Raw genomic sequence first — 56,006 nt, 5'->3', positions numbered from 1 at the left:
GCGCTCAAGCACGGCGGCTCGCCGGTGCGGGTCTCGGTGCGGGTCGCCGACCACCCGAACGACGGGACGGACGCGGCGGACGGGACGGACGGGGCCGACGGGGGCTCGCAGATCGTCATCGCCGTCCGCGACCACGGGCCCGGCATCCCCGAGGACGTGCTCCCGCACGTCTTCGACCGCTTCTACAAGGCCAGCGCGTCCCGTCCGCGCTCCGACGGCAGCGGGCTCGGCCTGTCCATCGCCATGGAGAACGCGCACATCCACGGCGGCGAGATCACCGCCGCCAACTCGCCTCAGGGCGGTGCGGTGTTCACGCTGCGGCTGCCCCGGGACGCCTCCGAGCTGACGCGGCGGACCGAGGAGCCGGCCGCCGACGGCGACGGCCGGGGCGGCGACGAGGGGGAGGCGTGACACGGGTTCGGCGGCTGCTGGCCGTCCCCGTGCTCGCCGTGCTGCTGACCGGCTGCGGGATCCGGGCCACGCAGGTGCCGACGGACTTCGGCGGGGCGCCCTCCCGGGTGCCGTGTTCGCTGTCGGAGCCGGACCCGTCGGCGCAGACCACGCGGGGCGTGCCCGTGCAGGTGTTCCTGCTGTGCGGTTCGTCGCTGGTGACCGTGGACCGGTCGGTGACCGTCCCGGACGGCACGGCGGACAGCCGGCGCCGGGTGCTGGTGGCGCAGGCCCTGCTGGACCAGCTCGCCCGGACACCGTCCGAGGGCGAGCGGAACACGGGCTACACGACGTACGTGCGGGGCGGCATGACCGTGAGCGGGCCGCGGGCCAAGGACCCCGAGGACACGCTGCGGCTGAGCACGGCACCTGAGCAGCTGACCTCGTACGCGCTCGCCCAGATCGTCTGCACCTTCTCCGACTCCACGGCCGCCGAGGGCGACGGCTCGGTGATCCTGGGCGGGCCGGACGGCGAGCCGCTGCGCCGCTACGAGTGCAGCGACGACGTCCGCTCCCGCCCCGGCACCACCCGGCCGCCGTCCAGCGAGGTGACGGCCGGCTGAGCCGCGCGGGAGCGGCGGCGGACCCGGCCCGCGCGGATACGGAGCGGCCGGGCCACGGGACGGCGGCCGGTCCGCCCGCGGGCAGGGCCGACGGGATGTGTCGCACGCCTCACGCGGTACGGGGCCGACGCGGAACCGATCGCGCACGGGGGCGCGTCTAGGGGGGCGTGCAGCGTCAAGGCTCGATCGGCGGCAGCGCCGCGATCCGTATCCGGGTGACAGGGAGTGTCCTCCTCGTCGCGCATCTCGCGCTCGTCGCCTGGCTGATGCTGCGCCCGCTGCACGTGCCCTGGGTGCTGCCCGCCAATCTGCACCCGCTCGCCGGCATCCGGGCCGACCTGGCGCTGGGCTGGCCCCAGGCGGCCCGGCGGATCGGTGAGGGACTCGCGCTGCTCGCCCCGCTGGGCGTGCTGCTGCCGATGGCCCACGGCCGGCTCGCCGTCTCCCCGCTCGCCTCCCTGCTGCGTACGGCGGCGGCGGGCGCCCTGCTCTCGCTGGGCATCGCCCTGTTGCAGACCGGTGTGCCGGGCCGGGTGGTGGACGTGGACTCGCTGCTGCTGAACACGGTGGGCGTGGCGGTGGCGCACCTCGCCGTGGTACCGGCGGGCCGCCACCGGCTCCGCCGCAGGGGCGAGCGGGCCGGGCGTGCGCCCCTCCCCCCGGAGGAGGCGACTCAGGGGCGCACCCCGACGATTCCCAGGGTCGGCATCGCTCCGTAGAGCGACGCCCCGCGGGCCGCGGCTCCGTAACGTTGCAGGCAGATGGGGCAGCGAGGCCCACATCAGCAACGTTCGGTCAAGAAGGAGAGCGACATGAGTGCCCTGGCCCGCCCCACCCACGGCCGTGTGATCGGCGGAGTGTGCGCAGCTCTCGCGCGGCGCTTCGGCACCTCCGCGACGACGATGCGGGTGATCTTCCTGGTGTCCTGCCTGCTGCCGGGACCCCAGTTCCTGGTCTACCTGGCGCTGTGGATCCTGCTGCCCGCGGAGGGAAAGGCCCGGACGGCCTGGTAGCCGCCCGGCCGGGTGCCCGCACGGCGGTAGCCGCCCAGCCCGGTCCGCAGACGTGAGAACGCCGTTGGGGCGCACCTCGGGAGGAGGAGGTGTGCCCCAACGGCGCGTCGTGGTGTCGGCTCAGCCGAGCGGGATCCCGTTCACCGGCAGGCCGTGCGTGGGCAGCCCCTGCACCGGCAGTCCGCCGATCAGGCCGGCGGCCGGCGCGGTCGGACGCTCGGCGAGCGCCTTCTGGGCGGCGGGCTGGGCGGTGGCCAGCCCGGTACCGAGGGCAGCCTGTCCCTGGGCGAGTGCCTGGCCCGCGCCCGGCAGCGCCTTCGTGACGGTCTCGGCGGGCAGCGTCCGGGTGATGCCGTCCAGCACCTGGGTGGCGTCCGGGACGGCCGGGGCCGCGTCGGCGGTGCCCGCGCCCACGGCGGCGAAGGCGGCACCGAGGGCGGCGACACCGAGGGTCTTGGCAGCAGACTGCTTCATGGTGAATGCGTCCTTGACATGCGTTGACGGGGATGAGCGGTCCCCGACCGTAAACACCGCGGGCCGCCCGCCGCAAACATCGAAATGCGGACGGATCGTGAAACCCGTCCGCATTCCGTACACCCCGACCGGGTGAATTCACCCCTCCTGCGGGACAGAACCGCTGGTGGAGGCGGTCTGCCGGAACAGCCATTCGGATTTCAGCTCCGCATATCCGGGCTTTACCACGTCATTGATCATGGCCAGGCGTTCATCGAAAGGAATGAACGCTGATTTCATCGCATTGACGGAGAACCACTGGAGGTCGTCGAGCGTGTAACCGAATGCGTCGACGAGGTGCTCGAATTCCCGACTCATGCTGGTGTGCGACATGAGCCGGTTGTCCGTGTTCACCGTGGCACGGAAGTGCAGCCGGCGCAGCAGCCCGATCGGGTGCTCGGCGTAGGAGGCGGCGGCCCCGGTCTGGAGGTTGGAGCTGGGGCACAGTTCGAGCGGGATGCGCTTGTCACGGACGTACGAGGCGAGCCGGCCGAGCTTGACCGAGCCGTCCTCGGCGACCTGGATGTCGTCGATGATCCGCACCCCGTGCCCGAGCCGGTCGGCGCCGCACCACTGGAGGGCCTGCCAGATGGACGGCAGTCCGAACGCCTCACCGGCGTGGATGGTGAAGTGGTTGTTCTCGCGCTTGAGGTACTCGAACGCGTCGAGGTGCCGGGTGGGCGGGTAGCCGGCCTCGGCACCGGCGATGTCGAACCCGACGACGCCCAGGTCCCGGTACCGGTTGGCCAGCTCGGCGATCTCCAGCGCACGGGCGGCGTGCCGCATCGCGGTGAGCAGGGCGCCGACCCGGATGCGGCGGCCGTCCTCCCGGGCCAGCGCCTCACCCTGCCGGAAGCCCTCGTTCACGGCCTCGACGACCTCTTCCAGGGTCAGGCCGCCCTCCAGGTGCTGTTCGGGGGCGTAGCGCACCTCGGCGTAGACGACGCCGTCCGCGGCGAGGTCCTCGGCACACTCCCGGGCGACCCGGACCAGCGCGTCCTTCGTCTGCATCACCCCGACGGTGTGCGAGAAGGTCTCCAGGTACCGCTCCAGGGAGCCGGAGTCGGCGGCCTCGCGGAACCAGACGCCGAGTTTGTCCGGATCGGTCTCGGGGAGCTGGGAGTAGCCGGAATCCCGGGCCAGCTCGATGACGGTGCCGGGGCGGAGGCCGCCGTCGAGATGGTCGTGCAACAGGACCTTGGGGGCGCGGCGGATCTGGTCCGGTGTCGGGACGGTCCCGGTTGGCGTGGTCTGGCTCGTCATTTCCGCACTGTAACTCCTACGCGCGTAGAACGCCCGCCCCCGGACGGCGTCGATATGCAAAGGTGACCGCACGGAGGGGTCGCGTCCATCGGCACTTCTGACACTGTTCTGCCATGGCACAGCAAGCGACACCGGTACGAACGGCCAGGCTGGGGAGGGCAGTCGGCCAGGAGCCGACGGCGGTGAGCGGGGCGGTGCTGCTGCTGCCCGGCGGCGAGGAGGTGTCCGGTCGCAGACCGTCCCCCGTGTGGGCGACGGCGTTCGTCCGTGCGCTGGGCCGGACCCTCGCGCGGGCGGGCCACGGCGAGGGGCTGGCGACGCACGCCGTCCATTACCGCTACCGCGGCTGGAACGGCAGCGAGGCGCACCTCGCGCGGGACGCCTCCTGGGCGGTCGAGGAGGTCGTACGGCGCTACGGCGACGTGCCGGTGTGCCTTATCGGGGTCGACATGGGCGGCCGGGCGGCGCTCCGCGCGGCCGGCCACGAGGCGGTCAACTCCCTGGTGGCCATCGCCCCTTGGCTGCCCGAGGACGACATGGCGGCACCGCCGGAACCGGTACGGCAACTGGTGGGGCGGCGGGTGCTGATCGTGCACGGCACGAACGACGAGCGGACCGACCCGGAGCTGTCGTTCCGGCTGGCCGCCCGCGCGAAGAAGGCGAACCGGGACGTGTGCCGGTTCGAGGTGCACTCCGACGGACACGGGCTGCACCAGCACCGGGACGAGGTGCTCGCGCTCGCCACGGACTTCGCGATGGGCGCGCTGTTCGGGCACCCGGTCTCCCGGCCCGTGGAGGACGCCCTGGCCGCCCCACCGCCCATCGGCCTCAGAATGCCGCTCGCCGCCGGATTCGGCAGGTCACTGCGCCGAGGCTGAGGCGGGACGCGGGCCGGGTGTCGGTGTCCCGGCTCAGGCGAGCAGGCTGCCCCGTTTCGACAGCAGGAACCGCTTGAACGCCGCCACCGGCGGGGTGTCCGGACGGCCGTCCAGCCAGGCCACGCCGATCTCCCGGACCACCCGCGGCGCCGTCACCGTCAGCTCGACCACGCCCGGACGCGGGACGGCCGGCGGCGGCAGGAGGGCCACGCCGAGACCGGCCGCGACCAGCCCTCGCAGGGTCTCCACCTCCTCCCCTTCGAAGGCCACCCTGGGCTTGAAGCCCGCCTCCCTGCACGCGTCGTCGACGAGACGGCGCAGGCCGTAGCCGGGCTCCAGGGTGACGAAGGTCTCGTCGGCAGTCTCCGCGAGCCGGATCCGGCGGCGGTCGGCCAGGCGGTGGTCGGCGGGGACGACCAGGCGCAGCCGCTGCTCGTCCAGGCGGCGGGCCACCAGGTCGGGGGCGTCCGGGACCGGGGAGGTCAGACAGAGGTCGAGTTCACCCCCGCGCAGCCGCTCCACCATGGCCTCGCCGTAGTTCTGCACCAGGCTGAACCGCACCCGCGGATGGTCGGCGCGGAACTCGTGGATGAGGCCGGGGACCGTCTCGGCGCCCATGGTGTGCAGAAAGCCGAAGGCGACCTTGCCGGCGGCCGGGTCTGCGTCCGCGCGCACCTCGTCGGCGGCCCGCCCGATCTCGGTGAGGGCGCGTTCCACGGAGGCGAGGAAGGTGCGGCCGGCCGGGGTGAGGGACACGGTGCGGCCGCGGCGCGTGAAGAGGTCCACGCCGAGGTCCTGTTCGAGGCGGACCATGGCCCGGGACAGCGTGGACTGCGGGACCTGTGCCTCCAGCGCGGCCCGCGTCACGTGCTCGGTGCGGGCGACGGCGGCGAAGTGGGCCAGGCGCGGGGCGAGCAGTCTCACGATGTCGGCCTTGTCTTCTACGTCACTGGACGGTGACAGGCGACGCTGTGGCCTTTGCTGATGCACCATGGGAACGATTATGCCGATTCCATGCATTGGACGGATGAACCGCGGGGTCCGTAGCGTCGAAGCATGTCTCCCGCCAGTACCGGGGCGTCCACCACCGTGGGCGCCGTCCCGACCCCTTCCGCCGAAGTCCCCGTCCCCGATCCGGCCACCGCACCCGGCTCCGCACCCGACTCCGACCCGGCGGCCGCGTCCCACGCCGAAACCGCCGACACCGCCGACACCCGGCTCGCCCCGGGCGACCCCGGCTACCGCCGGATCAGCTTCGCCCTGTTCCTGGCCGGTGTCGCGACCTTCGCGCTCCTCTACTCCACCCAGGCCCTGCTGCCGCTGATCTCCGGCGAGTTCGGGGTGACGGCGAGCGACGCGAGCTGGACGGTGGCGGCGGCGACCGGCGGACTCGCGCTGTTCGTGCTGCCGATGAGCTCCCTGTCGGAACGTTTCGGCCGCCGTACGGTGATGACGGCCTCGCTGGCCGTCGCGGTGGCGGTCGGCCTGCTGGTGCCGTTCGCGCCCTCGCTCGGCGCGCTGGTGGTGCTGCGGGCGGTGCAGGGCGCGGCGCTGGCCGGGCTGCCCGCGTCGGCGACGGCGTACCTGGCCGAGGAGGTCCGGCCGCGGGCGCTGGTCACGGCGATCGGGCTGTTCGTCGCGGGCAACAGCGTGGGCGGCATGAGCGGCCGGATCGTCACCGGCTGGGTGGCGCAGGAGTGGGGCTGGCGGGTGGCGGTCGGTGTGGTCGGCGTGCTCGCGGTGGGCTGCGCGGTGGCGTTCCGGATGCTGCTGCCCGCGCCGAGGCACTTCACGCCGGGCTCGCTGCGCCCGCGCGTCCTGCTCCGCACGGTCCGCGACCATCTCGCCGACCCGCTGCTGCGCCGCCTGTACGCGATCGGCGCGCTGTTCATGACGGTCTTCGGCGGCGTGTACACGGTGATCGGCTACCGGCTGAGCGAGGCGCCGTTCGGGCTGCCGCAGGGCATCGTCGGCTCGATCTTCCTGGTGTACCTGGTCGGTACGGTGTCGTCGGCGGCGGCCGGCCGCCTGGTGCTCCGCCTCGGCCGCCGCGGCACCCTGTACCTGGCGGGCGGTACGACCGCGGCCGGGCTGCTGGTGTCCCTGGTGCCCTCGCTGCCGCTGGTCCTGCTGGGCCTGGTGCTGATCACGGCGGGCTTCTTCGCGGGGCACGCGGCGGCGTCCTCGGCGGTCAGCAGGACGGCGACGCACGGCCGGGCCCAGGCCGCGGCGCTGTACCAGTCCGCGTACTACGTCGGGTCCAGCGCGGGCAGCACGGTGGGCGCCCTCGCCTTCCACGCGAGCGGCTGGTCCGGGACGGTCGGGGTCGGTGTGCTCGCGGTCGTCGGGGTCGTGGTCATCACGGCCTTCGGCTCGCTGGCGGCCCGGCACGCCGCGCGCCGGGAGCCGGTCGCGGCCCGCTGAGTTCCGGCCTTGCCGGCACCGGTGTTCCGGCCTTCCCGGTACCGGTACCGGTGCCAGTGCCGGGTCGCGGCAAGCGGTCAGTAATGCGAACAGTCCGAAAGCAAATGGTCTGGCCTGGGCGTTTGTTGGCTCGGGGGGCCATTGTCAGTGGGCTGCGGTAGCTTCCGGAGTGCTGGGCGCGACGACGCGCGGACCAAAACGGCCACAGGGGTGGGTGGACGATGAGCAACAGCACGGCGACGACAGATCTTGACGTCGCACTGGAGAAGCACCGGATCGAGCTGACCGGCTACTGCTACCGCATGCTCGGGTCCTCCTTCGAGGCCGAGGACGCGGTGCAGGACACCCTGGTGCGCGCCTGGCGGAGCTACGAGAAGTTCGAGGGCCGCTCCAGCCTCCGCTCCTGGCTGTACCGCATCGCGACGAACGTCTGCCTGGACATGCTGGCCGCCGGCACCAAGCGGGCCCGGCCGGTGGACCTGACCGACGCGACACCGCTCGCGCAGGCGGCCCTCACCCCCCGTCCGGACAACACCTGGCTGGAGCCCATGCCGGACGCCCGGGTGCTGCCCACCCTGGACGACCCGGCGGAGGCCGCCGTCGCCAAGGAGTCCGTCCGGCTGGCCTTCATGGCGGCCCTGCAACAACTGCCGCCCAAGCAGCGCGCGGTGCTGATCCTGCGCGAGGTGCTGGCGTGGCGGGCGAGCGAGGTCGCCGAGTTGCTCGGGACCACGGTGGCCTCCGTCAACAGCGCCTTGCAGCGAGCTCGGGCGACGCTCGCCGAGCGGGAGGACGCGGGGGCGGACGCGGCCGTCTCCGACCCGTTGGACGAGGAGCAGCAAAGACTCCTGGAGCGCTATGTGAAGGCGTTCGAGGGGTATGACATGACGGCGCTCACGGCCCTGCTCCACGAGGACGCCATCATGACGATGCCGCCGTTCGACCTGTGGCTGCGCGGCCCGGCCGACATGGCCGGCTTCATGACCACGATCGGCGCCGGCTGCGCGGATTCCCGGCTGCGGCCGGTCCAGGCGAACGGTCTGCCCGCCTTCGCGCACTACAAGCCGGACCCGGAGAAGGGCGGTTTCAGCCCCTGGGCGGTGCAGGTGCTGGAGATCTCAGAGGGCCGCATCACCGGAATGCACTGCTTCCTCGACACCGCCCGCTGGTTCCCCCTGTTCGGCCTGCCGCTCCATCTGGAAGCGGAGACCGACGACATCGAGGAGGGCGCGTAACGCGGGATCGGTGTTCCTCAGCCGTATCCGCCCGCCGGCCCGGCGGGCGGTCAGTTCCAGCCGGGCCAGCAGGTCCACGGCTGCGAGTCCCGGCGACCCGAGCCCGCCCACGTCCACGACGACGTGCCCGAGCCCGGTGGCCTCCAACAGCCCTCGCACGCGGTCGCAGAGATCCGCCACCTCGTCCCGGGCGACGGGGCCGGTCAGCACGAGCACGGCCGGTGTCTTGGCGTCCACGTACGGATAGACCGCACGGGCGGGCCCAACTCATCGGCGGGCAGGGGTGCCCCTGCCCGGCCGGACTACTCCGCCGGGAACTCGGCGGTGTCGATCGTGATGCCGAACGGCTCCGGCAGCTTGATGGGATCACCGAACTTCACGGCGCTGAGGACCCGGTAGACATCGCCTTTCGGCTCGCCGTAGAGCGTCACGGTGGGACCGCCGGGGGCCCAGCGGTCGACGAGGAGGTAGAGCGGGATGCCTGCGGTGGCGTAGGCGGCGGGTTTGGTGACCCGGTCGTGACGGCCGTTGGACTGGGACGTGACCTCGACGACGAGTTCGGCGAGGCTGGCTGGAAGGTAATTGTCCGTCTCCGGGTTCTCCTGGAGTGGAGCCACCACCAGGTCGGGGATGAACATGCCCAGACGAGAAGGCACAGCGATGGCCTGTGTCTGGAAAACCTCCCAGTCGTCGGGGATCACGGAGTACAGGCGACGCTGGATGCGTGCCGCGATCACATTGTGGCGGTACGCGGGAGCAGGTGACACGGTGACGATCCCCTCGATGATCTCCACCTTGCAGCCCTCTGGCGCGTCCGTCTCCTGCCAGATCCGGACGAGGCCGTCCCACTCGTGGCCGTTGGCCGTCATGTGGTCGACGGTGAGTGCGCTCATGGCGGTATCTCCTATCGGTACGTCACCGATCCCAGCATGCCGAACGGGACCGGCGCGGGTCCACCGATCCCGTTCACCCGAAAGGGAATGTCCGGGGAATCTCCCCTGGTCAGGCGATTCGTTCCAGCACCACCGGCGAGGCTGCGAACGGAGTCCCCGCGGGCGCGACGTCGTAGGCGCCCTCGATCGCCTCAAGTGCGTAGGCGAAGCGTTCCGGGGTGTCCGTGTGCAGGGTGAGCAGGGGCTCGCCCGCGGTCACCGGCTCGCCCGGCTTGGCGTGCAGTTCGACGCCCGCCGCCGCCTGCACCGGGTCCTCCTTGCGGGCGCGGCCCGCGCCCAGGCGCCAGGCGGCGACCCCGATGTCGTAGGCGTCGAGGCGGGTGAGGACGCCGGTGGCCGGGGCCGTGACGACGTGCTGTTCGCGGGACGTGGGCAGCGGGGCGTCGGGGTCGCCGCCCTGGGCCGCGATCATCCGGCGCCAGACGTCCATGGCCGAGCCGTCGGCGAGGGCCTTCGCCGGGTCGGCGTCCCGGATGCCCGCCGCGGCCAGCATCTCCCGGGCCAGGGCGAGGGTCAGCTCGACCACGTCCGCGGGGCCGCCGCCGGCCAGCACCTCGACGGACTCGCGGACCTCCAGGGCGTTGCCGGCCGTGCGGCCGAGCGGGGTCGCCATGTCGGTGAGGAGCGCGACGGTCCGTACCCCGTGGTCGGTGCCGAGGCCGACCATGGTCGAGGCCAGTTCGCGGGCGTCCTCGATCGTCTTCATGAAGGCACCGGAGCCCACCTTGACGTCCAGGACGAGCGAGCCGGTGCCCTCGGCGATCTTCTTCGACATGATCGAGGAGGCGATCAGCGGGATCGCCTCGACCGTGCCGGTGACGTCGCGCAGCGCGTACAGCTTCTTGTCCGCCGGGGCGAGGCCGTCGCCCGCGGCGCAGACCACCGCGCCGGTGGTGTCGAGGACGTGCAGCATCTCCTCGTTGGACAGCAGCGCGCGCCAGCCCGGGATGGACTCCAGCTTGTCGAGGGTGCCGCCGGTGTGGCCGAGGCCGCGTCCGGACAGCTGGGGCACGGCGGCCCCGCAGGCCGCCACCAGGGGCGCCAGCGGCAGGGTGATCTTGTCGCCGACCCCGCCGGTGGAGTGCTTGTCGGCCGTGGGCCGGGACAGCGAGGAGAAGTCCATGCGCTCGCCGGAGTCGATCATCGCGGCGGTCCAGCGGGCGATCTCGCGCCGGTTCATGCCGTTGAGCAGGACGGCCATCGCGAGGGCGGACATCTGCTCGTCGGCGACCTCCCCGCGGGTGTACGCGTCGATGACCCAGTCGATCTGCTCGTCGGTCAGTTCGCCGCGGTCCCGCTTGGTGCGGATGACGGAGATGGCGTCCATGGCCATGGCATTCCTTCCGGAGGTGCACAGGGGTGCGGCCCCCCTGAGCGAAGTCAAAGGGGCCGCACGGGAGTTACTTGGTGAGGTGGTCCGGGCCGAAGGCCTGCGGCAGCATCCGCGACAGCGGCAGGACGCCCTCGGGGGTGTCCAGGAGCAGGCTCGGGCCGCCGAACTCGTGGAGCAGCTGGCGGCAGCGACCGCACGGCACCAGCAGGCCGCCCGTGCCGTCCACACAGGTGAAGTGGGTGAGCCGGCCGCCTCCGGTGCGCTGGAGTTCGGAGACGAGCCCGCACTCGGCGCACAGGCCGAGACCGTACGAGGCGTTCTCCACGTTGCAGCCGGAGACCGTGCGCCCCTCGTCGACCAGGGCCGCCGCCCCGACCGGATAGCCCGAGTACGGTGCGTAGGCGTGGGACATGGCCTCCCGCGCCGCGGCGCGCAGCGCCTCCCAGTCGACGGCGGCGACGGCCGGCCCGGTCACTTGCCCTGTCCCTTCCGGTACGGCAGGCCGTCCGCCTTCGGCATCCGCAGGGACTGCGCGGACAACGACAGCACCAGCAGGGTGACGAGGTACGGGGTGGCGGTGACGACCTGGTTCGGCACGTCGTCCGTGGTCGCGTACCAGATGAACATCAGGGCCGTGATCACGGCGGTCACGACGGCGGGGACGTACTTCTTCCGCCAGGCGAGGTACGCCGCGCCGAACACCAGCAGGATGGCGAGGAGCAGGATCAGCGCGTGCACGTTCACCGTGCCGCCGCGCAGGTTGAGGCTGTCGGTGTAGCCGAACAGGCCCGCGCCCAGCGCGAGGCCGCCCGGCATCCAGTTGCCGAAGATCATCGCCGCGAGGCCGATGTAGCCGCGGCCCGCGGTCTGGCCGTCCAGGTACACGTTCGAGGCGACGATGGACAGGAAGGCGCCGCCGAGGCCGGCGAAACCGCCCGAGATGATCACCGCGAGGTACTTGTACTTGTACACGTTGACGCCGAGGGATTCGGCCGCCACCGGGTTCTCGCCGCAGGAGCGCAGCCGCAGGCCGAAGGACGTGCGCCACAGCACCCACCAGGTGATGGGCACCAGGGCCACCGCGATGACGGTGAGCGGCGACAGGTCGGTGACCAGACCGCCGAGCAGGCCGGCGATGTCGGAGACCAGGAACCAGTGTTTCTGGTTGAGGGTGTCCAGCCAGCCGGACAGTCCTGGGATGTCGAAGGTGCCGAGCGAACTGATCGGCGGGGACTGCTTGGCGGAGCCCTGCGGTGCGTCGGCGAAGGTGAACTTCGACAGATAGCGGGTGGTGCCGAGGGCGAGGATGTTCAGGGCCACACCGGAGACGATGTGGTTGACGTTGAAGGTGACGGTGGCGATGGCGTGCAGCAGGGCGCCGAGCGCACCGCCGATCACGCCGAAGAGCACGCCGGCCCACGGGCCCCACTGGTATCCGGCCCAGGCGCCGAACCAGGTCCCGAGGATCATCATGCCTTCGAGGCCGATGTTGACGACGCCGGCGCGTTCGGCCCACAGACCGCCGAGACCGGCGAGCCCGATCGGCACAGCGAGGCGCAGGGCGGTGGACATCTGGCCGGTGGAGGTGATGCCGTCCGCGCCGGTGACGAGGCGGACGATCGCCGTCAGCACCAGGACACCCGCGATGATCAGCAGGACTGTCGGGAGGGACAGGCGGCGGCTGCCCCGGACGGGCTGGGGCGCCTTCGGCTTCGTGACGGTCGCGGTGCTCATCAGGCCGCCACCTCTTCCTTCTTGATGGTCACGGCGGCGGCGGCCAGTTCGGCACCGACCTGGCGCTGCTGGCGGCGCAGACCCCACTGGCGTACGGCCTCGTACGAGATGACGACCGCGAAGACGATCAGACCCTGCATGATCGTCGCGATCTCCTTCTCGTACGCCACCGGGGTCGCGTAGTCGAGGGCGGGCGATGCCTTGTCGAGGAAGGCCCACAGCAGGGCGGCCAGCGCGATGCCGCCGGGGTGGTTGCGGCCGAGCAGGGCGATGCCGATGGCGGTGAAGCCGAGGCCGGCCGGGAAGCTCAGGCTGTAGGTGTGGGTGTCGCCGAGCAGCAGCGGCAGGCCGGACAGGCCCGCGACCGCGCCGGAGATCAGCATGGAGACCAGCACCATGCGCCTGGCGTTGACGCCGGAGGCCGCGGCGGCAGTCTCGGAGGCGCCGGTGGCGCGCAGGTCGAAGCCGAACCGGGTGCGATTGAGGACGAGCCAGTACAGAACGCCCAGCAGGACGGCGAGGAAGACCAGGCCGTAGATCTCGCCGACGTCGGAGCCGAGGTCGATGCCGGGGAACCAGCCGGACTCCTTCATGACGCCGGTCGTCATGTTGTTGCCGACCTGCACGCCCCAGACGTGCGCGAGGGTGACGTAGCCGATGACGGAGGTCGCGATGGAGTTCAGCATGATCGTGGCGACGACCTCGCTGACCCCCCGGGTGATCTTCAGGACACCGGCGATGCCGGCCCAGAAGGCGCCGGTGAACATGGCGACCAGCAGGAGCAGCGGTATCTGGAGGAAGGCCGGCAGGCCGATGTTCGCGCCGACCACGGCGGTCATCACCGCGGCGAGCCGGTACTGGCCGTCAACGCCGATGTTGAACAGGTTCATCCGGAAGCCGAGGGCGACCGCCAGGGCGGCGATGTAGTACATCGACGCCTGGTTGACGATCAGGACCTGGATGTCCGAGTACGGCAGCTGCTGGAGCATCAGCACATACGGCTGGAACGGGTTCTTCCCCGAGGCGAGCAGCACGATCGAGGTCAGCGCGATCGCGAGGACTAGCGCGATGACCGGTCCGGCCACCGCGAGGAGCACCCGTTCCTTGTCGAACTTCTTCATCGGGCCTCGTCCTCCGGAGGGGTGCCTACGTGTTCGAGGTGGCCGGAGACGGCCCCTGTCATGGCCGAGCCCAGTTCCTCCGGGGTGACGGTGGCCGGGTCGGCGTCCGCGACCAGCCTGCCGTTGTAGATCACCCGCAGGGTGTCCGACAGGCCGATCAGTTCGTCCAGGTCGGCGGAGATCAGCAGCACCGCCAGGCCCTCGCGGCGGGCCTGGCGGATGCGGTCCCAGATCTGCGCCTGGGCGCCGACGTCGACACCGCGGGTGGGGTGCGCGGCGATCAGGAACTTCGGTGCGTGACTCATCTCACGGCCGACGATGAGTTTCTGCTGGTTGCCGCCGGACAGCGAGGCCGCGGTGACGTCGATGCCGGGGGTGCGGACGTCGTACTCCTCGACGATCCGCCGGGTGTCCGCCTGGGCGCTGCCGAGGTCGAGCCAGAAGCCCCGGGCGTTGGGCTTCTCGGTGACATGGCCGAGGATGCGGTTCTCCCACAGCGGGGATTCCAGCAGGAGGCCCTGGCGGTGGCGGTCCTCGGGGATATAGCCGACGCCGGACTCGCGGCGCTTGCGGGTGGGCCAGGGGGTGATGTCCTCGCCGAGGAAGACGATCCGTCCGGAGTCGGCGTGCTTGGTGCCGATCAGCGCGTCGATCAGCTCGGTCTGGCCGTTGCCCTCGACGCCGGCGATGCCCATGACCTCGCCGGCGTGGATGGTGAAGGAGACGTCGTCGAGGACGCGTTTGGCCCCGTCGGCGCCTGCGGACTCGGCGAGGCCCTGGCCGGCCGGTTCGGTCTCCGCGCCGAGGGAGGCGCCGCCGCCCGCATAGACGGTGAGGTCGTCCACCTGGAGGACCACCTGGTCGGTGACGGTGGACTCGGCGGTCTCCGGGGTGGGCAGCTCGCTGCCGACCATCATCTCGGCGAGCTGGCGCGAGGTCGTCTCGGACGGGACGGCGGTGCCGACCGTCGTACCGCGCCGGATGACGGTGATGTCGTCGGCGACGGACAGCACCTCGCCCAGTTTGTGCGAGATGAAGATGACGGACAGGCCCTCGGACTTGAGTTCGCGCAGGTTGTCGAAGAGGGCGTCGACCTCCTGCGGCACGAGGACGGCGGTCGGCTCGTCGAGGATCAGGATCCTGGCGCCGCGGTAGAGGACCTTCAGGATCTCCACGCGCTGCCGGGCGGCGACGCCCAGGTCCTCCACCAGTACGTCGGGGCGGACGCCCAGGCCGTAGCGGTCGGAGATCTCCTTGATCTTCTTGCGGGCGGCACCGCCGATGCCGTACAGCTTCTCGCTGCCGAGGGCCACGTTCTCCAGCACGGTCAGGTTGTCCGCCAGCATGAAGTGCTGGTGCACCATGCCGATGCCGTGGGCGATGGCGTCGGCGGGGCTGGCGAAGGCGACCTGTGCGCCGTCGACGGCGATGGTGCCCTCGTCCGGCTTCTGCATGCCGTAGAGGATCTTCATCAGGGTCGACTTGCCGGCGCCGTTCTCGCCGACGAGGGCGTGCACGGTGCCCTTGCGGACGCTCAGGTGGATGTCGTGGTTGGCGACGACACCGGGAAATCGTTTGGTGATGCCCGCGAGCTCGACCGCGGCTGTCGACGGAGCGGTGGGCGGAGGGCTGCTGGACGCGTCGATGGCGCACTCTCCTCGGAAAAGGGGCCGCTCTACGCGCATAGCGCCCCTGCTTTAGATAGTGCTCGGGTCCGGTCGACTTGTGTCGCACTCGATCCGTTCCGAGCGGTCTGCCGCGCGAACGGGGCACGGGGAGGTCATCCTCCCCGCACCCCGTTCCGCGGCCGTAACGCTGCCATTACAGCGCTCTTTTGGCGATGCCCCGGACAGGCCGGCGCTCCGGTTCAGGACGTCTTGACCGTGATGCTGCCGTTCTTGATGCCGTCCTCGGCCTTCTTGAGCGCGGCCTGGAGGGCGGCGTTGTCCTTGAAGACCGGGTTGGACTCGGCGATACCCACGCCGCCGTTGTCGAGGGAACCGCGGATCTCGCCCGACAGCGGCTTCTTGTCCTTGAGGACGGACTTGGCGAGGTCGTACACCGCGCCCTCGACGTTCTTCGTCGCCGAGGTCAGGATGTGGTCCTTGTACTGGGCGAGCGCGCCCTGGAGGTACTGGTCGGAGTCGACGCCGATCGCCCACACCTTGTGTCCGGCGGCGGACTTGATCACGCCCTGCCCGGAGAGACCCGCCGCCTGGTAGACGACGTCCGCGCCCGCCTCGATCTGACCGTCCGCCGCGTTCTCGCCCTTGTCCGGGCTGGAGAAACCACCCTCGGCGGCCGTCGCGGTCAGGTACTGCTTCTCGATCTTGATCTTCGGGTTGACCGACTGCGCACCCTGCACGTACCCGGCCTCGAACTTGTGGATCAACGGAGTGTCCACGCCACCGATGAAGCCGATGTGGTTCTTCTTCGTGGTCATGGCCGCGGCCACACCCGCCAGATACGACGACTGCTCCTCGTGGAAGACCATGTCGGCGACGTTGTCCGCCTTGATGGTGTCGTCGTCGATGATGCCGAAGCTGACCTTCGGGTACTTGGCGGAGACCTCCTTGACGGCCGGGGCGTAGGCGTAGCCGACCCCGATGATCGGGTTGTAGCCCTCCTTGGCGAGGGTGTCCAGGCGCTGCACCTTGTCCGCGTCGGACTCGCCGTCCTGCGGCTCGATGTCCCGCCCGCCGGCGCCGAAGTCCTTCTCGGCCTTCTGGAAGCCCGCGTAGGCGGCGTCGTTGAAGGACTGGTCGCCCTTGCCGCCGACGTCGTACGCGAGGCCGATACCCTTGGACTTTCCGCTGCCCGCGGACGAGGTGGACGAGCTGCCACAGGCAGAAGCTGTGACGGCGAGGGCTGCGGTTGCAACGCCCGCAACCGCGATACGGGACACCCGGCGCATGGAACGAGACTCCTTCGTGCAAGCGCCCATACCAGGCGCTGATTCCGGCGCAGCGTAACGCGCGTAGACCAGACGGAAAACCCCTTCTGTCCGCTCCGTTATCGAGATGTGGCGTAAGCCGGGCCCAGCTGACACACAGCGATGTGCCCCTTGCGGGAGGCAAGGGGCACATCGCCGCGGGGAAGCGCGGGCGGCACCGGCCGGGACCATCCGGCCTCCGGTGCCAAGGCGCGGGTCCCGGTGGGCTCAGGTCCGCGGGCTCACTGGGTCCTGACGGTGATCCGGCCGTCGATGATGTCCTGCTTGGCCTTGTCCACGGCCGAGACGACGTCCTTCATCGCCTGGTACTTGGGGTTGGTGTCGGCGAAGCCCACCCCGCCCGACTTGAGGTCGCCGCGCACCTCGCCGCTGAGCGGCTTGCCGTCGACGACGGACTTGGCGAGGTCGTACACCGCGCCGCCGACGTTCTTCAGGGCCGAACCGAGGATGTAGTCCTTGTACTGGGCGAGCGCGCCCTGCTCGTACTGGTCGGAGTCGACGCCGATCGCCCACACCTTGTGTCCGGCGGCGGACTTGATCACGCCCTGGCCGGAGAGACCCGCCGCCTGGTAGACGACGTCCGCGCCCGCCTCGATCTGACCGTCCGCCGCGTTCTCGCCCTTGTCCGGGCTGGAGAAACCGCCCTCCGCGGCCGTCTCGGTCAGGTACTGCTTCTCGATCTTGATCTTCGGGTTGACCGACTGCGCGCCCTGCACGTACCCGGCCTCGAACTTGTGGATCAACGGAGTGTCCACACCACCGATGAAGCCGATGTGGTTCTTCTTCGTGGTCATGGCCGCGGCCACACCCGCCAGATACGACGACTGCTCCTCATGGAAGACCATGTCGGCGACGTTCTTCTCCGTGATGGTGTCGTCGTCGATGATCCCGAAGCTGACCTTCGGGTACTTGACGGAGACCTCCTTCACCGCCGGCGCGTACGCGTAGCCGACCCCGATGATCGGGTTGTAGCCCTGCTTGGCCAGCGTCTCCAGGCGCTGCACCTTGTCCGCGTCGGACTCGCCGTCCTGCGGCTCGATGTCCCGCCCGCCGATCTTGAACTCCTGCTCCGCCTTCTGGAAGCCCGCGTAGGCGGCGTCGTTGAAGGACTGGTCGCCCTTGCCGCCGACGTCGTACGCCAGGCCGATGCCCTTGCCCGCGTACTTGCCGTCCTTGGTGGTCCCCGCGGAATCGCTGCTGGACTTGCCGCATCCCGCGGCGGCGACGGCGACGACCGCGACGGCCACCGCGACTTGGGAGAACCCCGTCCTCCGAGAGTTCAGACGCACAGCAAGCACCCCTTCATCCCCACGGCGCCGTCGCCGGCCCCGCCGCTTCCCCAATGTGCCGCCTCTGGAGGCGATTTCGGCGCACAGTAACGCGCGTAGAAGGGGAGGGGAACGGGGTTGTACCCGGCCGTTACCGATTCGTGCCGCCCCATGGTTACGGCCGCGCATCACGGGTTACACCCGGGTGACACAAGGGGACGAAGCGGCACCGATCCGGCACCGCTCCGTCCCCTGACGTCTGCGTCGTGTCCTGCTGGCGTCTGCACCGTCTTCTGACGTCTGCGTCGTGTCCTGACGCCTGCGTCGTGTCCTGACGCCTGCGTCGTGTCCTGACGCCTGCGTCGTGTCCTGACGCCTGCGTCGTGTCCTGACGCCTGCGTCGTGTGCTGACGCCTGCGTCGTGTGCTGACGTCCGCGCCGTCTCCTGACGTCCGCGCCCCGCCCGGCGGGCTTCGTCCGGCCGGCCCCGCTTACCGTGCCGCGTCGAGCAGCACGGCGGCGGTGAACAGCTCGACGCCCACCGCGATGGCGTACTCGTCCACGTCGAAGTCGCCCTGGTGCAGGTCGCGCGACTGCCGCTCACCGGGCGGGCGCACGCCGAGCCGGGCCATGGCGCCGGGCACGTGCTCCAGGTACCAGGAGAAGTCCTCGCCGCCGAGGCTCTGCTCGGTGCCCTCCACGGCCTCGGCACCGCGCCGGGTGACCATGGCGTCCCGCAGCAGTTCGGTCACCGCCGGGTCGTTGACCACGGGCGGCACCCCGCGCACGTAGGTGATCTCCGACTTCGCCCGGTGCATGGTGGCGACCTCGTCGACCGCGGCGTGCACCACGTCCGGGGCCAGCCGCCAGGCTCCGAGGTCGAGGCAGCGCACCGTGCCCGACAGCTCGGCGTGCTGCGGGATCACGTTCGGCGCGTGCCCCGACTCGATCCGCCCCCAGGTCACGGCGAGCCCGCCGCGGCTGTCCACCCGCCGGGCCACCAGCGCGGGCACGTCGGTGGCGACGCGGGCCGCGGCGGTCACCAGGTCGGTGGTGAGGTGCGGCCGGGCGGTGTGCCCGCCGGGGCCGTCCAGGGCCACCTCCAGCCGGTCGCAGGCGCTGGTGATCGCACCCTGCCGCAGCCCGATCCGTCCTGCGTCCACCCGCGGATCGCAGTGCACGGCGATGATCTTCCCCACGCCGTCGAGCACCCCGGCCTCGATGGCGTCGACGGCGCCGCCGGGCAGCACCTCCTCGGCGGGCTGGAACAGCAGCCGCACCGGCTGCGGCAGCAGCCCCTGCCGGTGCAGCTCGGCCAGGACGAGACCGGCCCCCAGCACCACGGTCGTGTGCACGTCGTGCCCGCACGCGTGGGCGCGGTCCGGCACCGTCGACCGGTACGGGCAGTCACTCTTGGTGTCCGGGATGGGCAGGGCGTCGATGTCGGCGCGCAGTGCGAACAAAGGTCCGGACGGGCCGCTCTCCGGTACGCCGATGTCACAGACAAGACCGGTTCCGAGGGCGAGGACCCGGGGTTCGAGCCCGGCCTGTTCGAGTCTTGCCTTGATCGCCTCGGTGGTACGGAACTCCTGGTTGCCGAGTTCGGGGTGCATGTGCAGGTCGCGTCGGAACGCCACCAGCTCGGCGTGCAGCGCCTCGCTGAGCGTGCCGGGGAGCACGGCATCCTCGGGAAGGTCGGCCTCGGACTCTCTGGACATCAGTTGGTTCACCCTTTGAAGGGTATGCCGACCCGCCGGTCAACTACCCCTCGATCAACAAAACTTCAGCCCGTCAGGCGAAAAAACCTGGCCACCGGGCGCATAGCGGTCGACAAAGATGGGTAAACTCGCTCGCTCGTCGTCCGTGACGATCATGAACCCGACGGTTCCTCCCTCCACGACTACCACGCCCGGCCCGGCCGGGGCCCCGGCCGTCCACCTGGCGGGACTGTCGGCGCGGGTCCGCGGCGGCGGCGCCGGGAGGACCCGCGGCGGCACCGCGCCCGGCCGCGTTCAGCCACCACAGGCTCGGTAGCCCGCGCCGACGTGACCGACGACGACACCACCACGGATTTCCTCGACGCCACCCGTTCCTTCTCTCCTACGACCTCTCCTACGACGTCATCGCCCAGGACTACGCGGGCCGCTTCCCGGACGGGTTCGGGGCGGGCGTCGACCATGGTTCCCGCCAGGGTTCGTGCCGGCCCGGAAGGCCGGGTGACGCGTGCCGAGCCGGGGGGAGCCTGATCACCGGGGAGGCCGGCCCGGGTGTAGGTCACCCGCCTCCGGATACGCCGCGCCGACTATTTCTTCCGGGGTGTACCGGATCCCGTCCCGGTCCAGGAGAACGTGGCCGGGATCGCGGTAGTAGGCCGACATCAGACGACCGTTCCACGGAGTGATGACCCGCTCCATCGGATAAAAGCCACAGGAGTGGTAGTCCAGATCCGCCTTTCGCGCCAAGTCGGCGGCAGAGGTGAATATCTTGTGTTCCGACAGATCCTCGACGCTGATGAGCAGGCGTTTTTCACCCGCTTGTTGAGCGGTGCCCAGATGAAGGTACTCAACGGCGTAGGAAGTATTTGCCACGTCTCGCAGACTCAACGGCTTTTTTGATGCGGCAACCGGACGCCAGAGCGGATCCATTCCGGCCAGATGATCGACGGTCTCCACCGGATCGAGCGTTCCTCCGTGGTTTGTTTTCGACTCGATCAGCGGCATCAGGACCGACAAGAAGTCGGAGGCACTTATCGTCGGCGACGTATGCACTTCATTGGCCGCCAGATATCTGCGCAGGTGCTTCTTGAAGACACTGCACAGCAGCTCGTGCCGCTCGTCCACCAGGAACATCCATTGCTCCAGTGCCTGCCTGGTGAGCGTTCCCTGCGCGTACCAGGGAAAGAGGTGGAGGTAGTACTGCACGCGGGGCACCTGGATGACCACGTCGACGGGGATCGCGGTCGGCAGGACCGATACCAGTGCGGCCGTCATGCCGGCGAGCAAGGTGCCCATCTGTATCTCGTACAGATTCAGGCGGGGATCGCTCCTTATCTCGTGGATGACGTGGCGTGAGTCGGGCTGGACATCGAGTATGGGCGCGTCGAGCCGACTGCCGTTTTCGAGGTGGGCGTGTACGGAGCGCGCACTGAACAGGCATGAACCGAGGACGAGGGTCACCCGGTCGTATTCGGATACTTTCTTCAGCAGGTTCGCGCCGCGCCGCAGCAGCGCGAAGTCGGTCGTCCCGCCGACGGTGACCTGCGGCAGGAACACCGCGGAGCCGTCGCCGCGTGTCTCACGTATGACGTCTCCGCCAGGGTTCACCTCGGCCGTCTCAAGGAATTCGGCGAACCATCGGATACGGTCGTGGCTCCGCCGGAGGGGTCGGGCGTCCTGGTGGGCGACGGGGTCCGGTCGATGGGCCGGTCGATGGGCCGCCTTGGACCGTTCGGCCGCTTCGTCGAACTGGGGCAGGCTGACGACGGTGAGGTTCTCGGCATTCTCCAGTGGGCGGTTTCGTCGATCAGCACCAAGATCTTGCCAGGAAAACTTTGCTTCACTCCCATCCTCATGCATGACCGAGGTTGCCTGTTCGTCAAATACCGCAACCTTTGGCGACATCTTACCGCCCTTCACGATTCAGATTCGGCAGCAAGGCCGAATGGCAACGTATTCGCATTCCCCCCGCAGCCCCCTTTCGCTTTTCTATCGACCGCGTGTGTCCTGCAATCAATTACCTGGTGAATTCGCGGTCGCCCTTGATCATCAAGTGGGTTCGCATCCTCAGGCACGGTCGTCCGGCGCCGAGCGGCGGGGCCCGATGACGTATCGGGAGGCGTTCGATGGCCAGAGCGGGGTAGACGTGCAGGATCGGCGGTAGGCGGTGGGACACCGGCGGGGCGACCGAGCGGCCCGGTGCCGGGGAGGGGAGACCGAAGCGTGACAGCGGAGCGGGCCGACGCGGACACGGTGGAAGCGCTCGTCGGCTACGACGGTCGGCTGCTGCTCATACGCGGGACGGACGGCTGGGGTCTGCCCTCCGGCACCCCGCAGCCGGCCGAGACGGCCGAGGCCACCGCGGCGCGTGTCGTCTACGAACTGACGGGTTACTTGGTCGACGGCGCCCAGCCGCTGGAGCCCCAGGAGGGCGCGGTGCCGACGGTGGTGTGCCAGTTGCTGAGCGAGTCACCGTCGGAGGGCGGCCGGCTCCCATCCGATCGGATCCGCTGGATCCCGTACGAGGAGACCGCGGAGGCGGCGCTGTCCACGGTCGTACGCGACTATCTGGAGGGGCACGCGCCCACGTGACGGCCCCGTTACGGCCCTGGCCCGGCGGCGGCAGGGCGTGGGCCGTCTTCCGTCTGCGGCGGCAGTGTCGTGATGGGCCGCCGCCCGCTCAGGCCGCGGCGAGTTCGCACCATACGTATTTGCCCCGGTCCCCGAACCGGGCCGAGGGCCGCCAGCCCCAGCAGTCCGCGCAAGCCATCACCAACCCCAACCCCCGCCCCTCCTCCACATCCAGGGCCAACCCCAACGGCTGGGGCGGGTCCGGCGGCTCCGGGTCGGTGTCCCACGCCCCGATCCACACCACGCCCTCCGGAGAACGCCGCACCCTGAGCGCGGCCGGCCCCTTCGTATGCCGCACGGCATTGGACACCAACTCCGCCGCCAGCAACTCCGCCGTGTCCACCAGCCCGATCAGACCATGGACAGTCAGGATCAGACGGAGAGTACGACGGCAGACCGTCACCGCTCTGAGGTCGTTGGGAACATAGAGGGTGTAGTCCCAGCTCTCGTGCACGTTCTCGGACATGCGGCGTCAACTCCATTGCGGTGAAGGGGATTTCGCGCGCGGTGGCATTGCCGCAGCCGTCGCGGCAGGACGGGGCGGTGCACTTCCGCAGCGTGTGCGTTGCCCTACCGAGAGTAGGGGCCAATTTTGGTCCCAGGCAAGTCGTTGCCATAATCTGACGCTCGAACGAGTTGCTGCTCTCGGGCAGTTGGGCCCGGAGGAGGAAGCCATGCCACGCAGGCAGCAGGCCACCGCACGTCAGGAACGACTGGGTGCTGAGCTGCGGAAACTACGCGAAGCGGCGGGGCTCAAGGGCCGTGACGCTGCCGCACTGCTGGGAACGGACTCCGCCCAGGTGAGCCAGATCGAGGCCGGTCTAGCAGGCGTCAGTGAGGCACGGGTACGCAGAATCGCGGCTCACTACGCCTGCACAAACCCGGAACTGGTCGATGCCCTCACGGCAATGACAGCCGATCGAACGCGCGGCTGGTGGGAGGAGTACCGGGGCCGACTGCCCACATCGTTCCTGGACCTGTCGGAACTGGAGTACTACGCCGCCTACCGCTGGGACGTGGAGTTCCTGCATGTTCCCGGGCTTCTTCAGACTGAGGACTGCGCGCGGGCCCTCTTCTCGTCCCGCGTTCCCGAACTCCCCGAAGACGAGTTGAAACTGCGCGTGCAGCATCGCATGCAGAGGCGCGTCATCTTGGAGAAGTCACCAGTTGTTCCGTACCAAGCCGTGGTCCATGAAGCAGCACTCCGCATGATGGTCAGCAGCCGCGCCGCTTCACAGGCGCAGCTTGCCCGCATCTTGGAACTCTCCGAAGCAGACCACATCACAGTGCGCGTGATCCCCTTCAACCTGGAGCACTTCGCCGACCTGGGGTCCGCCATGGTGTATGCGGGCGGCGCCGTCCCGAAGCTGGACACTGTGGTACGCGACGGCCCCCACGGCACGATCTTCATCGACTCCGAAGCACAACTGGAAGTCTTCCGAACGCATTTCCGTAGAGTTGAGACAGTGTCGCTCAACCCCAGCCAGTCACGTGCCTTGATCCACAGGCTCGCGAAAGAAGTGTGAGATAAACATGGCCAACCGCGACCACTGGCGCAAGTCGTCCTACTCAGGCGGTGGCGACGGCAACGCGTGCGTAGAGATCGCCACCCGCCCCACCCACATAGCCATCCGCGACTCCAAGGACCCCGCCGTGGGCACCCTTGCCTTACCCGCCGAGGCATTCACGGCGTTCATCACGGCATTTAGGGGGCGGGCAACCAGTGACAACTGCTTGACGGTGATTCCGGCTGATCGTTACTGACAGCCGAATCAGGCTCGCCGAGTCGGGGAGTGGCCGGAACGGTCAACGCCGCCGGCCCCTCCACCATGACTGCGGCTGTACCCGGAGAAGCCGGGCGGTGGCTGAAACCCCTGCGTAACGCCACTCAGTGTGTCCATCGTGTAATGCGAGGCAGACACGCTACCCCCTGCCACCGCCGCGTAATAATCCTTCAACGAACCCGAATGAGAGTCCTGCACGGACGGCTCACCTCCATGACCATCCATCGGAACAGAACCGGCCTGCGAATAACCAACCGCGGAAGACGAAGCATACAACGCGACAGTCGAATTAACCGAATAACCCCAAACGGAACCAGCCTGCGAATAATCGAACCCCTCCCCCAGGCCCGGCATATCGACAGAATTCACCGGCGAAGAATGAACCGCCGAATTTACCAACTGCTCCCATACCTCACCCTGTCCCGCTCCCTGCTCGTTTCGAGCACCGCTCATCTCCGTCCCCGTCTCCCCCGAGGGAGTCATCCCCTTTTCAGCATCCATCCTCATCTTCTTCGCCTCCTGCGAGAGCTTCCTCTTCTTATGAGCCTCGCTCATCTTCTCCCTCGTCGCCTTCGAGACAGTCCTCCCCGTGCTAGCCTCGCCTATCTTCCTCCTAGCCGCCTCCGAGAGAGTCTTCCCCGTTCTAGTCTCGCTCATCCTCCTCCTCGTCTCCGCCGAGAGAGTCTTCCCCTTATTCCAGGGAGCCTTCCCCTTATTAGCCTCGCCTATCTTCCTCCTCGCCGCCTCCGAGAGAGTCTTCCCCGTTCTAGTCTCGCTCATCTTCCTCCTCGTCTCCGCCGAGAGAGTCTTCCCCTTATTCCAGGGAGCCTTCCCCTTTCTAGCCGCGCCTGTCTTCGCCTCTTCCGAGGTCGGCATTTCTTCCGGCACAACATCCTCCATGCCATAGAATTGACAGAACCCACAGGCGAGAACCATCCCCGCCCCCTGCTCAACGAGCTCACCAGCCCACCGGTTCACCGTCACACCAAGAGCTACAGCGTGTGTAGCAGCCAGCGGACGCACTCGTTGGAGGTCTCCAACCTCCACACCCACATAGCCATCCGCGACCTCCAAAACCCCCACCCGAGCCACCCTCAGCGCCTTACGCAAGCCCCCCTCACCTGCGCTTATCGCACTGGCAGCCTCCGCCCTGCCGTCGGTCGCGGTGGCGGCCCTCGCACCCGCCGAACCGCCCTCTTCTGACCCGCTCCCCTCGGTACGGCTCACCCGCCGGTGGGCGCCCCACTGGCGTGAGCGCGGCGCTGCCCACCGGCGTCCAGACCTCCTCTGCAAGTTCCACCGGTCACGTAAAGCACCGGTCGTCGGACCGTAAAGACTCCGTACAACCATTCCCTGGTCCCGCGTGTCGTGATCGCGGACGCTCTTTTCCGCGTCCTGATCCGATCAGAGGACCGAATGAACCCAGCCAGACGACGCACGACCTCCACCGCCGTCACCGCCACCGCCGTCGTGCTCGCCACCACGGGCGGCCTGCTCACCGCGCTCACCACGCCCGCCTCGGCAGCCGCAGCCGTCAACTGCACCTCCCCCGTCTACAAGCGGCAGTTCTTCGCGAACACCGCGTTCTCGGGGACGCCGAAGAAGACCGACTGCGACTCCACGATCAGCGAGAGCTGGGGCGCGGGCGCCCCCGCCTCCGGTCTGCCGTCCAACAACTTCGCCGTCCGCTGGTCAGTGACCCGCGACTTCGGCTCCGGCGGCCCCTTCGCGCTCAGCGCGTCGGCCCAGGACGGCATCCGCGTCTACCTCGACGGCACCCGCAGGATCGACCTCTGGAAGAACGTCTCGTCGACGGTCTCGAAGACCGTCAACGTGACCGTCCCCGCGGGCAAGCACACCCTCCGCGTCGACTACGTCAACTGGACCGGGAACGCCAACGTCAAGTTCGCCTACACGCCCCGGACCACGGCGGCCGTGGACAAGGTCAAGCCGCTCGCCCCGGCCGGACCCTCCGTGTCGTACGACAGGGCGACGGGCAAGGCCAAGCTCGCCTGGTCCAAGAACAAGGAGATGGATCTCGCGGGTTACCGGGTCTACCGGCGCCCGAAGGACAGCACCACGTGGACGAGGCTGGCGGCCACCACCGCCACCTCGTACACAGACGCGACCCTGCCGGTGACCGGCGCCGCCTACTTCTACGAGATCCGTGCCTACGACAAGGCGGGCAACGAGTCGGCGGGCACCGCCGATCAACTGGTCACCACCGTCGACCGCACCGCGCCGGCCGTGCCGACCGGCCTGAGCGCCGGCTCCGCCCAGGACGGACTGACGGTGGAGTGGAAGGCCGTCCCGGGAGCGGTGTCGTACCGGGTGTACCGGGCGGCCGGTGCCGACGGGACCTACACCCGCGTCGGCAGCACCGGCCAGGTCTCGTACCTGGACACCTCGGCCGCCGAGTACACCCCCTACTACTACCGGGTTACCGCGCTGGACGCGGCGGGCAACGAGTCCGCGCGGTCCGCCGCCGTCAGCGGCACGCGCGAGGACCTCACCCCGCCGTCCGCCGTCACCGGGTTGACCGTCACCCCGACCGAGTACGGCTTCGAGGTGCGCTGGGACGCCAACCCGACCCCCGACCTGGAGTGGTACGTGGTCCATCGGGGTGACCTGATGGAGTACGACGAGGGGCAGTACGTGTGTTACGCGAGCGGGGCCGGCTTTCACCTGACGGCCGACACCACCTCGTACACGTACACCGCCCTCCCGGACGGCGAGGAGTCCTGTTTCATGGTCGACGCCGTCGACGACGCCTCGAACTCCTCGTACGAGTGGACCGGCGAGATACAGGTCGTGAGCGCGACCGAGCTGGACATGACACCGACCGTGGCGACGCCGGAGGGTTCACCGGTCCGGTTGACGGCGGAATCCGCAGGGACGGGTGTCGCGCTGTCCTGGTCCTCGGTGACCGACGCCATCGGTTACAACGTCTACCGCTGGAACCCGGACACCGAGGCGTACGACAGGCTGGCGGCCACGGCGGAGACCTCCTACCAGGACACCGGCGCCGCCAAGGGCACTTCCCACTTCTACTGGGTGACCGCCCGGTACGCGGACGGCACCGAGTCCGCGCCCGGCGCCGACGGGGCGGCCCTGGCGCCCTGAGCGGACGGGACGGGGCCCGGAGCAGTCACCGGGCCCCCGGCCGAAGCGGACCGCTCCGCGGCCTGTACCCGATACCGCCCGGGTGTGGTGCCGAACTCCCTCTGGAAGGCGTGGGAGAGCGCGTACGGACTGCCGTAGCCGACCCGGCCGGCGATGGCGGCCAGGGTGTCCGGGGTGTCCCGGAGCAGACCGGCGGCCAGGATCAGACGCCACCACGTGAGGTACGCCATCGGCGGGCGGCCGACCAGGGAGGTGAACCGGCGGGCCAGTGTGGGCCGGGAGACGCCCGCCTCCGCCGCGAGGCGGGCGTTGTCCCACGGCGCGGCCGGGTCGGAGTGCAGCGCCCGCAGGGCGGCGGCCGTCACCGGGTCACCCAGCGCGCCGGGCCAGGCTCCGGCGGTGGACTCGGTCATCCAGGCGCGGATCATGTAGACGAGCAGGAGGTCGAGCAGGTTCGGGAGCGCTACGCAGGAACCGGGCCGCCGTTCGTCCAGCTCACCGGCGAGCAGGTCGATCGCGGCACGCAGTTCGAAGTGGCCGCCCACCCGGTTGGGCAGGTGGACGACCTCGGGCAGCTCCGCCATGAGCGGGTGCATGCGGTTGCAGTCGAGCCAGTACGTGCCGCAGAGCAGCTCCGTCTCGTCACGGTCCGGCCGCTCTCCCGGTGCTGTCCGCGGCTCCGTCCCGTCACCGTCCGGCCGCTCTCCCATCCCTGCCGCCGCGAGCCAGTGCCCGAACGGCACCGCCTTCTCCCGCGCGACCGCCGCGTCCAGCGTCGCGTTGGCGATCACATGGCCGGTGCCGTGCGGCAGCAGCGCCGCGTCACCCACGCCCAGCGGCACCGCGGCACCGCCGTCGGTGAGCAGCCGGCAGGCGCCCTTCAGGACGACGTAGAAGCCCGCGCCGTCGTACGGGTCCAGCCGCGCGCACCAGCTCCCCCTCGTCCGCACCCGGTGGGACGCGGGGTGCCCAAGGTGCGCGGCAGAGATCGCGTCGCTCACCACATCCATCCATGCAGCGTATCGCCCGTATGAAGGATGAGACGGATGCGTATTTCATTGAGCTGGATACGCATTGAAGGGATCGTTCCGGACTTCTTAGGGTCGGGCACGTGACGGATGAGAACAAGGACGAGAACGTGAACGAGCGTGTGCAGCGGATGGTGCTGGGGGATGTCGAGGTCGTCCGGATCGTCGAGTGGCACAGACCGTTCGCGCCGGCTTCGGACATGTTCCCGACAGTCGCCGCCGAGGTGTGGCAGGACAACGCGGACTGGCTGGCACCGGACCACTGGGAGCCGGACAGCGGCCGGGCGGTGCTCGCGCTCCAGACGTGGGTGCTGCGCAGCGGCGGGCGGACCGTCCTGGTGGACACGGGTGTGGGCAACGGGCGCGAGCGGCCGGGCATGCCGCCGTTCCACCGGTGCCAGGGGGATTTCCTCGGCCTGCTGGCGCGGGCCGGTGTCCGCCCGCAGGACGTCGACATCGTCGTCAACACCCATCTCCACGTCGACCACGTCGGCTGGAACACCGTCGACGCGGACGGGGAATGGGTACCGACGTTCCCCCACGCCGAATACCTCATTCCGGCCGCCGACGACTTCCATTACGGGCCGGACAACGCGTACGGGAAGGGCAGGCAGGAGGTCGACCGCCTGATCTACGAGGACAGCGTCGCGCCCGTCCACCGGGCCGGGCAGGCCGTGCTGTGGGACGGCTTCCACCGCATCGACGAACACCTCACCCTGGAGTCCGCGCCCGGCCACACCCCCGGCTCCTCCGTACTGCGCCTCACGTCCGGCGGCGACCGGGCGGTCTTCGTCGGCGACCTGCTGCACAGCCCGGTGCAGATCCTTGAGCCCTGCTGCAACAGCAGCGCCTGCCTCGACCCGGAACAGGCGGTGACCAGCCGCCGCGGGATCCTCGCGCGGGCAGCCGACGAACGGGAACTGCTCGTCCCCGCCCACTTCGGCGGCCCAGGTGCCCTGGAAGTCCGGCGGGAGGGTGCCGGGTTCGCCCTCGGCCCGTGGGCGGCGACCGGCCCGGAGAGGAGCGCGGCGGGCGGGAGCACGGCGGGTGACGGGAGCGCGGCGCCGGGGGACGCCTCGCGGTAGCGAGGACGACCGGGAGCGTCAGCTTTTCCCTGTCTCCACGGGCTCCACGGGCTCCACGAGCTTCCGGGGCTCCACGGGCTTCCGGGGCTCCACGGGCTTCCGGGGCTTCCCGGTCGCCCCAGTGTCCGGGGTCTGACCGCTGTCCACGGTCTCCCTGGTCTCCCTGGTCTCCCTGGTGTCCCTGGTGTCCCTGGTGTCCCTGGTGTCCCTGGTGTCCATGGTGTCCATGGTGTCCCTGGTGTCCCTGGTGTCTACGGTCTCCCCGGGCGTCAGCATCTCGCGCAGGTCCGCGCGGCTGGTCACGCCGGTCTTGCGGTAGACCCGGTAGAGGTGGTTGTCGACGGTCCGTACGGTGATGCCCAGCCGGTCCGCGACGTCCCGGCTGCTCAGGCCCGCCGCGGCCAGCCGGGCCACGTCGCGTTCCCGGTCGGTCAGCTGGGGGGACCGGCAGGCCAGCACGGCAGGCGTGGTGACGCCCTCGCACCGGCGGGCGAGGCGGTGGCAGCGGTCGGCGGCCCGTTGGGCCGGCAGCGTGCGGCCCGCTCCCGACCACAACCGCGCGGCCTGCGCGGCGGCCTCCGCCGCGTGCAGGCGCAGGCCGCCCGCCTCGAACGCGTCGCAGGCCCGCTCCAGGGCGTCCGCGTCGCGGGCCGCCAGGGCCGCGGCATGGTCGGCGTAGACGGCGATGTGCGGGGCGTCGCAGACGGCGACGAGTTCGGCGAGCCGACGGGCGACGGTCGAGGACCGGCCGAGGCGTACCGGGATGTGCAGCAGCTCCGCCTCCCACAGCAGGGCCCGCCGGTCACGGGCGTCAGCCGCGGTGCGCAGCGCCTGCCGCACGGCGTCGTGCCCGCGGCCCTGGGCGACCAGGATCCACGGCCGGGCCAGTTGGAACGCCGGCACGTCGAGGACGCGGTACGACTCCACGCGCGCCAGGTGCGCCCGGTCGAGCAGGGTCCGTGCCTCGGCCACCTCACCGAGCAGGGCCTCGATGGTGGCCAACTCCCCGAAGACCAGGGCCTGCTGACCCCAGGTGGTGTCCTCACGCAACGTCGAGGCGGCCTCCCGCATGTGCCGCCGGGCCGACCGGAGCCGCCCCCGGCGGGCGGCGATCCGGCCCAGGAAGAACTGCCACGCGCCCTGGTTGCCCACCCATCCGGACTCGCGTGCCACCCGGTACTGGGCGTCGGCGGTGGCCTCGGCCTCGTCCAGTCGCCCCGCGAACGCCTGGGCGGTGGCGAGCCAGCTCACCAGCCCCACGCCCAGCATGGGCATGTCCTCCTCGGCGTCCCCGGCCGCCAGGGTCGCGAGGGCCGACTCGGCCAGTTCGAGCGCCGCGCCCGTCCGGCCGTGGGCGAAGGCCGCCACGCATTCGGCGTAGCGAGTCCTGACCAGGGTGGCCGAGCCCGGCGACGCGTGCGGCCGGGCGCGCTCCAGGTCCCGTTCGCAGGCGGGCCAGTCGGCCTGGGTGGCCTGCAACACGGCCTGGAGTCCGGCGAGTTCGGCGCGGGCCGCCGGGTCGCGCACGGTGCTCTCGGCGCGGCGCAGCAGGTCGAGCGCGTCGGTGGGCCGGTCCAGCGACAGGTACATGTTGGCCGCCAGCAGTTGCACCGAGCGCACCTGTTCGCGTTCGGACGTGTCGGTCTGCGGCAGGCCGCGGTGCACCTCCTCGGCCTGGACGCCGTCCCCGGTGTGGCCGAGCGCCGCGGCCAGCACGCGCCGGGCGGGGCTGCCGCCCCCGGCGGCGCAGGCCGCCTCGGCGAGCCGGGCGGCCAGCGCGAAGTCCAGTGTGCGGACGGCGTGTTCGGCCGCGGCGAGCAGGAAGCGCGGGTCGGTGTTGTCCCCGGCGGCCAGGCGCCAGGCGCCCACCCGTGCGATGTCCCCTCGTCGGCGCAGGCCCGTCCGCTCGGCCGCCGCGGCCAGTTCACGGCAGCGCCGCTGCCGCCGGTGGGGTGGCGTTCCCCGGCGCAGCACCTCGCCGTAGAGGGGGTGTGCCAGCCGGAGCAGGGTGCGCCGGCCGTCCTCCTCGCCGAGGACGAGGCCGTGCCGGTCGAGTGCGTCCACGACGGCGGGACCGGTGAGGTGTTCGAGGACGGCGGCCCCCAGGGGCTCGCCGAACGCCAGTAGTTCGGCGGCGCGTTGCTCGTCCGGCCCGAGTCGTCCCATCCGGTGGCTCACCAGGTCGGTGAGTTCCGTCGGCAGCCCCAGCGGCCCCCGCCAGCGCCACACCCTCGCAACGGGTGCCAGTGTCCCTGCGGCGAGTCCCGCCTCCACGAGCTGCCGCAGCCACAGCACGTTGCCGCCGCTGACCTGCCAGAGCCGATACGCGCTCGCGGTCTCCACCTGCCCGGCCAGCGCCCGCTCCAGCAGCCGGACGACATCGCCTTGGTCCAGCGCCGGCACTTCGACGCGCGTCGCGTAGTCGCCGCGCAGCAACGCCTGCACGGCGTCCGGTACCGGAGCGCCGGAGCGTGCGGTGAGGACGATCCGGGTACCGCCGCGCACGGCCAGGTGCAGCAGCAGGGCCGCGGAACCGTCGTCCAGCAGGTGCGCGTCGTCCACGAACAGGGTCCGGTCGTCGCCCGCCTCGGTGAGGAGCGCGTCGGCGAGGATCCGCAGCAGGTTGGGCCGCCCGCCGGTGGTCGGCAGGGACGTCGGCAGCAGGTGGGCGAAGGCTCCGAACGGAAGCTCCGCGGTGCTCTCGGTGGCCGCGACCACCCGGGCCCGGCCCGCGGCCGACCTCGTCAACAGCTCGCGGGCCAGCCGGGTCTTGCCGACCCCCACCGGACCCGTGATCAGAACGCCGGCCCGAGCCGGATCCGCCAGCAGCGCCGTCAGCTCCGCCAGCGAACCGTCCCGGCCGGTGAACGGCCACGAGCGGTCGAGGACGGGGCCGGGACCGGGGCCGGGACCGGGGCGGGGACCGGGGCCGGGTCTGTGGTCCGGCGCGTTCTCCTGATCCTCCATCAGCAGCCCCTCCACCCCTCCGCCCTCCGCACGGGTCGGCCCGGGGCCGCCGGGGCAAGCCCGGGTCCGCACATTGAGTAACACATTACTCACGACTGGGCGCCGCATTACAGGTACGTTTTCGCCTTGCCGGCACGCGACACAGGGAACGATTCCTCGGGCCACCCGAACAAAACGGCAGGGGAATTCAGTAAACCGACGCGTGAATTTACGTGAATTCGACGTTGCATCGCATCCGACCTACCCAGAGGGGTCACATGCGCGACACCCGAAACACCTCCGCCCGAAAGAGCCGAAAGGCCCGATCCACTCGGCAGGCCCGATCCACCCGATCCACCCGATCCATCCGGCCCGCCCGACGCGCCACGGCCGCGCTGGCCGCTGGGGCCGCACTGGTGACGGGTCTACTGGCGACGACGGGCGCCCAGGCGAGCGCGGCCGACCTGCCGTACGGGCCGTACACCTGCGTGAACGGCTATGTCTGGCGCACGGCCGTCCCGTCCGACCTGGTCTGCGTCACCCCGCAGGTCCGCGACCAGACCGCCACGGAGAACTCGCTCGCCGCCTCGCGTCGCGAGCCGAACGGCGGCCCCTACGGGCCCGACACCTGCAAGCAGGGCTACGTATGGCGGGAAACGAACCCCACGGACCACGTGTGCGTGCCGCCGGCCGCCCGCGACCAGGCCCGCGCCGACAACGGCAACGCGCCCTGGCGGCTGGTCGACCCGGGCGCCACACCGCGCGGCGGGGTGTCGGTGATCACCGAATACGGCTACTCGACCGGCGCCTACCTGAAGGCCACCGGCAGCGGTCTGTCCCCCGGCGGCACGGTGTCGTTCTACGCCGTCGGCATCAACACGACCGGCCCGTTCTCGTTGGGCCAGTTGACCGCTGATGCGGCCGGCACGATCCCGGGCTACCAGTACGTCGGGTTCATCAACTGCCGTACCGGCGTGACGCAACCCGCCACCGTCGTGGTCCTCGACCGGAATTCCGGCCTCGTCACCACGGCCGGGACCACGGACGCATTCCGCAGTTGCGGCTGAGCACCGCATCGTCCGCCCCGGGCACGGCAACGATGTCCGCCCCTGTTCATTCCTCCGCACTCGAAAGAGAAAGCAGGCGACGACGACCATGTACTTCAAGGCTGCTGGACTGATCGCGGCAACCGCGGCGGCGATCGGCGGTTCGCTCCTGACCGCGCCGACCGCCTCGGCATCCGGTTCGGCGTCCGGTCCCGCGTCGGTGACGCCCCGAGCGGCGTCCGCGACACCGGCGGCGGGGGCCGGGGCGGCGGCGTTCGGCCTCTACCTCGTGAATTCCAACAGCGGCAAATGTCTCAGCCCCGCCGGTGGCCGGGTGGACAACAATGCCTTCACCGTCATCTACAACTGTGACACCGACCCGTCGCGCTCCTGGTATCTGGTGAACAAGGGGAACAACATCTACCAGATCCTGAATCTCAACAGCGGCAAGTGCCTCAGCCCCGCCGGGGGTGCCGGCACCAACAACACCGAGACCGTCATCTACAACTGCGACAACGACCCGTCGAGACTCTGGTACTTCGTCGACAAGGGCAATCTCAATTACCACCTCGTGAACAACAACAGCGGCAAGTGCCTCAGCCCGGCAGGCGGGGGTGTCCTGAACAACACCCCCACCGTCATCTACAACTGCGACACCGACCCGTCGCGTCTTTGGTCCCTCAGAGCGCAGTAGCGCCCGCCCAGACTCAGAGCGTGAGCAGCCGCTTCATGAGGTGGGCCGCCGTGTCGGGCCCCGCTTCGAGGACGACACGGCAGTGCGCGCCGGGCTGGGCGGGGTAGCCGAGGTACTGTCCGCGCAGGTCGCAGATGGTCTGGCCGCGGCCGGGACCGTCCGTGGCGTCGACGAGTACGTCCACCACGGGTGCCAGGGTGGGTACGACGCCGCCGACGGCGACGGCCGCGGCCAGCGGGTCGTGGACCGCGGAGCAGCGACGTCCGTAGGTGGCCACGTGGAACTCGAAGTAGAGGTCGAGCATGTCGCAGAGGGCCACGGACAGCGGGCGGCCGGAGTCCAGCAGCGCCTGCCGGTCGCTCTCCTCCAGGTTGTGGGCCATCGTGACGTCGAGCGGGACGAGGGTGATGTCCCAGGCGGCGGCGAAGACCTCGGCGGCGGCCTCGGGGTCGTTGAAGACGTTGGCCTCGGCAACCGGGGAGACGTTGCCGCTGACCCGGGCGGCGCCGCCCATGATGGTGATGTCCTTGACCAGCGACGGCAGCCGGGGTTCGCGGCGCAGGGCCTCGGCGATGTTGGTGAGCGCGCCGGTGGTCAGGATGCGCAGCTCACCGGGGTGGTCGTCGGCGAGCTGGAGGAGCAGGTCGGCGGCGTCCCTCGCGGCCGACCGCATCCAGCAACTCCAGGATTCCCCCGGCACGTTGCTGCACGCGCTCGGCGAGCTGCTCGGTCCCGTCTTCGGCCCCGGAAAGTGCACGGTCACCGCGGGAGTGGCCGGCACGACGCGCGGACAACTCCTGGGGCTGGGGGCGGACGACCCGCTGCTGATCCTGACCCAGACCGTCCAACTGGGCGGCAAAGCAGCCTACTTGGCGAAGTATCTGGTCGCGCCCACCGGCGACCCGCTGTCGATCCTCCAGTCACCCCAGCCCGGGGCCACGCTGCGCTCCTGAACCGCACCGGGCTGCACCCAGACCGCCGGGAGCGCTCCGAAGCCGATCGACATCCCGCTCGGCAACCGCTCGACCGTGTTCGCGGCAACCCGGCGAGCGCGCGTCTCCCGGGGCACTCCCAGCCGCAGAGGCCGGGCCGCGCACCTCAGCGACCCGGGTGCCCTAAAAACCCGGCGAAACAGCGGCAGGTTCGCCCTCCGCTCATGGACGACGAACAGCCCGGAGAATCAGGGCAGAAGGGCGGGAGGGCAGAAGGGCGGGAGCGGCCGACGGGCGCCTCTTGCGCATCAGCCCCGCCTTGACCCGTGCTTTCGAAGCTCGAAGTACCTACTTTTTCTTCTTTGGCTTTTTGCCTCCATGCGCCGCGGCCTGCCGCTCTCGCCAGCGTTTGCCTTGATCGACCTCCGCTTGCTGCGCTCGCCTGGCGGCGGCCATATCGAGCGGGGGCAACCTGTCCTGCATCGCCTCGCGGAGTGGAAGAATGCGACCTCCATTACTCCTCGACTGCGCGTCGGAGACTGGATTCACGGCGTAATACCCCGCCGAGCCTTCCCACCCCGTTGCCTGTGAGAAAGCGGCGGCATCCTCCACCACGTACGACGAATCCGCCACCGGCGCCTGCTGGTACGAAGTCGGCTGACCATACTGCGCGGGTCCCGGCATGAACGACGTCGCCTGCCCGAACGCGTAAGGATCCGACACCGCGCTGTACGCCGCCGATGCCGGCCTTTCCTGCGACCCCTGCGGGTAATCGGCAGTACCCGCTGCGTAAGCCGCAAACGATGCCGTTCCGGGCTGGTCGGCCTGGTTCGCTGCGGCTTGCTCTCGCAGCCTCCGAGCCCCCGCACGGCTTTCTCGCACCTGGTCCGCAGCATCATACGCACGCGCCGCGAACCTTGGACTAGTTACCCATAGTTGCTGCTCGTCACCACTCGCCCCATAAGGATTCTGGTCCCTGTTCATTTCGTCCCTACGTTACGTTTCCACTCATGGTTCATTTTCGGCTTCCTGGCATCAGGAAGTCGGTGGTCGGCGCCCGCTGCCCGCTGCCGCGATTCGTGTGCTCGGGTGGATCGCTGCACAAGGCGATGCCTTCGAGTTGGGAATACAGCCGGAACGTTCGGCTTGGCGCTGGAATGCCGACGTTCCCGTCGGCATCATCACTTCTTCTTCAGATGGTTCTCTGCGCCAATCGGTTCGGTCACCTTGGCTGAATTCACAGTCCTCACGGAAGATCCACACAGAGGGGACAGTAGGTACCGGCGTAGGCGACGACGGTTGCCCGGACATGCTGGGCCAGGGCCCGGCGCTTCGGCCAGGATCTTCGCGCGCGGGGCCCGCTCGTGGAGGACTCCTGGGACTGGGGGCGGACGACCCGCTGCTGATCCTGACGCAGCCCGTCCAACTGGGCGGCAAGGCGGCCTACTTGGCGAAGTATCCGGCGCGGACCTGAACCGCAGCGGACTTCACCCGGACTGCTGGGGGCGCCCCGAAGCCGATCGGCAACCGCTCGGCCGTGTTCGATGCAACGCGGCGAGCGCGCGTGCCCGGGGCCTCCCGGCCACAGGGGCCGGGCCGCGCACTTCAGCAGCCCGGGTGCCCTGGAAACCCGGCGGGACAGCAGCGGGTTCGCCCTCAACTCATGGGCGACGAACAGCCCGGAGAATCAAGGAGGAAGACGGGAGGCCGCGCGACGGGCGCCTCCTGCGCATCAAAGAACCTACCTGGTCCTCTTCTTCTCTTCGTGCTTCTTATGCGGCTGTTGCGACTGTGCTGCGTCCTGGCGCCGCCGCGAAGAACTGTCCTGGGCGGGATGCCGCTGCCCGCGCAAGAAGTCGGCCACATTCGCCGCCATCCGAGACCTCTGTCCTCTGCCTCGCTGCACGCGCATCGCGCAGCCTTGCAATATTTTCATGTGACGCGGCAGTTACCCAGGGCACACCGAGACCGTCATCTACAACTGCGACACCGACCCGTCGAGACTCTGGTACTTCGTCGACAAGGGCAATCTCAATTACCACCTGGTGAACAACAACAGCGGCAAGTGCCTCAGCCCGGCAGGCGGGGGTGTCCTGAACAACACCCCCACCGTCATCTACAACTGCGACACCGACCCGTCGCGACTTTGGTCCCTCAGAGCGCAGTAGCGCCCGCCCGGACTCAGAGCGTGAGCAGCCGCTTCATGAGGTGGGCCGCCGTGTCGGGCCCCGCTTCGAGGACGACACGGCAGTGCGCGCCGGGCTGGGCGGGGTAGCCGAGGTACTGTCCGCGCAGGTCGCAGATGGTCTGGCCGCGGCCGGGACCGTCCGTGGCGTCGACGAGTACGTCCACCACGGGTGCCAGGGTGGGTACGACGCCGCCGACGGCGACGGCCGCGGCCAGCGGGTCATGGACCGCGGAGCAGCGACGTCCATAGGTGGCCACGTGGAACTCGAAGTAGAGGTCGGTCGATCCTCCAGTCACCCCAGCCGGGAGCCACGCTGCGGTCCTGATCCGGCGCGGACCCGAACCCCGGCGGACATGACCCGGCACCGGCGAGCCCTGCTGCAACAGCAGCGCCTGCCTCGGCCCGGAGTAGGCGGCGGCCAGTCGCCGCCGGATCCTCGGGCAGGCCGCCGAAGAACGGGAACTACTCATCCCCGCACACTTCGGCGGCCCGGGTGCCGTGGAAATCCGGTGGGACAGCGGCGGATTCACCCTCGACTCATGGGCGGCAGCGGTCAGCCCGGAAAGCCAGGGCGGAAGGACGGGAGCGGCGCGACGGGCACGTCTTTCCTATCAGCGCCTGCCTTGGCCCGTTTTTCGGAACTCAAAGGACCTGCTAGCCCTACTTCCTTTTTGGCTTCTTCTTGAAGAGATCCTTCACGGCCGTGAAGTTTCCAGACGACGACGCTGCGCCCTTGGCTCCCTTCGAAGGGCCTTGCACAGGGTGCGGATTCGCGTTCAAGTACCTGCCTGCATTTGCATTTGCCGACGCGGCAGGCGTGTCATAACCTCTAGTCGATTCCATTTGCCACTGCTCGTCCGCCGCGGGCGGGACTGCCCTGACCGACGAGGTGGGCGTCGTCAGTGGTGATACATCATACACCGGGTCATTCGCCCCATATGCCCGTGACATCTGTGATATCTGTCGCGCTTGTGATTGCTGCTGGTATTGCTGCTGGGACCAATCCGTTGATTGCTGCTGGTATTGCTGCTGGGACCAACCCGTTGATTGCTGCTGGTATGGCTGCTGGGACCAATCCGTTGATTGCTGCTGGTATTGCTGCTGGGACCAATGCGTTGATTGCTCGGCAGTGGCCTCTGATGGAAACCCCGTCGCCGTTGCGAACGCGAGAGGATCGTCTACCAGGTGCTCCGACCCCGCGGCGTAAGACGCAAACGCTGACGATCCTGGCTCTGCGGTAGCCGTGTTCTGTGTATCTACCGCTGCACGTCTATCACGCCCCACAGCCTCAGGTCGGCGCGGTGCTGCACGCCTGGCCTCCTCCCAAGTTCGCCCCTCAAGGACAGCCGCGCGCCGTGCTCTAGTCCTGACCTGCTCCTTAGTACGCCCATCAGCGGTTACCCATGCTGTATCCCGGTCAATAGGGATCACATCGTCGTCCATACCACCACTACGTTTCATTCCCGCTGATGGTTCAATGCCACTTCCTGGCGTCGTGCGGAAGGGTGGTGGGGCGGGTTCGCCCGCCCCGGCCGCAGGCAGGCCGCGTTTCAGCCGGTACCGGTCACCGGCTGAATCGCGGCCTCCAGATACTCAAGGCCGCGCAGCCCTTTGTTGAGCAGTGGCCGGGACTCCTGGATCTCGAAGCGGGCCACATGGTCGGCCAGCCGCTCCAGCAGCACGCCGATCTCCAGGCGAGCCAGGTGTATCCCGGGGCAGACATGCTCGCCACGCCCGAAGGCGAGGTGGTCGGAGGGGCGCCGGGTGATGTCGAAGCGCGCCGGGTCCGGGTACTGGCGTTCGTCGCGGTTGGCGGAGCCGTAGAGCAGCGCGACCCGTGAGCCGACCGCCGACGGAACCCCGTCGATCTCGTGGTCCTCGGTGAGCACCCGGCTGAACTGGGGCACCGGACACTCCACCCGCAACGACTCGTTGATCGCGTGCGGGATCAACGACCGGTCCGCGCGCAGCAGATCCCACTGGTCGAGGTTCTCGGCGAACAGCGCGACCACGTTGGTGATCGCGAGGATCGTCGTGTCCAGGCTCGGCGTGACGTCGTTGCCCCGACTTGTCCGTTGCCCCGACTTGTCCGCTGCCTGGCGAGCTGTCGTCCCGCAGTCGCGGGGGTGGTCCCGGCGGTCCGGTGACGCGGCACCAGGTGCGCCCCGATGGCGTGATCGCATCCACCCCAGGGGTGCTGCCTCAAGCACAGATTGAACCGCTCGGGTGGTCAGCACGTTGAATCAGAGATTTCCGAACGTCGAAGGGACTTCAATGAGCTATCCGGATCAGGGCGGGGCGGACTTCGAGATCTACACTGCTTCGCCACCTCCGCAGACTGCCTCTGAACTGGTTGCTGAGCTAGGTGTTGAGGCCGTCCGAGCCGCCATGCCCTCGGAGGAGCGACGATCTTTCGACGGGGCGAATCCGTGGAGCCAAATCCAAGACGCTAACGCGGACCTTGCCGAGCGGATTGAAGAAGTGAACGACTTTGATGCACGTGTGCAGCAAACAATTAACACGCGAGGATACACCCAAGACCAAGCCCAGGTTGTATATGCCCAAACAGCGGACATGCGACAGTCCCTGATAGATGCGATGCAACAATCTCAGCAGACTGCGAGCCAAAGGCTCAACACCTACGAGAATAATCTCATCAATCACATTGAAAGCCGCGGACTGACGCAGAGAGTCGCGCTCCGGACGGGGAACTACAGCACGCCGGACCTGAATACGGCTCAGGCCGCCGCATTTTACTCACCGGACCTTGGCAGCCGCGACCGCCGCGACCGCCACGGCGACCAAGGCGGCCAAGGCCGTACAGTTCTGGGGAACAACCGCGGCGACCGACGACAACCACGAGGGAGGCGCTGAGTCGCGCCGCCGGCCCGTCCCAACAGTGCGTACCCGACAATGCCCGAAAGGGCTGCCGCGGCGGCTGGAGTTCATCCCGGATTCACAACAGCCTGCGATTACGCTGTCAGCGCGATGGCTGGTTGCAGCAGGGTCCGGACTTTGAACCCGACGGGCCCGCTCATCCGTTGCCCTGATTCGTCCACTGTTCGGCGAGCTGTCGTGCCGCGGTCGCGGGGGTGGTCCCGGCGGTCCGGGCCGTACGGACGATCTGACGGAGCGTGGCCGCAATGGCGTCGATGCGTTCGGTCATCCGTGCCTCGGACTCCTGGTGCAGTTCGACACCGAGGGCGTGGATGACTCCGCCCGCGCTGACGACCACGTCCGGCGCCCAGAGGATGCCCCGGGCGGCGAGGAGGGCGGCGGTTTCGGGTCGGTCGAGCTGGTTGTTGGCCGGGCCCGCGACCGCTGCGCTGCGCAGCGCAGCGCAGCGCAGCGACGGAACCGTACGGGCCGTCAGCAGTCCGCCGAGCGCGGCCGATACGAGGATGTCGACCTCCGCGGTGAGGGCGTCGTCCGATGCCACCCAGGTCGCGCCCAACTCCCTGGCCGTGCTCACGCCGCTCACGCCCTGAGCCGCCGGGCGCGCCCGTGGCGGGGGCGCGCATCGTCCGACGGGCGGCACTTGGCCGCCGCCCGCTCAGGCCGCGGCGAGTTCGCACCATACGTATTTGCCCCGGTCCCCGAACCGGGCCGAGGGCCGCCAGCCCCAGCAGTCCGCGCAAGCCATCACCAACCCCAACCCCCGCCCCTCCTCCACATCCAGGGCCAACCCCAACGGCTGGGGCGGGTCCGGCGGCTCCGGGTCGGTGTCCCACGCCCCGATCCACACCACGCCCTCCGGAGAACGCCGCACCCTGAGCGCGGCCGGCCCCTTCGTATGCCGCACGGCATTGGACACCAACTCCGCCGCCAGCAGTTCCGCGGTGTCCACGAGGCCGATCAGACCGTGGATGGTCAGGAGCAGACGGAGGGTACGACGGCAGACCGTGACGGCTCTGAGGTCGTTGGGAACGTAGAGGGTGTAGTCCCAGGTCTCGTGCACGTTCTCGGGCATGCGGCGTCAACTCCATTGCGGTGAAGGGGATTTCGCGCGTGGTGGCATTGCCGCAGCCGTCGCGACAGGACGGGGCGGTGCACTTCCGCAGCGTGTGCGGTACGTCACCGACGGTAGATCTAAATCTAGAGATTGAGCAAGCTGGTCGCGTAAACTGACACCGAACGAGTCGCGCTCTTGCGCGCGTTGGACAAGGAGCAGTTGAGAGCTTTGAGGCGCCAATCAACGGGCCGTCAGTCACGTCTCGCGACAGAACTTCGCAGACTTCGCGAATCGGCGGGTCTGAGCGCCCGCCAAGCGGCGGGGCTGCTTGGCGTGAGCCCCGCACAGATCACCCACATCGAGTCCGCACTCGCAGGTGTCAGCGAGAAACGACTCCGTCGTCTCGCCTCGCATTACGCGTGCACGGACGCGGGTTTCGTCGACGCTCTGGCCACCATGGCCGCTGACAGGACAGTCGGTTGGTGGGAGAAGTACCGGGGTTCGTTGCCCACATCCTTCCTGGACCTGGCAGAGCTGGAGTACCACGCCACCTATCGCTGGGACGTGGACTTCCTGCACGTTCCGGGCCTTCTCCAGACGGAGGATTACGCTCAGGCTCTCTTCTCCCGCCGGGTGCCCGAACTCACCGAGGACGAGCTGAGTTTGCGTGTCCGTCACCGCCTTGAGCGGCGCATCATCATCGAGGGACCAAGGCGGGTGCCGTACGACGTACTGGTGCACGAGGCGGCATTGCGAATCAGAGTGGGAGGGCGCGCCGTCTCCAGGGCCCAGCTCGCCCACATCCTGGAGGTGTCGGAGGCGGAGCACGTCACCGTACGCGTTATCCCGTTCGACCTGGACAGCTTCGCCGACATCACGGCTGCCATGGTCTACGTCGGCGGCGCCGTACCCAAGCTGGACACCGTAGTGCGCGACGGTCCGCATGGATCGCTGTTCATCGACTCCGAGGCACAGCTGGCGGTCTTCCGAACGCTCTTTCGTAGAGTGGAGGCGGCATCACTCGATCCTGAACGGTCGCGTGATCTCCTCCACGAGCTGGCCAAAGAACTGTGAGGCGTTCGGTGATCACTTTCGATAACTGGCGGAAGTCTTCCTACAGCGGCAGCGGCGACGGCAATGCGTGCGTAGAGATCGCCACCAGCCCCGCCCACATAGCCATCCGGGACTCCAAGGACCCCACCGTCGGCTCCCTCTCATTCCCCGCCGAAGCCTTCGCCACCTTCGTCGAAGCCCTCAAGGAACACCCCAACCGCTGAGCCCCGCCAAGTCACGAGACTTGATCAACCACACGTCGAAGGAAATGTGATGACCGCCCCTGACAACTGGCAGAAGTCGTCCTACTCAAGCTTTGGCGACGGAGACTCCTGCGTGGAGATCGCCGACCTGGACACCCACATAGCCGTCCGCGACTCCAAAACCCCCACCCGAGCCACCCTCACCTTCCCCACCCCCGCCTTCGCCGCCTTCGTCGAGGCGCTGAAGGAGCCGTATCGCTCCTGAACGGGCGGCTGCACCGTGCTGCCGGGTCGGCATCACATGTGGGAGCTGATCACACCGCCGGCGCTGAGCACGATGTAGGAGCCGTTGGCGTCGAGGCCGACGTCGTGCCCGTTCGTCTCCAGCGTGGCTTCCACGTCGCCCTCGTTGCCGAGGATCTCCGCGCGGTACTTGAGGTCGCCGACCTTGGTGACCTCGGCCTGCCAGCCGCCTTCAAGCATGAAGGTGCCCGGCCCCTGGTCTCCGCCGCCCATCCAGGACTTGACGTCGCCGCCCATCGTGAGCACGACGAACATGTCATTGGCGTCGAGCCCGGCGTCGTGCCCGTTCGTCTCCAGCGTGGCCAGGACCGAACCCTGGTTGACGATCTTGGCGAGGTAGTCCTGGTCGCCGTCCTGGTAGACCTCGGCCTTGCTGCCGTCCACCAGCGACACGGTGCGGACCGGGGAGGACTTCGTGCCGCCCGCTGCGTCCGGTGCGGCGGTGTGCTCGGTGGACGTCTCGGTCTTCACGCCGGTCTGGTCCTTGTTCTCAATGGTCTTGGCGTCGTTGGACGCACCACCGTCACCGGTGGAGACGGAGCCGGAGGCAGTGCCGGAGACGGAGCCGGAGTCGTTCTTCACCGAACCGGCGGCGGCCCCCGTGCCGCTGCCCTGGCAGGCGGTCAGCGAGAAGGCCGCGGCGGCGGCGACGGCCAGCAGGGTGGCGGAACGGACGGTACGGCGAGTACGGCGAGTGGTGTTCATCGAAGTTCCCCCACGGGTGTCTGGGTGCGGCACCTGCGCCTGCTTCCGCAGGGCGACCGACCGCATCGGCTGTTCGTTTACACCCCGTGAGATGGCACCCCCGATGGGAGTTGTTCGCCGGGTTCTGTCCGCGCTTGGTAACAGGGGTATCCCGGCGCTGCGACACGAATTTTCAGGGGCTGGCCGAAGTCCGCCTGGTCGGCGGCGCACCACCACCGCGGACATCGCGTTCTCCGGCAGACGCGGGCCCGCTCCCGTCCGGATGGTGGGCAACTCCTCGAACCCCGACAAGCCCTGGGCCCTCCCCCAGGACGCACACTTGGTCTCGTTCCTCGGCGGCATCGTGTCGACGACGGAGACCGGCCAGACGCAGTGGAAGGGCGGACGGGACTGGGTGTTCGCCTTCGACACCACGACCGGGCAGATCAAGGCGCGTGAACGAGAGACGCAGGAGACCGGCACCGCGGCGGCGAGTCCCGTGATGCTCGCCGCGGTGCCCCTGGTGGCGGGGGCGAGCCGGTACCGGGCGGAGGTCATGGCCACCGATGCGACCGGCCAGGCCGCGACCTGGGTCGTCGAGCAGGGCCTGAGCACGGTCGGCGACACCGTCACCCGGTGGGCGCCCGCGTCCCGGGTCCTCGACTCCTTCGGCACCGCCGGGGGCACGGTACCGGCCGGCTGGAACCCACCGCAGATCGTCTCGCTCGGCCCGAACGCCGTGGTGGAGTGCACGGCACCGCAGGGACTGACGCTCGCCTACACCGTCAAGTTGCAGACGACCGAAGGGCTGACCGCTTGACCCGGCATGGTCACCGCGCCGGCCCCTTTCAGCGTCCGCCTCTCGCCGGACCCTGCCCGCCGCCGTACCCGGGATGGCCCGGGGCTGTATACGGCGTGGGAGAAGGTGCTCTGCCGGTGCCGTAAGGGCCGGAGTACGGAGCCTGGTCGAACGAGGCGATAGAAGGAAGTGCTGTGCTGTACAGGCCGGCGATACGGTCGAAGGACTCGATACCGGGGAGAGGAGTGGGAGCGGCCTCCAGAGGGAGGGGTGTCGCGCCGTACGAGTCGGAGGAGCTGAGAGGGGTGGGCGTGGGCTGGGCCGCCGCGGCGGACGCCAAGGCGCTCGAACCGAGGCCGCCGGATGGAACGTGCGGCGCGTCGGTCATCGTGACAGGGCGCCGCATGAAATCTCTCGATCGTAGGTTCTCCTCCAGACGCTCAGCCAGTTCTTTCCGCTCGTCGTCCGTCAAAGCGCTGCGACCACCCGGAGTCTTTGCGGATTTAGCCAACTTATAGGCGCTTCGCTCATTTATCCCATGGGATCCATTTCTGACATATTCACCCAACCGCGCGCCCCGCCGCTGACTCAAAAAGCCTCGCAGGAACTCCGTCTCCTTCTCTAGCCCCATGCGGGGCGCACGATGCTTCGCCTGCCCGGGGGCCGATTCCACCCCCCTCCTGTTAATGCTCGCACGCTGCTCAAGCTGGGTCCGCTCTCGTTCTGTCAAGCCTTGCAAATTTCCCCGACACGCTTCTTTGACCCACCGAGAGAGACTCGTGTGGGATATACTCTCCCCCTCCTTCCTCTCAAATTCCTTCACGAAATCTCTGAACGACATAGGAAGTCTCGTATTCAAAAATTCCCGGATGATCTTTATCTTCTGCGCGTCGCCCAAATGGGGCCGACGAGGCAAATCAACACCGACACTCTTCTTTCCCCCGCTTTTATTGCTCCTACGCCGATCAAGCTCGGACTGCTCCCATGGTTCCAGTTCGCCTCGCGCACCATTTTCGTCATCGGCCCATCTGCTCAAGCTCGGTGCGGAAAAGTCCCTCCCGTCAACGAAACCCCTCAACGTCACGGTATCGTCCGCCGCCATAAATTCTCGGAGGATGGCAACTTTCGCTTCGAGGGATCGCCCAGTCCGGGAGCGCTGGTCGGGCATCGTGTGACCTCCGGTCGTCTGCAGCCGGGAAACCCCCGGCCGCGGCGGGCTTTCTCCCACCTGCAACGGAACCGATCCGCCGATGGTTCACGCTGCCGCCTGCGTCCGCGGAGATGCCGAAACCCACCGGACGTGCCTTGGCGGGGGCGGACGTCGTCCGACGGCACTTCACGCCCGCCCCCGACGGGTCAGATCTTGGCGGTGGGGTGGTGGAGGTCGAACCAGGCACCGAGGCCGAGGACGCGTTCCAGCAGCATCCGCTGCTGCTGGGTCAGGTCCGCGGCGGGCCCGCCGGTGGCCGCGGCCAGGCCCTCGCCGCTGACCAGGTGCACCGCCGCGCAGCCGACGTATTCGGCGAGGGCGTGCACGTACGGGGTGTCCTGGGTCGGCGCGACATCGATGGCCTGGAAGTGCTTGTCCTGGTCGGGGAAGTCCACCGCGAAGCTGCGGACGGAATCGCCCTGGAACCCACCGCAGACCGTCCCGCTCGGCCCGAACGCCGTGGTGGAGTGCACGGCACCGCAGGGACTGACGCTCGCCTACACCGTCAAGTTGCAGACGACCGAAGGGCTGACCGCCTGACACGACAGGCGCCTGGGCCGCGCTCCTTTCAGCGTCCGCCTCTCGCCGGACCCTGCCCGCCGCCGCCATACCCGGGGTGACCCTGGGCATTGAACGACGCCGGAGGAGGAGTTGTGCCGGTGCCATAAGCGCCGGAGTACGCGGCCTGCTCGAACGAGAAGACCGGAGGAAGTCTTCCGCCGTCCGCGACAGAGGCGAGGGAGTCGAAATCGGGGAGAGAGGTGGGAGCCGCTTCCGGAGGGGGAAATGTCGGGTCGTACGAGCCGGAGGGGATGAGAGGGGTGGGCGCAGGCCGGGCCGCGGCGGCAGACGCCATGGTGGGCGAACCAAGGGGGCCGGATCGAACGTGCGGCGCGTCGGTCATAGTGACAGGGCGCCGCATGTAATCCCTCGATTGCAGGTTCTCCTTCAGACGCTCAGCCAGTTCTTTCCGCTCCTCATCCGCCAAAGCGCTACGACCACCCGGAAACTGTGCGGATCTAGCCAACCCATAGGCTCTTCGCTCATTTACATCTATTCCATGGGATCCATTTCTGACATATTCACCCAACCGCGTGCCCCGTGGCTGCCTCAAATAGCCTCGCAGGAACTCCGTCTCTTTCTCTTGACCCATGAGGGGCGCACGACGCTTGGACCTGCGCGTCTCGTCCTTCGCCTGCTCGGGGGCCGATTCCTCCCCCCTCCTGTTATCGTTCGCACGCTGCTCAAGCGTGGCCCGCTCTAGGTCTGTCAAGCCTTTCAAATTTCCCTCACGCGCTTCTTTGGCCCAACGAGCGAGAGTCACGTAGGATACGCTCTCCCCTTTCTCCCCCGCACGCTCCCCCTCGCGTTTCTTCACGAACTTTTCGAATGACAGAGGAGGTTCCGTATTCAAAAATTCCCGGACGATCTTTATCTTCTGCGCGTCGCTGAACTCGGGCCGACGGATATGCGCCAAACGCTTGCCTAGTTCTTCCCGCTCGCCAGGGTCCAAATTACTGCGACCATTCACTTGGCTTGCAGAGAAAGCCAACTTATAGGCCGCATCCTCACTTACCTTGGTTCCGTCCTCCGCCTTCCAGGAGTGAGCAAAATTTTTCGGCTTCGTGCCCTGCGGCGTCTCCAAATAGGCTCGCAAGAACTCTGTCTCTTTATCCCGGCCCAAGGGCGAACCACGATGACGTTTGGGCTTCTTGCCCTTCTCCTGCTCGTCTCCCGCCAACTCGTCGCCTCCGTTGCCGTTGATCTGCGTTTCACTGCGCCGCGCGGTCTCCGGCCGCCGCGGCTTTCTCCTGTCCATAACGGAACTGATCCGCCGACGGTTCAAGCCGCCCGCGCCCGTGTACCTGCCGAAAACCCGCCGAGCGTGCCTTGACGGGGGCGGACGCCGTCCGACGGCACTTCACTCGTACCCGCCGGCTGGAACCCACCACAGATCGTCCCCCTCGGCCCGAGCGCCGTAGTCGAATGCACCGCACCACAGGGACTGACACTCGCCTACACCGTCAAGTTGCAGACGACCGAAGGACTGACCGCCTGACCCGACAGGCGCCTGGGCCGCGCCCCTTTCAGCGTCCGCCTCTCGCCGGACCCTGCCCACCGCCGCCATACCCGGGGTGACCCTGGGCATTGAACGACGCCGGAGGAGGAGTTGTGCCGGTGCCGTAAGCGCCGGAGTGCGCGGCCTGCTCGAACGAGAAGACAGGAGGAAGTCTTCGGCCCTCCGCGACAGAGGCGAGGGAGTCGAAATCGGGGAGAGGGGAGGGAACGGCCCCCGGAGTGCGAGGTGCCGTGCCGTACGAGCCGGAGGAGCTGAGACGGGTGGGCACGGGCCGGGCCGCGGCGATGGACGCCATGGTGCTCGAACCGAGGCCGTCGAATCTATCGTGCCAATCATTCTCCTGGCTGCGCGCCAGAAGCTTTCTCCGCTCCTCATCGCTCAACCCTGATAGCTCCACCACCCCCTCGAATTTGCCACTTGCTTCTTCGATCCAACGACTGAAACTATCCAGGGATAGATTCCTCTCATTCGCACCTTTACCATTCTCGTTAAGATCTGCAACGAACTGACTCATTGAAATTTTCTCGCCCGACCCCAAAAATCTCCGGATGAGGTCTATCTTCTGTGCGTGGCTGCTCAAATTGTGGTGCTGGGGTTGGATACTTTCTCGGCGCTCCCGAAGATCCCTCTGCTCCTCAGCGTTCAACCCCCGTAGCTTCACCACCCCCTGGACTTCTTCACTTGCGTCTTTGACCCAACGACTGAAAGTGGGAATTGTTAGACGCTTCTCCTTGTCGTCATCACTATTGTTTCTAACCTTTTCGGCGAACCCTCTAATGCTGTCGTTTGACTTCAAAAATCTTCGGATGAGGTCTAGCTTCTGCTCGTCATCCATGAGTGGGCGCATCGTGTGACCTGCCGATCGTCTGTGACCGGGACCCCCGGTCGCTGCAAACTTTCTCCTGTCCATAACGGAACCGATCCGCCCCTGGTTCACGCCTGCGCCCGCGAACATGCCGACAACCGCCGGGCGTGCCTTGGCAGGGGCGGACGTCGTCCGACGGCACTTCACCGCCCGCAGCCGGCCGCCAGGGCGAAGGCTGGTGGGGTGGCGGGGGCGGGCCGAGGCGCCCGCCCCCGTCGGGTCGTCAGACAGGTCGGACGCGTCAGACCTTGACCGTGGGGTGGTGGAGGTCGAACCACGCGCCGAGGTCGAGGACGCGCTCCAGCAGCATCCGCTGCTGCTGGGTGAGGTCCGCGGCGGGCCCGCTGGTGGCCGCGGTCAGGTCGTCGTGGCTGACCAGGTGCACCGCCACGTGGCCGGTGCGCAGCAGGTCGGCCGCCTGGGACTGGATGGCCGCGACGTAGTTCGGGTCGAACGTGCCCGGGTAGCCGCTCTTCTTGCGGTTGGCCACCGATTCCGGCAGGACGTCCCGGGTGGCGGCGCGCAGCAGACTCTTCTCGCGGCCGTCGAAGGTCTTCAGGGACCAGGGGGTGTTGAAGACGTACTGCACGAGGCGGTGGTCGCAGAACGGAACGCGGACCTCCAGGCCCACGGCCATGCTCATCCGGTCCTTGCGGTCCAGGAGGGTCTGCACCATGCGGGTCAGGTGGAGATAACTGACCACCCGCATCCGCTGGTCCAGGCCCGTCTCGCCGTCGAGCACGGGGGTTTCCGCGACCGCCGAGCGGTAGCTCTCCAAGGTGTGCTCCCGCAGGCCCAGCACGGGTTTGAGGTCGTCGCCGACCATGCCGCTGGACTCGATGATCGACTGCCGGCCTGCCAGCCAGGGGAAGGTCTCGGTGTACCGGCGCTCGTCGTGGAACCACGGGTAGCCGCCGAACACCTCGTCCGCCGACTCGCCGGACAGGGCCACCGTGGAGTGCTTGCGGACCGCGGCGAAGAGCAGGTAGAGGGAGTTGTCGCGGTCGCCGATGCCGATCGGCAGGTCGCGCGCACCGACGGCGGCCCGGCGGACCTCGGGGGCGGAGAGCGCGGCTCCGTCCAGGACGATGTCCTGGTGGTCGCAGCCGACGTATTCGGCCACGGCGTGGACGTACGGGGTGTCCTGGGTCGGCGCGACGTCGATGGCCTGGAAGTACTTGTCCTGGTCGGGGAAGTCCACCGCGAAGCTGCGGACGGTCTCGCCCTGCGGGGCGAGGTGGATCTGGGCGAGCGAGGTGAGCGCGGAGGAGTCCAGGCCCCCGGAGAGCAGGGTGCAGCGGGGCACGTCGGCGACGAGCTGGCGCCGGACGATGTCGTCCAGCAGCTCGCGGATGTGCGCGACGGTCTCCTGCCGGGTGTCGGTGTGCGGTTCGGAGCGCAGCTGCCAGTAGGTGCGGCGGCGCAGTCCGCCGCGGTCGAGGAGGACGATCTCGCCGGGACGCACCTCCCGCATGCCCTCCCACACCGCGGCGCCGGGAGTCTTGGCCCCGGTGAACAGCTCCCGCAGGCCGTCGAGCCCGACGACGGGGTCGACGAGGGGGTTGGCGAGGATCGCCTTCGGCTCCGAGCCGAAGATCACGCCGTCGTCGGTCTCGTAGTAGTAGAACGGCTTGATGCCCATGCGGTCGCGGATCATGACCAGCCGCTCGGTACGGGCGTCCCAGATGGCGAACGCGTACATGCCGTTGAGATGCTCGACGAGCTTTTCGCCCCAGACCAGGTAGCCGCGCAGCACCACCTCGGTGTCGGAGTCGGTGTCGAACCGCTGTCCGGCGCGGCGCAGTTCCGCGCGGAGTTCGGTGAAGTTGTACGCCTCGCCGGAGTAGACCATGCTCACCGCGCCGTCGGGGGTCTCGACGGTCATGGGCTGGGCGCCGCCCGGCAGATCGATGACCGCGAGTCGCCGGTGTCCCAGGGCCGCGTGGGGCGAGAGCCAGACGCCCTCGGCGTCCGGTCCGCGGCACGACATGGTCCCGGTCATCGCGTCGAGGTCTTGCTTGTGCCCCGTCAGGTCACGCTGGTAAGAGACCCAGCCGGTGATTCCACACATAAGCACCTCATTCCCGTCAGGAAAGTTGCCTCGGGATACTGGTGCCCTATGCATGTGACAGATTCACGCTCCGGGAAACCCGGACAATGTGGCATTTCACACAAGTAAACTTGTGTTAATAAGAGGTTTCGGCGGTGCCGCGGACCTGGCCTGTGGGGATGGGAATTCCCCCACCGCCGAATTACCGCGACACCCCGTGACCGCCCCGGCGGGCGGAGGCCGACGGGCCCACCGTCAGGCCGGGGCCGCCACCGACGCCAGCCGGTGCACGTCCTTCGCCGTCCCCGTCACCCCGGACAGGAAGCCCTGGGCCCGCGGTGACGCGTGTTCCGTCAGCCAGGCCGGGTCGATGTCGCACACCGCGATGCGCACCCCCGTCCCGGCCAGCGCCAGCGGGAGCGTGTGGACGACCGTCGACGGGAAGCTGAGGATGGTCCGGCCGATCGGGCCGCGGCGGGCGATCAGCTCCAGGGGGAGGTCGGGGCGGACGATCTCCAGGCCGGTCTCGGTCGCCAGGCGGCGCAGCTTCTCGGTGCTCTCGCGGCGGTGCGCGAAGTAGCGGTCGGCGCCGTGCGCCTTGGCCAGGCCGCGTACGGCCTCCACGTACCGGTCGCCGTCCACGACGCCGGTCTCCACCAGCGACGTACCGACCATGTCGGCGCCCTTGGTGATGCGCGGCGGGCCGAACCGGGCGCGGGTCCAGCCGAAGTCGTTGGCGGTGACCGTGACGCCGTCGGGGGCCTCCTCGACCGGCATGGAGGAGAACACCTCCACCCGGCGGCCGGCGCTCGGCGTCAGCCGGCGCCGGGCCGAGGAGGAGACCGGGGCGAACAGCAGGTCGCGCGGGCCCGGCCGGCCGCCCTTGCGGTGCCAGCGCACCAGCCGTTCACCGCGCGCGAGTTGGGCGACGAACTCCATCGTCGCGGTGCCGTCGTCGACCACCACCAGGTCCCGGGCCCGGGTGATGGTCAGCAGCAGTTGTACGTAGCGGGAGAACGGGTCCCCCATGACGATCCGGTCCGCCCGGCGCAGCGCGCCGGCCAGGCCGCCGATGGTGTGGAAGGGCGCGGTCGTACCGCCCCGCGCCTCCTCCCAGCGCACCTCGTACCCCTCGTCCCGGGCCAGGTCGGCCATGCGCCTGAGCTGACCGCGGGTCATCGGGTCGGTCGGGGACAGCACGACGACCGTGAGGTCGGGGCCGGCGGACGGTTCGCCGTCCGCGACGGTCCGCCGAACCTGGGGCGGCACGGACCGTGCCGCCCCGGGGCCGGACGCCTGCGCCCCGGCCGCTCCGCTCAGGACGTGGGTGTGCGCCCACTCCAGTACGTTCAGCAGCTGTACCGGGCTCTCCACGAAGGCGAGCGTGCTCAGGCTGGGGCCGGCGTTACCGGCGCGGCGGTTCATCGGCGTACGACCGTCCCGTGAGGCGTTCGGCAGGCGTCCAAGGCGGACTCGGGTGCAATCGGTGTCAGACCTGGACCGGCTCGCCCGCCGCCGCGGCGATCTCCGCCTCGGCGACGGCACCGGCGACCCGGCGCAGCTTCTTCATGGGGCCGAGCTCCGAGTCGTAGACCTTCTTGACGCCGTCGCCGAGCGAGGACTCGATGATCCGGATGTCGCGGACCAGGCGCGTGAGGCCCTGGGGCTCGACGGAGGCGGCCTGGTCGGAGCCCCACATGGCGCGGTCGAGGGTGATGTGGCGCTCGACGAAGGTGGCGCCGAGGGCGACGGCGGCGAGCGTGGTCTGCAGGCCGGTCTCGTGGCCGGAGTAGCCGATCGGGACGTTCGGGTACTCCTGCTGCAACGTGTTGATCACGCGCAGGTTCAGCTCCTCGGCCTTGGCCGGGTAGGTGGAGGTGGCGTGGCAGAGCAGGATGTTGTCCGAGCCCAGGACCTCGACCGCGTGGCGGATCTGCTTCGGGGTCGACATGCCGGTGGAGAGGATGACCGTGCGGCCGGTGGCGCGCAGGGCGCGCAGCAGCTCGTCGTCCGTGAGGGAGGCGGAGGCGACCTTGTGGGCCGGGACGTCGAACTTCTCCAGGAAGGCGACGGCCTCGGTGTCCCACGGGGACGCGAACCAGTCGATCCCCTTCTCCTTGCAGTGCTCGTCGATCTTGCGGTAGTCGTCCTCACCGAACTCCACGCGGTGGCGGTAGTCGATGTAGGTCATCCGGCCCCAGGGCGTGTCGCGCTCGATGTCCCACTGGTCGCGCGGCGTGCAGATCTCCGGGGTGCGCTTCTGGAACTTCACGGCGTCGCAGCCGGCCTCGGCGGCCACGTCGATCAGCTTGAAGGCGTTGTCCAGGTCGCCGTTGTGGTTGATGCCGATCTCGCCGGTGACGTACACGGGACGGCCGGGGCCGGCCTCACGCGAACCGAAGGTACGGATGCGGGAGTTGGTGGTCATCAGGGGTGTCCTTACTTGGTGAGGGAATCGAGAGAGGGGCCGAGGATCCAGCTGGCGATCTCTCGGATGGCACCGTCGCCGCCGGGGACGGTGGTGACCGCGCGGGCGGCGTCGCGTACGACCTCGTGGGCGCTCGCGACCGCCACGGGCCAGCCCACGAGGGCGAAGCAGGGGAGATCGTTGACGTCGTTGCCGACGTAGAGCACGCGCTCCGGCGCGATGCCCTCTTCCTCGCACCACTGCTTGAGGGCGAGGTCCTTGCGGTCGATGCCGTGCAGCACCGGGATCCGGAGCTTGCGGGCCCGGGCGGCGACGACCGGGTTCTGCTCCGAGGACAGGATCAGCATCTTCAGGCCGCTCTTGCGCAGCGCCGCGATGCCGAGTCCGTCGCCGCGGTGCACGGTGACGAACTCCCGTCCGTCGGCGTCGATCAGCACCCGGTCGTCGGTCTGGGTGCCGTCGAAGTCGAGGACGACCGCGTCGATGTCGTCGGCCGCGGGGAGCACGGCACCGGCCGGCTCCGCCGCGCGGGCGGCGTCCGCGTCGAACAGCGGCGCCAGCGCGCGGGCGCGGGCGAGGTCGTGCGGGTCGTCGACCTCCAGGACCCGGGCCGGGTCGGTGCGCACCAGCTCGGTGTGGCCGAAGAAGCGGTGGTTGTGCTTGCGGAACCCGGCCGCGTCCATGGCGTAGGCGGCGCCGGTCTCCAGCAGGTCCTGCGGGCGGTCCTGGCGGCGCGGCCGGAACGACTTGTCGTGGTTGACGCCGTAGCCGCCCTCGGTGGCGGTGGAGTGGGTGACGCGGGTGGTGCCGCCTGCGGCCTGCTCGCGGGCGGACTCCACGGCGACCGGGTCGTCGCCCGCGTCCCGCCAGACGAAGCCGTGGAAGGCGGCCACGGTCAGCGCGGTGTCGGCGCCGTTCTCGACGACGGCACCCGCGACCCCGTCCAGGTCCTCGCGGGTCAGGAAGGGGCTGGTGCACTGCACGAGCAGGACGACGTCCACGCTCGCGCCGTGCAGCGTCTCGTGGGCGTCCAGGGCGTGCAGCACGGCGGCCTCGGAGGTCGCCGTGTCACCGGCGATGGCGGCGGGCCGCAGCACGACCTCGGCGCCGGCCTGTCGCGCGGCCTCGGCGATGGCCTCGTCGTCGGTGGAGACGACGACGTCGGTGACCAGCCGGGCGGCCAGGCACTCGCGCACCGCGCGGCCCACCAGGGGCACGCCGGCGACGGGCGCGAGGTTCTTCGCGGGCACGCCCTTGGAGCCGCCGCGCGCGGGGATCACGGCGAGCACCCGGCGCACGGAAGCACCTCGGCCCGCTTCGGAGTTGGACATGGGCTCTCCTCCTTGACGCGGGATCCGGTCGCTCACAGCTCTCCCATTCGTCGGATCACGGGTGCCACCCGCTGGACGCCGTGCCGGTACGCGCCGCGTGCCGCCCTGCGGACGATCTGGCGGACGGGTCCCGGTGTCTTGTCGGCGGCGGGTGCGCCGGGCAGCGGGGAGCCGTCCGGGCCGAGGTGGTGGCGGGCGAGGATCCCCGGCAGATAGCCGGGCGCGGTCTCGGTCGTGTAGTAGGGGTCGAGGCGCGGCAGGCCGCCGGGCCGGTCGAGCAGCCGGGTGATGCGCTGCCGGGCGAAGTCGAAGGCCGTGCCGTACGAACCGTCGGCGGCGACGCCCTGCCGGGCCAGCCACGCGGGCTCGGGCTCGGGGCGGTGCCCGGCGTCCAGCTGGTCCCAGGAGGCGAGGCAGCCGGATCCGACGAAGTGGTGGTTGCCCAGCACCTCGCGGACCCCGAGGTCGGTCAGGACGACCGTGGGGATCCGGCGGTGCAGCGCTTCGAGGGCGGCCGTCGAGCTGACCGTGACCAGCAGGTCGGTGCGGTCGAGTACCTCGCCCATGTGCCCGTACACCAGCCGGAAGTTGGCGGGCAGCTCCTTGCCCTGCGCCAGCTTCTGGTAGGGCAGCTCCTCGATGTGCGTGGTGTGCTCGCCGGGCCGGGAGCGCAGCTTCAGCAGCACCTCGCGGTCGGGGAACGCCTGCGCGTGCCGGATCAGCCGGTCGAGCAGGTACGTACGGTCCTTGCGGCTGTCCGGGACCGAGGGCTGGGCGGCGAACACAACGGTGTAGGGCCGGCCGCCCGGCTCGTCGGCGGGCGCGGGGTCACCGGCGTAGGGGTCGCCGCCGAGGAAGGGCAGCGCGACCTCGGTCACGGAGGAGGCGTCGGCGCCCACGCCTTCGTACACGGCGCGGAAACGGTCCGCGTCCTGGCGGGAGTTGGCGAGGACGAGGTCCGCGCCGTGCCGCAGCAGCAGACCGTCCGCCAGCTTCTCGTAGACGACGCCGACGTAGCCGGTGACGACGACGGGCCGGTCGGTGCGGTCCTCCCACACCCGCTTCAGACCGTGCAGCATGGCCTGGACACCGCCGCCGACGAGGGCGAGGACGAGGACGTCGTACGACTCCTGGTCCATGGCGCGCAGGAACTCGACGGCGGTCACCTCGCGCAGCGAGTCGGCGTGCACGCCGACCTCTCTGAGCTGGCGGGCGGTGGGGGTGGCACGCCCGCGCAGGAGGTAGCCGTCGAGGTGGATGCCCGATCCGTCGGGTTCGGCGGGGCCGCCGGCGATGCGGGTCGCGGTGAGCGCGCCCCACTTCCACCGGGTGTCGGAATCCGCGAGGACGGCGACCCGCAGGGAGTTCGTTGCACTTACTGGCACACCGAAGAAGCTAGGAAGCCATTCCTAGCTTCCGCCCAACCCAAATACAACAAACGGTTAACAGCACGTCGCCGAATGGCGAATCAGCCCGGGATCCCACGGCGAAAAACCGTGGTTCACGGCTTCGCCACATGTCGTTCACCTGATATCAAGGCGGCCGTCAAGACGAATGCTGGGGCTCCCCCTAACGTCGACGGCGTGGTCAAGCTCTCCGTCATCGTGCCGTTCTACAACGTCCAGCAATACGTGCCGGACACCCTCAGAAGCCTGCGTGCGAACGCTCGTGAAGACTTCGAGTTCATCCTCGTCGACGACCGCTCGACCGACGGGACACCGGAGCTCCTCGCGCGCGCGGAGCACGAGCTGCCAGGCGCTGTACTCGCCCGGCACGAGAAGAACGGGGGACTGGCGACCGCGCGCAACACCGGTATCGACCGGGCACGCGGCGAATACCTGACCTTCCTGGACGGCGACGACTGGCTCGCCCCGGGCTACTACCCGCGGCTGGTCACCGCCATGGACGAGCTGGGCTGCGACTTCCTGCGCACCGACCACGTGCAGTGCACGGCGCGGGCGCGGGTGGTGCACCGGGTGCCGCACGGCCGCCGCAACAGGGTGATGAAGCCGCGGGAGGCGATCCTGCCCGCCGACCGCACCACCTCGGTCGACTACGCCTACGCCTGGGCGGGGATCTACCACCGCCGGCTGGTGGACCGCGGACTGCTGCACTTCACCGACGGGCTGCGCACGGCCGAGGACCGGCCGTGGATCTGGAAACTGCACCGGGAGG

56 protein-coding genes (2 of these 56 running past the window's edge) are annotated in these 56,006 nt (G+C 69.3%); 23 read left to right on the top strand and 33 right to left on the bottom strand.

Annotation, left to right across the window (positions count from 1 at the left end; genetic code table 11):
- The 4 genes from ACFC09_RS05970 to ACFC09_RS05955 form a co-directional block, all read left to right on the top strand.
- Positions 1-411: the end of an ATP-binding protein gene (locus tag ACFC09_RS05970; protein ID WP_376524261.1), read on the top strand. 1,227 nt of this gene lie to the left of the window's left edge; only the last 411 of its 1,638 coding nucleotides appear in the window; its start codon lies beyond the left edge, outside the window; it ends in the stop codon at positions 409-411.
- A complete protein-coding gene (locus ACFC09_RS05965) occupies positions 408-1,013 on the top strand; it encodes a hypothetical protein (RefSeq protein ID WP_376524260.1) in 606 nt (201 codons plus the stop codon). The genes ACFC09_RS05970 and ACFC09_RS05965 overlap by 4 nt, the downstream gene beginning before the upstream one ends.
- Positions 1,014-1,180: 167 nt before the next feature.
- Positions 1,181-1,732 carry a VanZ family protein gene (locus tag ACFC09_RS05960; RefSeq protein ID WP_376524259.1) on the top strand — a complete coding sequence of 184 codons (552 nt, stop codon included), beginning with the start codon at positions 1,181-1,183 and terminating at the stop codon, positions 1,730-1,732.
- A 93-nt stretch (positions 1,733-1,825) separates the two neighbouring features.
- Positions 1,826-2,026 (top strand): PspC domain-containing protein, encoded by a 201-nt coding sequence (locus ACFC09_RS05955; RefSeq protein ID WP_376524258.1) that lies wholly within the window; start codon positions 1,826-1,828, stop codon positions 2,024-2,026.
- A gap of 120 nt (positions 2,027-2,146) precedes the next feature.
- Here the strand turns inward: ACFC09_RS05955 and ACFC09_RS05950 are convergent, their stop codons facing one another.
- Positions 2,147-2,500, bottom strand: coding sequence for an ATP-binding protein (locus ACFC09_RS05950; protein WP_376524257.1), 354 nt, complete (start codon positions 2,498-2,500; stop codon positions 2,147-2,149).
- A 138-nt stretch (positions 2,501-2,638) separates the two neighbouring features.
- Positions 2,639-3,802: an adenosine deaminase gene (locus ACFC09_RS05945; RefSeq protein WP_376524256.1), complete on the bottom strand. Its 1,164-nt coding sequence runs from the start codon at positions 3,800-3,802 to the stop codon at positions 2,639-2,641.
- A 113-nt stretch (positions 3,803-3,915) separates the two neighbouring features.
- Between ACFC09_RS05945 and ACFC09_RS05940 the strand changes: the two genes are divergently transcribed.
- Complete coding sequence (locus ACFC09_RS05940; protein WP_376524255.1) at positions 3,916-4,680, top strand: alpha/beta hydrolase; 765 nt, start codon at positions 3,916-3,918, stop codon at positions 4,678-4,680.
- A gap of 33 nt (positions 4,681-4,713) precedes the next feature.
- Here the strand turns inward: ACFC09_RS05940 and ACFC09_RS05935 are convergent, their stop codons facing one another.
- Complete coding sequence (locus ACFC09_RS05935; RefSeq protein ID WP_376524254.1) at positions 4,714-5,673, bottom strand: LysR substrate-binding domain-containing protein; 960 nt, start codon at positions 5,671-5,673, stop codon at positions 4,714-4,716.
- 63 nt (positions 5,674-5,736) lie between these two features.
- Here ACFC09_RS05935 and ACFC09_RS05930 point away from each other — a divergent pair, with 63 nt between their 5' ends.
- Both ACFC09_RS05930 and ACFC09_RS05925 read left to right on the top strand, forming a co-directional pair.
- Entirely contained in the window at positions 5,737-7,104 is a 1,368-nt protein-coding gene (locus tag ACFC09_RS05930; protein WP_376524253.1) for an MFS transporter, read from the top strand.
- A 221-nt stretch (positions 7,105-7,325) separates the two neighbouring features.
- Positions 7,326-8,339, top strand: a complete 1,014-nt coding sequence (locus tag ACFC09_RS05925) for a sigma-70 family RNA polymerase sigma factor (protein WP_376524252.1) — start codon at positions 7,326-7,328, stop codon at positions 8,337-8,339.
- Here the strand turns inward: ACFC09_RS05925 and ACFC09_RS05920 are convergent.
- The 11 genes from ACFC09_RS05920 to ACFC09_RS05870 form a co-directional block, all read right to left on the bottom strand.
- A complete protein-coding gene (locus tag ACFC09_RS05920; RefSeq protein ID WP_376524407.1) occupies positions 8,223-8,498 on the bottom strand; it encodes an STAS domain-containing protein in 276 nt (91 codons plus the stop codon). The genes ACFC09_RS05925 and ACFC09_RS05920 overlap by 117 nt on opposite strands.
- A 143-nt stretch (positions 8,499-8,641) precedes the next feature.
- A complete protein-coding gene (locus ACFC09_RS05915; protein ID WP_376524251.1) occupies positions 8,642-9,232 on the bottom strand; it encodes a Uma2 family endonuclease in 591 nt (196 codons plus the stop codon).
- A gap of 109 nt (positions 9,233-9,341) precedes the next feature.
- Positions 9,342-10,625 carry a thymidine phosphorylase gene (locus ACFC09_RS05910; protein WP_376524250.1) on the bottom strand — a complete coding sequence of 428 codons (1,284 nt, stop codon included), beginning with the start codon at positions 10,623-10,625 and terminating at the stop codon, positions 9,342-9,344.
- Positions 10,626-10,692: 67 nt separating this feature from the next.
- Positions 10,693-11,100 (bottom strand): cytidine deaminase, encoded by a 408-nt coding sequence (locus ACFC09_RS05905; protein WP_376524249.1) that lies wholly within the window; start codon positions 11,098-11,100, stop codon positions 10,693-10,695.
- Positions 11,097-12,359 carry an ABC transporter permease gene (locus ACFC09_RS05900; RefSeq protein WP_376524248.1) on the bottom strand — a complete coding sequence of 421 codons (1,263 nt, stop codon included), beginning with the start codon at positions 12,357-12,359 and terminating at the stop codon, positions 11,097-11,099. The genes ACFC09_RS05905 and ACFC09_RS05900 overlap by 4 nt, the downstream gene beginning before the upstream one ends.
- Positions 12,359-13,480, bottom strand: a complete 1,122-nt coding sequence (locus ACFC09_RS05895) for an ABC transporter permease (RefSeq protein ID WP_376524247.1) — start codon at positions 13,478-13,480, stop codon at positions 12,359-12,361. Before ACFC09_RS05895 ends, ACFC09_RS05900 begins: the two co-directional genes overlap by 1 nt.
- Positions 13,477-15,165: an ABC transporter ATP-binding protein gene (locus ACFC09_RS05890; protein WP_376524246.1), complete on the bottom strand. Its 1,689-nt coding sequence runs from the start codon at positions 15,163-15,165 to the stop codon at positions 13,477-13,479. Before ACFC09_RS05890 ends, ACFC09_RS05895 begins: the two co-directional genes overlap by 4 nt.
- Positions 15,166-15,347: 182 nt before the next feature.
- Positions 15,348-16,394, bottom strand: coding sequence for a BMP family protein (locus tag ACFC09_RS05885; protein ID WP_376524245.1), 1,047 nt, complete (start codon positions 16,392-16,394; stop codon positions 15,348-15,350).
- A 260-nt stretch (positions 16,395-16,654) separates the two neighbouring features.
- Complete coding sequence (locus ACFC09_RS05880; protein WP_376524405.1) at positions 16,655-17,680, bottom strand: BMP family protein; 1,026 nt, start codon at positions 17,678-17,680, stop codon at positions 16,655-16,657.
- Between the two features lie 512 nt (positions 17,681-18,192).
- Positions 18,193-19,419, bottom strand: a complete 1,227-nt coding sequence (locus ACFC09_RS05875) for an amidohydrolase (RefSeq protein ID WP_376524244.1) — start codon at positions 19,417-19,419, stop codon at positions 18,193-18,195.
- Positions 19,420-19,947: 528 nt separating this feature from the next.
- A complete protein-coding gene (locus ACFC09_RS05870) occupies positions 19,948-21,336 on the bottom strand; it encodes a hypothetical protein (RefSeq protein WP_376524243.1) in 1,389 nt (462 codons plus the stop codon).
- A gap of 303 nt (positions 21,337-21,639) precedes the next feature.
- Between ACFC09_RS05870 and ACFC09_RS05865 the strand changes: the two genes are divergently transcribed.
- Positions 21,640-22,008 carry an NUDIX domain-containing protein gene (locus ACFC09_RS05865; protein ID WP_376524242.1) on the top strand — a complete coding sequence of 123 codons (369 nt, stop codon included), beginning with the start codon at positions 21,640-21,642 and terminating at the stop codon, positions 22,006-22,008.
- A gap of 88 nt (positions 22,009-22,096) precedes the next feature.
- Here the strand turns inward: ACFC09_RS05865 and ACFC09_RS05860 are convergent, their stop codons facing one another.
- Positions 22,097-22,513: an ATP-binding protein gene (locus ACFC09_RS05860; protein ID WP_376524241.1), complete on the bottom strand. Its 417-nt coding sequence runs from the start codon at positions 22,511-22,513 to the stop codon at positions 22,097-22,099.
- Positions 22,514-22,721: 208 nt separating this feature from the next.
- Between ACFC09_RS05860 and ACFC09_RS05855 the strand changes: the two genes are divergently transcribed.
- Both ACFC09_RS05855 and ACFC09_RS05850 read left to right on the top strand, forming a co-directional pair.
- On the top strand, positions 22,722-23,573 hold the full coding sequence (locus ACFC09_RS05855) for a helix-turn-helix domain-containing protein (protein ID WP_376524240.1): 852 nt from the start codon (positions 22,722-22,724) through the stop codon (positions 23,571-23,573).
- A gap of 7 nt (positions 23,574-23,580) precedes the next feature.
- The gene (locus ACFC09_RS05850) at positions 23,581-23,811 is read left to right on the top strand and encodes a DUF397 domain-containing protein (protein WP_376524239.1); all 231 of its coding nucleotides are present in this window, start codon (positions 23,581-23,583) and stop codon (positions 23,809-23,811) included.
- A gap of 8 nt (positions 23,812-23,819) precedes the next feature.
- On the opposite strand, the gene ACFC09_RS05845 is transcribed toward ACFC09_RS05850, so the two are convergent.
- Positions 23,820-24,941, bottom strand: a complete 1,122-nt coding sequence (locus tag ACFC09_RS05845) for an NUMOD3 domain-containing DNA-binding protein (protein WP_376524238.1) — start codon at positions 24,939-24,941, stop codon at positions 23,820-23,822.
- Between the two features lie 306 nt (positions 24,942-25,247).
- Between ACFC09_RS05845 and ACFC09_RS05840 the strand changes: the two genes are divergently transcribed.
- Positions 25,248-26,954, top strand: a complete 1,707-nt coding sequence (locus ACFC09_RS05840) for a PA14 domain-containing protein (RefSeq protein WP_376524237.1) — start codon at positions 25,248-25,250, stop codon at positions 26,952-26,954.
- Here the strand turns inward: ACFC09_RS05840 and ACFC09_RS05835 are convergent.
- The gene (locus tag ACFC09_RS05835; protein WP_376524236.1) at positions 26,879-27,964 is read right to left on the bottom strand and encodes an AraC family transcriptional regulator; all 1,086 of its coding nucleotides are present in this window, start codon (positions 27,962-27,964) and stop codon (positions 26,879-26,881) included. The genes ACFC09_RS05840 and ACFC09_RS05835 overlap by 76 nt on opposite strands.
- A 149-nt stretch (positions 27,965-28,113) precedes the next feature.
- On the opposite strand from ACFC09_RS05835, the gene ACFC09_RS05830 reads away from it, so the two are divergent.
- Positions 28,114-29,067 carry an MBL fold metallo-hydrolase gene (locus ACFC09_RS05830; RefSeq protein ID WP_376524404.1) on the top strand — a complete coding sequence of 318 codons (954 nt, stop codon included), beginning with the start codon at positions 28,114-28,116 and terminating at the stop codon, positions 29,065-29,067.
- An 18-nt stretch (positions 29,068-29,085) separates the two neighbouring features.
- Here ACFC09_RS05830 and ACFC09_RS05825 read toward each other — a convergent pair whose 3' ends face one another.
- The gene (locus tag ACFC09_RS05825; protein ID WP_376524235.1) at positions 29,086-32,034 is read right to left on the bottom strand and encodes a LuxR C-terminal-related transcriptional regulator; all 2,949 of its coding nucleotides are present in this window, start codon (positions 32,032-32,034) and stop codon (positions 29,086-29,088) included.
- A gap of 395 nt (positions 32,035-32,429) precedes the next feature.
- On the opposite strand from ACFC09_RS05825, the gene ACFC09_RS05820 reads away from it, so the two are divergent.
- Both ACFC09_RS05820 and ACFC09_RS05815 read left to right on the top strand, forming a co-directional pair.
- Positions 32,430-33,080 (top strand): hypothetical protein, encoded by a 651-nt coding sequence (locus tag ACFC09_RS05820; RefSeq protein WP_376524234.1) that lies wholly within the window; start codon positions 32,430-32,432, stop codon positions 33,078-33,080.
- Between the two features lie 88 nt (positions 33,081-33,168).
- The gene (locus ACFC09_RS05815; RefSeq protein WP_376524233.1) at positions 33,169-33,753 is read left to right on the top strand and encodes an RICIN domain-containing protein; all 585 of its coding nucleotides are present in this window, start codon (positions 33,169-33,171) and stop codon (positions 33,751-33,753) included.
- Between the two features lie 13 nt (positions 33,754-33,766).
- Here ACFC09_RS05815 and ACFC09_RS05810 read toward each other — a convergent pair whose 3' ends face one another.
- Positions 33,767-34,453: a nucleoside hydrolase gene (locus ACFC09_RS05810; RefSeq protein ID WP_376524232.1), complete on the bottom strand. Its 687-nt coding sequence runs from the start codon at positions 34,451-34,453 to the stop codon at positions 33,767-33,769.
- Between the two features lies 1 nt (position 34,454).
- On the opposite strand from ACFC09_RS05810, the gene ACFC09_RS05805 reads away from it, so the two are divergent.
- Positions 34,455-34,706: a hypothetical protein gene (locus tag ACFC09_RS05805; protein WP_376524231.1), complete on the top strand. Its 252-nt coding sequence runs from the start codon at positions 34,455-34,457 to the stop codon at positions 34,704-34,706.
- Between the two features lie 327 nt (positions 34,707-35,033).
- Here ACFC09_RS05805 and ACFC09_RS05800 read toward each other — a convergent pair whose 3' ends face one another.
- Positions 35,034-35,408 carry a hypothetical protein gene (locus ACFC09_RS05800; protein ID WP_376524230.1) on the bottom strand — a complete coding sequence of 125 codons (375 nt, stop codon included), beginning with the start codon at positions 35,406-35,408 and terminating at the stop codon, positions 35,034-35,036.
- Positions 35,409-36,658: 1,250 nt separating this feature from the next.
- On the opposite strand from ACFC09_RS05800, the gene ACFC09_RS05795 reads away from it, so the two are divergent.
- On the top strand, positions 36,659-36,853 hold the full coding sequence (locus ACFC09_RS05795) for an RICIN domain-containing protein (protein WP_376524403.1): 195 nt from the start codon (positions 36,659-36,661) through the stop codon (positions 36,851-36,853).
- A 13-nt stretch (positions 36,854-36,866) separates the two neighbouring features.
- On the opposite strand, the gene ACFC09_RS05790 is transcribed toward ACFC09_RS05795, so the two are convergent.
- Positions 36,867-37,343 carry a hypothetical protein gene (locus tag ACFC09_RS05790; RefSeq protein ID WP_376524229.1) on the bottom strand — a complete coding sequence of 159 codons (477 nt, stop codon included), beginning with the start codon at positions 37,341-37,343 and terminating at the stop codon, positions 36,867-36,869.
- Between the two features lie 474 nt (positions 37,344-37,817).
- Between ACFC09_RS05790 and ACFC09_RS05785 the strand changes: the two genes are divergently transcribed.
- Positions 37,818-38,114, top strand: a complete 297-nt coding sequence (locus ACFC09_RS05785) for a hypothetical protein (protein ID WP_376524228.1) — start codon at positions 37,818-37,820, stop codon at positions 38,112-38,114.
- 309 nt (positions 38,115-38,423) lie between these two features.
- On the opposite strand, the gene ACFC09_RS05780 is transcribed toward ACFC09_RS05785, so the two are convergent.
- On the bottom strand, positions 38,424-39,056 hold the full coding sequence (locus tag ACFC09_RS05780) for a cytochrome P450 (RefSeq protein ID WP_376524227.1): 633 nt from the start codon (positions 39,054-39,056) through the stop codon (positions 38,424-38,426).
- Positions 39,057-39,099: 43 nt separating this feature from the next.
- On the opposite strand from ACFC09_RS05780, the gene ACFC09_RS05775 reads away from it, so the two are divergent.
- Complete coding sequence (locus tag ACFC09_RS05775) at positions 39,100-39,747, top strand: hypothetical protein (protein WP_376524226.1); 648 nt, start codon at positions 39,100-39,102, stop codon at positions 39,745-39,747.
- A 160-nt stretch (positions 39,748-39,907) separates the two neighbouring features.
- Here ACFC09_RS05775 and ACFC09_RS05770 read toward each other — a convergent pair whose 3' ends face one another.
- Both ACFC09_RS05770 and ACFC09_RS05765 read right to left on the bottom strand, forming a co-directional pair.
- The gene (locus ACFC09_RS05770; RefSeq protein WP_376524225.1) at positions 39,908-40,345 is read right to left on the bottom strand and encodes a hypothetical protein; all 438 of its coding nucleotides are present in this window, start codon (positions 40,343-40,345) and stop codon (positions 39,908-39,910) included.
- 81 nt (positions 40,346-40,426) lie between these two features.
- Complete coding sequence (locus tag ACFC09_RS05765) at positions 40,427-40,843, bottom strand: ATP-binding protein (protein ID WP_376524224.1); 417 nt, start codon at positions 40,841-40,843, stop codon at positions 40,427-40,429.
- Between the two features lie 201 nt (positions 40,844-41,044).
- On the opposite strand from ACFC09_RS05765, the gene ACFC09_RS05760 reads away from it, so the two are divergent.
- Genes ACFC09_RS05760 through ACFC09_RS05750 form a run of 3 tightly spaced genes read left to right on the top strand, consistent with a single transcriptional unit; the run spans position 41,045 to position 42,346 of the window.
- Complete coding sequence (locus ACFC09_RS05760; RefSeq protein WP_376524401.1) at positions 41,045-41,899, top strand: helix-turn-helix transcriptional regulator; 855 nt, start codon at positions 41,045-41,047, stop codon at positions 41,897-41,899.
- Positions 41,900-41,907: 8 nt separating this feature from the next.
- Entirely contained in the window at positions 41,908-42,102 is a 195-nt protein-coding gene (locus ACFC09_RS05755; protein ID WP_376524223.1) for a DUF397 domain-containing protein, read from the top strand.
- 49 nt (positions 42,103-42,151) lie between these two features.
- Positions 42,152-42,346, top strand: coding sequence for a DUF397 domain-containing protein (locus ACFC09_RS05750; RefSeq protein ID WP_376524222.1), 195 nt, complete (start codon positions 42,152-42,154; stop codon positions 42,344-42,346).
- A 32-nt stretch (positions 42,347-42,378) separates the two neighbouring features.
- On the opposite strand, the gene ACFC09_RS05745 is transcribed toward ACFC09_RS05750, so the two are convergent.
- Complete coding sequence (locus ACFC09_RS05745; RefSeq protein ID WP_376524221.1) at positions 42,379-43,089, bottom strand: hypothetical protein; 711 nt, start codon at positions 43,087-43,089, stop codon at positions 42,379-42,381.
- 262 nt (positions 43,090-43,351) lie between these two features.
- Between ACFC09_RS05745 and ACFC09_RS05740 the strand changes: the two genes are divergently transcribed.
- A complete protein-coding gene (locus ACFC09_RS05740; protein ID WP_376524220.1) occupies positions 43,352-43,888 on the top strand; it encodes a hypothetical protein in 537 nt (178 codons plus the stop codon).
- Between the two features lie 1,335 nt (positions 43,889-45,223).
- Here ACFC09_RS05740 and ACFC09_RS05735 read toward each other — a convergent pair.
- The 8 genes from ACFC09_RS05735 to ACFC09_RS05700 form a co-directional block, all read right to left on the bottom strand.
- The gene (locus tag ACFC09_RS05735; protein WP_376524424.1) at positions 45,224-45,550 is read right to left on the bottom strand and encodes a hypothetical protein; all 327 of its coding nucleotides are present in this window, start codon (positions 45,548-45,550) and stop codon (positions 45,224-45,226) included.
- A 95-nt stretch (positions 45,551-45,645) separates the two neighbouring features.
- Positions 45,646-46,896 (bottom strand): hypothetical protein, encoded by a 1,251-nt coding sequence (locus ACFC09_RS05730; protein WP_376524219.1) that lies wholly within the window; start codon positions 46,894-46,896, stop codon positions 45,646-45,648.
- 268 nt (positions 46,897-47,164) lie between these two features.
- On the bottom strand, positions 47,165-47,992 hold the full coding sequence (locus tag ACFC09_RS05725) for a hypothetical protein (RefSeq protein WP_376524218.1): 828 nt from the start codon (positions 47,990-47,992) through the stop codon (positions 47,165-47,167).
- Positions 47,993-48,263: 271 nt separating this feature from the next.
- A complete protein-coding gene (asnB, locus tag ACFC09_RS05720) occupies positions 48,264-50,093 on the bottom strand; it encodes an asparagine synthase (glutamine-hydrolyzing) (protein WP_376524217.1) in 1,830 nt (609 codons plus the stop codon).
- Positions 50,094-50,327: 234 nt separating this feature from the next.
- Positions 50,328-51,497, bottom strand: coding sequence for a hypothetical protein (locus ACFC09_RS05715; RefSeq protein ID WP_376524216.1), 1,170 nt, complete (start codon positions 51,495-51,497; stop codon positions 50,328-50,330).
- Between the two features lie 64 nt (positions 51,498-51,561).
- Positions 51,562-52,500 (bottom strand): N-acetylneuraminate synthase family protein, encoded by a 939-nt coding sequence (locus tag ACFC09_RS05710; protein WP_376524215.1) that lies wholly within the window; start codon positions 52,498-52,500, stop codon positions 51,562-51,564.
- 11 nt (positions 52,501-52,511) lie between these two features.
- Positions 52,512-53,831, bottom strand: a complete 1,320-nt coding sequence (locus ACFC09_RS05705; protein ID WP_376524214.1) for a cytidylyltransferase domain-containing protein — start codon at positions 53,829-53,831, stop codon at positions 52,512-52,514.
- A gap of 32 nt (positions 53,832-53,863) precedes the next feature.
- Positions 53,864-55,216, bottom strand: a complete 1,353-nt coding sequence (locus ACFC09_RS05700) for a DUF6716 putative glycosyltransferase (RefSeq protein WP_376524213.1) — start codon at positions 55,214-55,216, stop codon at positions 53,864-53,866.
- Between the two features lie 198 nt (positions 55,217-55,414).
- Here ACFC09_RS05700 and ACFC09_RS05695 point away from each other — a divergent pair, with 198 nt between their 5' ends.
- On the top strand, positions 55,415-56,006 hold the 5' portion of the coding sequence (locus tag ACFC09_RS05695) for a glycosyltransferase family 2 protein (RefSeq protein ID WP_376524212.1). The gene runs 386 nt beyond the window's last position; the window shows 592 of its 978 coding nt (coding positions 1-592); the start codon lies at positions 55,415-55,417; its stop codon lies off the right edge, out of view.

Source organism: Streptomyces sp. NPDC056161, assembly GCF_042268025.1.
Taxonomy (GTDB): Bacteria; Actinomycetota; Actinomycetes; order Streptomycetales; family Streptomycetaceae; genus Streptomyces.
This window is presented reverse-complemented; position numbering and strand designations above follow the sequence as displayed.

What these genes read in the sequence shown, in the direction of transcription:
- ACFC09_RS05955 (WP_376524258.1), top strand. Translation starts at nt 1,826, where the DNA reads ATGAGTGCCCTGGCCCGCCCCACCCACGGCCGTGTGATCGGCGGAGTG.
- ACFC09_RS05950 (WP_376524257.1), bottom strand. Translation starts at nt 2,500, where the DNA reads ATGAAGCAGTCTGCTGCCAAGACCCTCGGTGTCGCCGCCCTCGGTGCC.
- ACFC09_RS05945 (WP_376524256.1), bottom strand. Translation starts at nt 3,802, where the DNA reads ATGACGAGCCAGACCACGCCAACCGGGACCGTCCCGACACCGGACCAG.
- ACFC09_RS05940 (WP_376524255.1), top strand. Translation starts at nt 3,916, where the DNA reads ATGGCACAGCAAGCGACACCGGTACGAACGGCCAGGCTGGGGAGGGCA.
- ACFC09_RS05935 (WP_376524254.1), bottom strand. Translation starts at nt 5,673, where the DNA reads ATGGTGCATCAGCAAAGGCCACAGCGTCGCCTGTCACCGTCCAGTGAC.
- ACFC09_RS05930 (WP_376524253.1), top strand. Translation starts at nt 5,737, where the DNA reads ATGTCTCCCGCCAGTACCGGGGCGTCCACCACCGTGGGCGCCGTCCCG.
- ACFC09_RS05925 (WP_376524252.1), top strand. Translation starts at nt 7,326, where the DNA reads ATGAGCAACAGCACGGCGACGACAGATCTTGACGTCGCACTGGAGAAG.
- ACFC09_RS05915 (WP_376524251.1), bottom strand. Translation starts at nt 9,232, where the DNA reads ATGAGCGCACTCACCGTCGACCACATGACGGCCAACGGCCACGAGTGG.
- ACFC09_RS05910 (WP_376524250.1), bottom strand. Translation starts at nt 10,625, where the DNA reads ATGGCCATGGACGCCATCTCCGTCATCCGCACCAAGCGGGACCGCGGC.
- ACFC09_RS05900 (WP_376524248.1), bottom strand. Translation starts at nt 12,359, where the DNA reads ATGAGCACCGCGACCGTCACGAAGCCGAAGGCGCCCCAGCCCGTCCGG.
- ACFC09_RS05895 (WP_376524247.1), bottom strand. Translation starts at nt 13,480, where the DNA reads ATGAAGAAGTTCGACAAGGAACGGGTGCTCCTCGCGGTGGCCGGACCG.
- ACFC09_RS05890 (WP_376524246.1), bottom strand. Translation starts at nt 15,165, where the DNA reads ATGCGCGTAGAGCGGCCCCTTTTCCGAGGAGAGTGCGCCATCGACGCG.
- ACFC09_RS05885 (WP_376524245.1), bottom strand. Translation starts at nt 16,394, where the DNA reads ATGCGCCGGGTGTCCCGTATCGCGGTTGCGGGCGTTGCAACCGCAGCC.
- ACFC09_RS05875 (WP_376524244.1), bottom strand. Translation starts at nt 19,419, where the DNA reads ATGTCCAGAGAGTCCGAGGCCGACCTTCCCGAGGATGCCGTGCTCCCC.
- ACFC09_RS05860 (WP_376524241.1), bottom strand. Translation starts at nt 22,513, where the DNA reads ATGTCCGAGAACGTGCACGAGAGCTGGGACTACACCCTCTATGTTCCC.
- ACFC09_RS05855 (WP_376524240.1), top strand. Translation starts at nt 22,722, where the DNA reads ATGCCACGCAGGCAGCAGGCCACCGCACGTCAGGAACGACTGGGTGCT.
- ACFC09_RS05850 (WP_376524239.1), top strand. Translation starts at nt 23,581, where the DNA reads ATGGCCAACCGCGACCACTGGCGCAAGTCGTCCTACTCAGGCGGTGGC.
- ACFC09_RS05840 (WP_376524237.1), top strand. Translation starts at nt 25,248, where the DNA reads ATGAACCCAGCCAGACGACGCACGACCTCCACCGCCGTCACCGCCACC.
- ACFC09_RS05835 (WP_376524236.1), bottom strand. Translation starts at nt 27,964, where the DNA reads ATGGATGTGGTGAGCGACGCGATCTCTGCCGCGCACCTTGGGCACCCC.
- ACFC09_RS05830 (WP_376524404.1), top strand. Translation starts at nt 28,114, where the DNA reads ATGGTGCTGGGGGATGTCGAGGTCGTCCGGATCGTCGAGTGGCACAGA.
- ACFC09_RS05825 (WP_376524235.1), bottom strand. Translation starts at nt 32,034, where the DNA reads ATGGAGGATCAGGAGAACGCGCCGGACCACAGACCCGGCCCCGGTCCC.
- ACFC09_RS05815 (WP_376524233.1), top strand. Translation starts at nt 33,169, where the DNA reads ATGTACTTCAAGGCTGCTGGACTGATCGCGGCAACCGCGGCGGCGATC.
- ACFC09_RS05790 (WP_376524229.1), bottom strand. Translation starts at nt 37,343, where the DNA reads ATGAGTAGTTCCCGTTCTTCGGCGGCCTGCCCGAGGATCCGGCGGCGA.
- ACFC09_RS05780 (WP_376524227.1), bottom strand. Translation starts at nt 39,056, where the DNA reads ATGCGATCACGCCATCGGGGCGCACCTGGTGCCGCGTCACCGGACCGC.
- ACFC09_RS05765 (WP_376524224.1), bottom strand. Translation starts at nt 40,843, where the DNA reads ATGCCCGAGAACGTGCACGAGACCTGGGACTACACCCTCTACGTTCCC.
- ACFC09_RS05750 (WP_376524222.1), top strand. Translation starts at nt 42,152, where the DNA reads ATGACCGCCCCTGACAACTGGCAGAAGTCGTCCTACTCAAGCTTTGGC.
- ACFC09_RS05745 (WP_376524221.1), bottom strand. Translation starts at nt 43,089, where the DNA reads ATGAACACCACTCGCCGTACTCGCCGTACCGTCCGTTCCGCCACCCTG.
- ACFC09_RS05740 (WP_376524220.1), top strand. Translation starts at nt 43,352, where the DNA reads ATGGTGGGCAACTCCTCGAACCCCGACAAGCCCTGGGCCCTCCCCCAG.
- ACFC09_RS05730 (WP_376524219.1), bottom strand. Translation starts at nt 46,896, where the DNA reads ATGGACAGGAGAAAGCCGCGGCGGCCGGAGACCGCGCGGCGCAGTGAA.
- ACFC09_RS05725 (WP_376524218.1), bottom strand. Translation starts at nt 47,992, where the DNA reads ATGGATGACGAGCAGAAGCTAGACCTCATCCGAAGATTTTTGAAGTCA.
- asnB (WP_376524217.1), bottom strand. Translation starts at nt 50,093, where the DNA reads ATGTGTGGAATCACCGGCTGGGTCTCTTACCAGCGTGACCTGACGGGG.
- ACFC09_RS05715 (WP_376524216.1), bottom strand. Translation starts at nt 51,497, where the DNA reads ATGAACCGCCGCGCCGGTAACGCCGGCCCCAGCCTGAGCACGCTCGCC.
- ACFC09_RS05710 (WP_376524215.1), bottom strand. Translation starts at nt 52,500, where the DNA reads ATGACCACCAACTCCCGCATCCGTACCTTCGGTTCGCGTGAGGCCGGC.
- ACFC09_RS05705 (WP_376524214.1), bottom strand. Translation starts at nt 53,831, where the DNA reads ATGTCCAACTCCGAAGCGGGCCGAGGTGCTTCCGTGCGCCGGGTGCTC.